Source organism: Streptomyces antioxidans (genome assembly GCF_000968685.2).
Taxonomy (GTDB): Bacteria; Actinomycetota; Actinomycetes; order Streptomycetales; family Streptomycetaceae; genus Streptomyces; species Streptomyces antioxidans.
In genome coordinates, this window is the sequence record NZ_LAKD02000078.1 from 1 (window position 1) to 40,631 (window position 40,631).

Here is a 40,631-nt window from a genome sequence, read left to right on the forward strand (position 1 = left end):
ATAAGAGACAGACAGCGACCCCACCGCGACCAGCAACGGCACGGGCAGCAACACCAGCCCGAGCACGGAGGACCCACGCGAGCGCCGCCCACGGAGCCGCCCACGGAGGGGAGGGAGAGGTCGGACAAGACGGACGAACAGGCCAAAACGATCGACCGGACGACGCGGAAGACGCGGATGGCGCGCCGGACGCGCACACTCTGCAGATGACGCCGCCACTTCCCGCTCCCGATGGATCGCCCAGGTCCGAATGTCATTCTCCCACCCGACACTGACGAACACAGCGCTCGGTTCGGTTCGCGATCCGCGGACTTCTCCACCCCGGGCCCGCCCCCTCCCCACGATTGCGGCCCCACCCCGGAAACCCTGTAGGCTGACAGCCCCTCTGGGGCGCATAGCTCAGCGGTAGAGCGCTGCCCTTACAAGGCAGATGTCGGCGGTTCGAACCCGTCTGCGCCCACCCTCTCTCTACGCCTGCCTGACCCGCTGCCGCGAACAGTGCGAGGGCGAGCTCGGCGCCCGCCCCGCGGATCGATCACTGTGCGCACTCCCCGCCCGGGCGACGGGCCGTGCGCCGAAACTGCGGCAAACACTGAGGTGCGCGGAACGCCCCCATGCCTACGGTGCGTTTCGGATCGCGATCGGCCCGCTCGCGTCTCCGGCGTGACCGGCCTGGGCCGGTACTTCCTCGCCGAACCGTCCGACCCGGCAGCCGTCCGGGACGTACTGCACCACCTCGCCACCCTCACCGAACCGGTCCGTGACCCCGACCACGGAGGACGCGGCCGACTGCCCGGCTGGTTCAGCCCGCCATCGCCCCAAGCGCTGAGCGGGCCCGGCCGGGAATGGCTGCCCGACCAGGAGACCGCCATCCGTCGCCTCGCCCACTGGCTCATGAGCTGGCGCCAGGACGACGAGAACACCCGGGCCGTGGTGGCCCGGCGCGGTCTCCGCCGCACAGGAACGGGCCGCCGGACGGCCCGCGTTGCAGCGCCGATCGGGTGAGGGCCGCCCGAGTTGGTGCTACGGCACCCCGGGGATCGCCCGCGCACTGCACCTCGCGGGGGTCGCGTTGGGCGAGGAGGAGTGGATACGTGGCGCCGCCGACGCGATGCGAGAGGTCCTCGCCCGCCCTGACGGCCTGCGGGGCCTGAACGATCCCGGTCTGTGCCACGGACCGGCGGGCTTGCTCCAGGTCACCGGACGCATGGCCGAGGAGCTGGACGCCCCCGCGCTCTCCGCGCGGGCGGACGAACTCGCGGAGTGGTTGGGTGACCGCTTCACCCTCGGCTCGGTCTACGGCTTCCCCACCGTGCTGCCCGCTGCCGGTGGTTCGCGGACCCAGGACTCACCGAACCCGCTGGAGGGCGCGGCCGGGATCGCGCTGGTCCTGCACGGACGCGTCGCCCCGCCAGCCGGAGCTCCCGCCGAGGCCCCGGCCTGGGACGCGGCCCTGCTCCTGTCGTGAGGCCGCGTCGGGGATGCCTGACCGGATGCGGCAGGTCCGCACGAGGTGGTCGGCCATGTGCCGCCGCAGTTCGTCGGCGGACGGCGCGTTGGTGATGCTCACGGATGGGCCCTTTCCAGTAGGTCAGCGAGTGCTCGGGCGATGCGCTTGGGGATCTCGCACGGCTTGTACGTCAAGCTGTGCCGCCGCCACGGTCTCTTCTGTGAGGGGACTCCGGCCCCGCGGTCCTGTTTTCGGGGCCGGAGTCCCTGCCCTGTGGGCGGTGGCCGCGCCTGGGCCGCACCGACCGCAGGGTGTCTAGGGGCGGGCCGCAGCGCGCCGTCGGCCGGTACGGGGGCGCGTGGCGGGTGGCTGCCGACGGTGCCTCATCCGTCCTTCCCTGCCCGCGCCCGCCGGGCGGCCTCCTCATGGGCGCGGAGCAGCCGTTCGCCCTCCGAGCAGACAGCACCGGGGGTCCGGCAGGCCGGGCAGCCCGCCGCGTGCTCCAGGGCGGCGCGCCACTCGGTCCCGGCCACGGTCGGGTCGTTGGAGGTCGTCGTCATGGCGTCAGCTCCTCCAACAGGGGGTCGGTCTTTGGGTCCCTGGCCAGTTGCTCGAACCGCCTGCGGGCTATGTCCAGCAGTGCGGCGCTCGCCTTGAGATCCTTGGCGGTGGCGAGTCCGGCGGCGAGGCAGTCGCGCGCCGTCTGACTGTCGGCTCCGGTGGTGTAGATGGCGTTCCAGATCTCTTCGGCGAAGAGCTCTTGCCCGTGGAGGTGGAAGCGGTGCAGGGTGCCCGACGGCGGGAGGACCCCGGCTTGGAAGGGCACCACCAGGATTCGCGGGCCGTGCGGGGACTCCTGCAGGCGCTGCAGATAGGCCATCTGTGCTGCCATCGCGGCCGGGTTCGCGAACGTCCGCAGGAGCATCGCCCCGTCGAGGATGACGGTGATGTCCTGTCGGGTCTGGCCCGGGAGCACGGTGTGTGGCGGGATCCGCTGGGGTTGGGTGGCGGTGGTCAGAAGGGTCAGATGGTCCACGGGGCAGCCCATGGTCTGCACGATGCGCGGCACGGTGGCCGAGGCGTAGACGCAGATGGCGGTTGCGTGGTGTTCGCACGCGCGCAGCCGGTCCACCCAGCCTTCGGTGTTGTCGTGGATGGTGCCTGCAGCACGCTCGGGGTCTCTTGACTGCCAGTCTGTCCAGCGCGGGGCGTCGGCGATGCTGGGCCAGTCGGTCACTCCGTAGAGCCTGGCCAGTGTGGCTACCTCCTGCCAGCGGTGTCCCGCCTGGCCGGTCTCCATCCGGCTCAGTGTGCTCTCTGAGCTGCCGATCGCCTCGGCTGCTTCGGCGGCCGTGGTGCCCTTGGCCAGCCGGAGCGAGCGCAGGTAGGCACCCAGGACGAGGGCTGCGGGGCCGTGTTCGGGGGTGGTGGTCATCGGGTCCTGCCGTGATGGAGGGCACGGCGCATGGCGGCGGCCTGGGCGACGGCGTCGCGCGGGTAGTCCCGGGCATGGGTCGGGCAGGCGTAGAGGGTCGTGCTGGCGACGCTGCCGCTGTGCTCGATGGCGACGGGGACGGGCTCGTCGGTGGGGAGCTGGCAGCGGTAGCACAGCTGTCGGCCGTCCGGCTCCGGGCCGAGGACGTCATCCAGGGCCTGGCGCAGAGCGCGGATCAGGTGATGGGTGTCGGTCAGGTACCGGCCGGGGCCGAGTGGGATCCGCCAGTACGTTTGGTGGTCGGCCCTCCAGGAGGCGGGCGGTACGCCGAGGAGGGTGCCCTCGTCGGCGAGCTCGGCGAGTACGCGGACCTGGCGCATGCGCCAACTACGGGCGGTGGCCGTGGCGGTGTCGATGAGCCAGTACGTCTTGCCGTAGGTGTTGTCCTGGATGACGGCTCCGGACCGGTCGCCGAGCAGGTCCAGCGCGCGGTCGGCGACCGGGGTGGGCGCGGAGATGGCGTCCCACCATATGCCCACCGGTAACGCCTCGACGTCCTCGGTGTTCGGTGGTGCCCACGGCGGGGTTTGGGTCGTCACATCGGGCTCCGTGCTCATCGGGCAGCGGCTACCGAGATGGCACGGCCAGCGGTCGGCACGGACAGGAACTCCTGCAGCTCCGTGGCCTCAGTATGGGACAGCACCAAGTCCACATCGCCCTGGTGCTGGTCGAGGTGGAAAAGGGACAGCGGCACGTGGACCTCCCCGGTGCCGCTGTCGGTGATCACCAACGCCCCGCGGCGGGGCGATGCGTGCCACTGTGCGACGCTAGCCATAACGGCCCCTCGGTTGACGCTCTGTTAAGGAGTTGTCACCGTAGGGTGCTAGTGGATTGCGGAGGGGGACAATCTGTCCCCGCTATGTGAGCTGTCCCTCTACCCAACGGCCGTCACGCCCACTGCCTCGGCGAGCCGAGCGGCCTCTGGGCGAAGCGCCCGCGGCGCCTTACGCCATAGATCAGCGGCGACCGTGCGGGCGGACGGCGTGTAGGCGACCGTCTCAGCGCCGATCGCATGCGCGATCTTCATCACGTGCAGCGCCGCGGTACGGTCCCCACGCTGCAGGTGGCCGCGCGCCACTTCGACCCACAGGCGCGCCCGCCGCTCCTTCGAAGGCATCACGTCCGGGTCCACCTCATCCGCGAGCGAGAGCGCCTTTCCGGACGTACGCAGATCCGTGGCCACGGAGACGGCGTGGAAGTCGACGTTCGCCCGCCCGAACACTGTCGACGGGTGCACGTAGGCGGCGGGCAACGACTTGGCGACCTGGTTGCCCGCGTCCCAGTACCGCCACGCGTTGCCCTCCTGGCCCTCGCGAGCGCACGTCACCGCGGCGTGCAGCTGCAACGCGCCGTAGACCCCTCGCCAGTCCTCAGGGGCCCCGTCCAGGTGGGGGCGGAGAAGATCCGCGGCTTCGGTCGCCACCCGCAGGGCCTCGTCTGGGTAGGACGTTTCGCGCAGGATGTTGCCCATGTTCCACGCGGCGGCTGCGATGGCGGCGGGGTCGTCGGCCTGGTGGGCGGCGGCGAGCGCCCGGTCCGCCACGACCCATGCGAGTTCGGCCGGAGCTACGTATGCGGTGGCCTGGCCGGTGAGCCGGTAGACGTCGGCGAGGGCGACGTGGGCGGTACGGCGGTCGTCGCCCTCGAGCGTGCGTGCGGCGGTCTCTGCTTGGCGGATGAGGTCGGGCAGCAGCGCGCCGACTTCGGTGCGATTCCGCTCGGACGTGTGCCACAGGTGCCACGTCTGGTCAATGCGGCCCTGGAGTACGGCGACGTTGACGGGGGCTGACGGGGACGGGGCGAAACTCCGCTCCATCACCGCGCCCCAGATCTCGGGCATGGCGGGATGGTTGAGCCTGCCGAGAGGCACGGGCTGAACGACCCCAGGCGGGCCGCCGGTGAGCAGGGAAAGATCCGAGAGCTGGAGCGCGGCCGCCAGGCGCAGGAGCAGCGTATGAGACCTCAGCTCACGCTCGCCTCGCTCGATCTTCTTCAACCAGTCGGGGCCGCGTCCGCAGAGCCCTGCGAGAACGGCGCGGCTCATCCCTCGGGATTCGCGCAGGAGTTCAATGGTCTCGCCCATGCTGAGGTCTTCGGGGATTTCCACGGGTGCCCCCTCGGTGGCGTCGGTCTCGTCAGGGTACGGCCGCCGCCTCGCCCTGGGCAGGGCACTTCATGGGAGACGTGAGAGAGCCCTGTCGCGCGAACGTCAGGAGAGGCCGCGGTGAAGCGGTCGTGGCTCTGGCCGGGGGCTGGGGGACTCACTCGGGCCGTTGTGCGGGTAGTGGGCGGAGCGTGGGCCAGCGGGTGAGCATCGCGTCGCGCATGGCCGAGGCGAGCCGGCCCAGGTGCTCGAGTTCGCTGCCGTTCGTGGTCATCTGGGCGACGATCCCCAGGCGGTGGGCGAGCCGTTGCCGGGCCGTCGCCGTGCCCCACCGCCAGTCCCGGTGGGGGAGCTCGGACAGGTGGTCGGTGGTTCCCCGGTGGGCTCGCTCGACGAGTGCGTCTCCTCGGAGCAGCCAGCCCGCGCACGCGTCGGTGAGGTCGCCCTGGATGTCGGTGCCCGTCGCCTGGCGCCAGGCGGTGCGGTACGCGGCCTCCGCCGCGTTCAGCAGGGGCTGGGCCGGGGCCGTGGCGCACCAGCAGGTCGGGAAGCCGATGCGGAGGTAGGCGAGTTCCATGAGCCCATTGCCGAGCGCGGCCTGTTCGAAGTCGATGAACCTGACCCCGCTGGCGGTGTGGAGGTCGTTGCCGGGGCAGGGATCGCCGTGCAGCAGGGCATGCCCGGGCGCGTGGGCCAGGCGGTTGACGAGGGCGTCCAGTTCGGTCCGTACCGCCTCGTGCGGCTTGGTCCGCGCCCCGTCGGGCGCCGTGCGGCCGAGTGTCTGGGCCAGCCCGAGGAAGGCGTCGATGTCCTCTCTTGTGGGGCCGGACCAGGCGGGGAGTAGGCCGATGTCAGCTGGACTGGTGGCCGCGTGGAGCCGGGCCAGCGACTCGGCGTAGCCGATCACCCAGTCGTCGGCGGGCGGCTGTTCGCCCAAGTCCTCCAGGACCAGCACCCGTTCGGCGGGGTCGGTGCCGAGGAGCCTTGGTGCGACGGGCGGGTCGACCCGGGACGCGAGCCGTAACGCGGCCACCTCCCGGGCGTACCTCTCGGCGGCCTCCGGACCCTCGGTGAGCTGCTTGACCACCACGACCGCCACCGGCGTGCCGGACAGCTCGGCCCGCCACACCCGCGATCGCGGACTGCTGTCCAGCCTGCGCGCCCGGCGGGGCGAACCCAGTTCGGCCCGCAGCTTCTCCCCGAACGGCAGCTTCTCCCCGAACGGCGACTGCTCCCCGAACGGCGGCGGTGCGCACATGGCCCGATCCTCCCATGTGCGCGAGCCATCAGGCCGCCTCCTCGAGCCCATCGGCGCCCGAGGTGCCTCGCGCCGCACCCGTGGCAAAATCAGCGGGTGCGGATCGGGATGCTGGGCCCATTGGAGGTGCGCGCGGACGACGGCCGCCTGGTCGAGGTGGACGGGGCGCGGTTGCGCGGACTGCTGGCCGCCCTTGCGCTCAGGCCGGGGCAGGTGGTCCCTAAGGCGTCGCTCATCGACTGGATCTGGGGGGAGCGTCCGCCCGCCGACGCGGCGAACGCCCTGCAGCGCCTGGTGTCCCGGCTGCGGAAGGCGCTGCCGTGCGGGGTGATCGAGGGGCAGACGGACGGCTATCGGCTGATGGTGGAGCCGGACGCCGTCGATGCCGTGCGGTTCGAACGGCTCGTCGTCGCGAGTCAGGCCCGTAAGGAGGACGGGTCGGCCCCTGCCGAGGACGGGCCTGGGCAGCGGGTGCGGCTGTTGCGCGAGGGGCTTGAGCTGTGGCGCGGTGCGGCCCTGCAGGACGTCGGGCTGCGGGACAGCGCCGCCTTCGACGCCGCGGTCGTACGGCTCGAGGCGGTGCGGCTGACCGCCACCGAGGAGCGGGCCGACGCGGAGATCGCCCTCGGGCGCGGTGCGGAGCTGGTGGCGGAGCTGACCGACCTGGTGGCGGCGCATCCGGTACGGGAACGGCTCGTCGGCGCCCTGATGCGCGCCCTCGTCGCGGCCGGCCGGGACAGCGAGGCGCTGCAGGTGTACCAGCGCGCGCGGGAGGCGCTGGCCGACGCGCTGGGCGCCGACCCCGCACCGCAGCTGGCCGCGTTGCACATGGCGCTGTTGCGGGGCGAGCTCGGGCGGGGCGAGCTCGGGCGGCGCGAACCGTGGCGGCGGGAAGCGAACCGTAAGAGCAATCTGCGCGCCGAGCTGACCAGCTTCGTCGGCAGGGACGCCGATGTCGCCGCGGTCCGCGGGCTCATCGCCGAGCACCGGCTGACCACCGTGATCGGGCCCGGCGGTGGGGGAAAGACCCGGCTGGCCACGGAGACCGCGCGCACGCTGCTCGGCGAACTGCCGGACGGGGCCTGGCTGGTGGAGCTCGCCGCCATCGGCGCGGACGGGGACGTGGCACGGCTGGCCCTCGCCGGGCTGGGCCTGCGGGACGCCCTGCTCGGCGAGGCACCGAACGCCGGGCTGACGGACCCGACGGACCTGACGGACCTGACCGTCCTGACAGACCTGACAGAGCTGACCGACCTGACGGACCGGCTCATCGCCGCGGTCCGCGAGCGGGAGGCGCTGCTGATCCTGGACAACTGCGAGCATGTGATCGAGCCCGCGGCGGTGTTCGCCCACCGGGTGCTCGGGGAGTGTCGACGGCTGCGGATCCTGGCGACGAGCCGGGAACCGCTCGGCATCACCGGCGAGGCCCTGTGGCCGGTCGAGCCGCTGGCCCTGCCGGAGGGCGATGCGGGCCCGGACGAGATCGGGTCAGCGCCCGCCGTCCAACTGCTGCGGGACCGTGCCGGGGCGGTACGCCGCGGCCTCGCGGACGACGCCCACACCCTGGCCACGATGGTGCGGGTCTGCCGGGCGCTGGACGGGATGCCACTGGCGATCGAACTCGCCGCGGCCCGGTTGCGCACCATGTCCATCGAACAGCTCGCCCACCGGCTCGACGACCGGTTCCGGCTGCTGACCAGCGGCAGCCGCACCGCGCTGCCCCGGCACAAGACGCTGCGCGCGGTGGTCGACTGGAGCTGGGAGCTGCTCACCGACGCCGAACGGGCGGTGTTGCGAAGACTCTCGGTGTTCTCGGGCGGGGCGAGCCTGGAAGCCGCCGAACGGGTCTGCGCCGGCGGCGCAGTCGAGCGGGAACAGGTGCTGGAGCTGCTGACGGCGCTCGCCGAGAAGTCGCTGCTGATCGCCGAGGGTGGCAGCGCCCCGCGCTACCGCATGATCGGCACGATCAGGGAGTACGCCGGGCACCGGCTCGCGGAGGCGGGGGAGTCGGACCTGGTGCGCCGTGCGCACCTCGCCCACTTCACCGAGCTCACCGAGACCGCGGAGCCGCGGCTGCGCCGCGCCGAACAGGTGGAGTGGCTGGCCACGCTCGAGGCCGAGCACGACAACATCGGTACGGCGATGCGCGGCGCGCTCGCGGCGGGCGAGGCGTGGGAGGCGATGCGTCTCGCGGCGGGCGCGGGCTGGTACTGGTGGCTCGGCGGGCGCAGGACCGAGGGCCTGGAGCTGATCACCGCGGCCACCAGGACGCCCGGGGAGGTGCCCGATGGCGTACGGGCCACGGTGTACGCGCTGATCGTGCACTTCGTGACGTCCGGGCTGGGCGATGAGCGGCAGGCCGCTAAGTGGATCCACGAGGCGCACCGGCTCGGCCGGGGCGGCCACCACCCGGGGGTGAAGTTCATCGCGGTGCTGGAACGCATGCTGCACACGCCCGAAGCGGCCCTGACCGCGTTCGCACCACTGCTGAACGACGAGGACCCCTGGGTGCGCGCGCTGGCCCGGTGGCACATGGGCAAGATGCGGGTGGCGTTCGGACGGGACGGACAGGACGGCCGGGACGGGTGGGATGCGCGGGAGGGCCCGGACGCGCGCGACGAGCGCAACGCCCTGGTCGGCCGAGACGCGCGCGACGGGCAAAACGCCCAGGTCAGCCGGGACGCGCGTAACGCCAAGGACGCCCCCACCGCGGAGGCCCATCTGAAGGCCGCGCTCGCCGAGTTCCGGGCGCTCGGCGAGCGGTACGGGATCTCGCTCGCCCTGACCGAGCTGGCGAACCTGCTCGCCGTACGCGGCGACTTCGCCGGAGCGTGTGCGCACTACGAGCAGGCGATCGCGGTGGTCAGCGAGATCGGCGCCGCGGAGGACGTCATCCGGATGCGGTCCCGGCAGGCGCAGCTGTACTGGCTGCAGGGCGACGAGGACGCCTGCGGGGCCGCCATCGCCGAGGCGCAGCGGTGCGCGGAGCGGGTCACCTGGCCGGAGGCGCTGGCCGAGCTGGCCTTCTCGAGGGCGGAACTCGCCCGGTGGAACGGCCACGCCGAGGAGGCGCACCGGCACCTCCGCCTCGCGACGACCCTGCTGGGCGACGAGGCGGAACGGGCGGACTTCCGCGCGCTGACGCACGATCTGCTCGGCTACCTCGCCGATGACCTCGGTGAGGTGCGGGCGCACCGCGCGGCGGCCTGCGAGGCGGCGTACGAGGTGGGACACGGGCTGATGATCGCGCATGTGCTGGTCGGGGTCGCGGACCTGGCGCTGCGCCGCGGCGAGCACGGGCAGGCCGCGCGGCTGCTCGCGGCGAGCGTGGGCGTACGCGGGCTGCGGGACCGCGCCCACCCGGACCTGGCCCGGATCGAGCGGGCCGCGCGATGCCGCCTCGGCGAGGCGAAGTTCGCCGAGGCGACTCGGGACGGGACGCGCACCAGCTGGTCCCGGCTGGTCGAGGTCACGCTCGCCTCCTGAGCCGAGGTCGCGCTCGCGTTCTGCACCGAGGTCACGCTCGCCTCCTGAACGTGGCGACCGCCCATACGTACCCGACGAGCGCGAACCCGACCGACCAGCCGACGGCCGCGAACGCGTCGCCGGTCGACGGACGGCCACCCGACAGCAGTCCGCGCAGCGTCTCGATGATCGGGGTGAAGGGCTGGTACTCCGCGAACTGCCGCACCCCGGTCCCCATCGTGTCCGCGGGTACGAACGCGCTGCTCAGGAACGGCAACATGATCAGCGGCACGGTGGCCATGCCCGCCGACTCCACGGTCTTCGCGGCCAGGCCCAGGGCGACCGTGAGCCAGCTGGTCGCGAAGGCGAGCAGCAGCATCAGGCCGATCACGGCGAGCCACTGGACGAAGCTCGCATGCGGACGGAACCCAATCGCGAAGCCGACGCCGACGATGACCGCGTCGGCGATCAGACTGCGCACCGTGGTGGAGACGACATAACCGGCCAGTACGGCGCCGTGCGAGACGTCCATGGCCTTGAACCGGTTGTTGATGCCCTTCGCCATGTCGCCCTTCACAGCCGCCGCGGTCGGGCCCAGCCCGTAGGTGATGGCCATGACGGTCAGGCCGGGTACGGCGTAGTCGACATACGCGCCCGTGACCTTGAAGGCGCCGCCGAAGACGTAGACGAACATCAGCATCATCACAACGGGGAACAGGACCGCCTGGAAGACCGTGACCGGATTCCTGACCGTGTGCTTGACGTTACGGCGCAACATGATCGCCGCGTCGCCGAACGACGTCGAGAGAGTGCTCATCGTGCTCATTCCGCGATCGCCTCCGTGGTTGCCCGAGCGGCCCGTGAGTCCTGTGTGGCGGCCTGTGTGGGGTGCGTGGCGTGACCGGTCAGGGCGAAGAAGACGTCATCGAGGTCCGGTGTGTGCACCGAGAACTCTTGCGCGGTGATCGCCTGTTGATCGAGCTTGTCCAGCAGGGCCCGCAGCGACGTCGAGTCACCGTTGCTGGGAACGCGCAGGGTCAGCTCCTGGTCGTCCCGCGTGGACCCGGGCAGGGCCCCGGCCGCCGCGTCGAGCTCCCGGAGACCGGCGAACCGCAGCCGGACATGGGTGCCGGGCACCTGGCGCTTGAGTTCGTCGGGAGTGCCCTGGGCGACCAGGCGGCCCCGGTCGAGCACTGCGATCCGGTCGGCCAGCTGGTCGGCCTCGTCGAGGTACTGGGTGGTGAGGAAGATGGTCGTGCCGTCCGCCACCAGCTCCCGGACGATCCCCCACATCGCCCGTCTGCTGCGCGGGTCGAGACCGGTCGTCGGCTCGTCCAGGAAGATGATCCGCGGATTGCCGACCAGCGTCATCGCCAGGTCCAGCTTCCGGCGCATACCGCCGGAGTAGGTCGCCGCCATCCTGTCCGCCGACTCGGTCAGGTCGAACCGCTCCAGCAGCCGCGCGACCACCTGACCGCCGGAGCGCACCCGCTTCAGGTCCGCCATCAGCCGCAGGTTCTCCCGGCCCGACAGCAGATCGTCCACGGCGGCGAACTGACCGGTCACGCCGATGACCGCGCGTACCTCCTTGATCCCGGTCAGCACGTCGTGCCCGGCGACGCGCACCGCCCCGGCGTCGGCCCTCATCAGTGTCGTCAGGACGTGCACCGTCGTCGTCTTGCCTGCCCCGTTCGGGCCGAGCAGGGAGAAGACCGATCCCGTGGGGACCTCGAAGTCGATGCCGTCGAGCACGACATTGTCGCCATATGCCTTGCGCAGCCCGGAAACTGCGATCGCCGAACTCTTCATGCCCAAGACGGTCCCGGCCGGGCCTGACACCGGCCTGTCACGCCCCTGACACGATCCCTGACATGGACATCAATAGGCGAAGCGACTCACGGTCTCCGGGTGGATGACGAGACGAATCTGCTCGGTGGCGAGGATCCCGGCGAGGTCATCGGCGCGGGCCGGGTCGTCGAGGTCCCAGTAGCGGGCGGCCAGCCGGGCGCACAACTCATGCGCCCCGTCCGGCTCCACCGTGGTCCGGCCCGCGATCGACAGCCAGCGCTCGCGTTCCCCCACGGGGGCCGCGACGACGATCGAGGCGCGGGGGTCGCGGCGCAGCCGCCGCACCTTGACCGAGTCCGGGGCCGTGAACAGCTGGATCGTGCCCTCGGCGGTGGCCTCGAACCACACCGGCCGGGGCTGTGGCGGCACCGGCCCCTCGGCCACGGACAGAAACCCGTGCAGGGGGCGGCGCAGGAACTCGAGGTCCTGGGCGGTCAGCGAACTGCTGTCGTTGCTCATGACGCCGATTGAACACGGCCGAGTCGGACGACCCCGGAAGTGAAGAGCCGGATGACCCGTGTATTCGTCTAAACTCACTGAGGTGGACGGCGTTCAAACGGGTCTGGGGCATTGCCCCAGGCGATTTCCGCCGCGCCGCTGCCACCCCCGCGGCGGCAACTTCATCGACACCGCCAGCACCTACACCAATGGCAGTTCCGAGCGGCTGCTGGGCGAATTCACCCGTGACCACCGCAACCGCGAAGGCCTGGTGCTCGCGACGAAATATACGACGCTGCGCAGGCCGGGCGATCCAAATTCCGGGGGGTCCGCACCGCAAGAGCCTCTTCGCATCGGTGGAAGCCGGTCTGCGACAGCTGAATACGGACTATATCGATCTGCTCCATCTGCACCTGTGGGATTTCACGACACCGGTCGAGGAGATCTTGCGCGGCATGGACGATCTGGTCCGGCACAACCTGATCGAGCGCACCGGGGAACGTGACCTGATCCCGATGGCCCATGAGCTGGGGCTGGGGGTGATCCCGTGGTCGCCGCTGGCCGGTGGGGTGCTCACCGGCAAGTACAGCCGCGACGACCTGACCGAGGCGAACGTCGCATCCGACGACGGCACCCGTAAGAGCTTCAACTTCGCCCTGGGTACGCTCACCGAACGTAACCTCGCCATCGCCGATGTCGTGAAGGAGGTCGCCGCGGAGCTGGGCCGCACACCCGCCCAGGTCGGGCTGGCCTGGACGCTGCGGAACCCGGGCGTGACGGCACCGATCATCGGCGCCCGTACCCCCGCGCAGCTGGAGGACAATCTGGGCGCCCTGGAGTTCGACTTCACCGCCTCCCAACTGGCCCGCCTCAACGAGGCCAGCGCGATCGCGCTCGGCTTCCCGCATGACATGCTCGCCCGCGACTCGACCCGCGCGCTGACCCGCGGCGACGTGAGGCTCGAACCCCGCCGCTGACGCCCGGACCCAGGCGTCGTATTTCGCGACCTCGGCGTTTTCGCGGCGCGACCTAGGTCCCCAGCCCTCCGCCCGGGACGACCCGAGATCATTCGCGAGAGCGATGCCGCGTTCCCGGGGCGGGAGCCACCATGCTGGTGGAGACCTGCGCTGAGAAGAAGCCGAGAAGAAGACCAGAAGAAGACCAGAAGAGGAGTGCGTCATGTCGCATCCGGAATTCCTCGAATACCCGGAGCCCCGCTACCACGGCGACAAGGGCGAGGTGAGCGCGGCCTTTCGCCCGGCCAGTACGCCGCCCGACATCTCCTCACCCAGCGGCAGCTTTACGCACTACCTCGCCACCGCTGAGTCGACCGGCGGCGAATTCGGCCTGTACAAGATGGAGTTGCCAGGGCACTCCGCCGGAGCGAAGACGCACTTCCACAAGGGCATTTCGGAGTCCTTCTACATCCTCTCCGGCGAGTTGGAGCTCTACAACGGCGAGAAGTGGGTCAAGGGCCGCGAGGGCGATTTCCTCTACGTACCGGTCGGCGCACTGCACGCCTTCAAGAACGCGACCGACGAGCTCATGTCCATGCTGCTGCTCTTCTCCCCGGGCGCCCCGCGCGAGGAGTACTTCGAGCGGGTCGCGGAGATGTCAAAGCGCGGTGGCGAGGAGCTGAAGGATTTCCGGATCCGGCATGACAGCTACTTCGTGGAGGATTTCGAGCCCGAGGGGGAGTAGGGAGGAGGGGGAGACCGCAGCCGGGGTCCACCGGGTCATTGGGCCTGCTCCTGCCCGAAGAACTCGCTGAACATGCCGACCAGGTTGTGCGGCGCGTCATCGCCGAACATGAGCTCGTCGCTGCCGATGCCTTCGGCGGCGACCTCGGCGCTGCGGGGGAACATGGCCCGCTCGTACTCGGCGAGCGCGGCCTCCACGTCGTCGGGGTGCGCGGCGAGGGCCGTGCCGAGTTCTGCGCCGTCGAGCATGGCCAGATTGGCGCCTTCGCCGTTCGGGGCCGTGAGGTGGGCGGCATCGCCGACCAGGGTCACCCCCGGCACCCGGTCCCACCGGTGGTCGATCGGCAGGGCGTAGTGGGGGCGCAGGACCAGCGGGGTGTCGCCGTCGGTGACCAGCGCGGTGAGCTCCGGTGCCCAGCCGTCGAATTCCCGCGCGATCCGGGCGGTGGCCGCGGCGGCGTCGGTGAAGTCGATCGCGGCGAACCAGTCCCGCGGCCGGGGGAGCAGTACGTAGGTGTGCAGGGTGTCGCCGCTTTCCCGGTGCGCGTGGATCGCCCTGCCCGGCGCGTGCGCCATCATCGACCCGCCGCCGACCGCCTTCGCGGCGGCGGGGTGCCGGGTGTCGGCGTCGTACAGGTACGTCTCGACGAACGACACGCCGGTGTACTCGGGTACGGCGGCGGACAGCAGCGGCCGGATCCGTGACCACGCGCCGTCCGCGCCGACCAGCGCACTCGTGACGACGGCGCTGCCGCCGTCGGCGAACGTCACCTCATGACGGCCCTCGCCGAGGGCACGGGCCCCGCTGACCTTGTGGCCCCACCGGACGGTGCCGTCCGGGAGCGAGTCGAGCAACATCTGCCGCAGCTCGGCGCGCTGCACCTCGGGGCGTCCTCCCGTGCCGTCGTCGGCCTTGTCGAACAGGACGGTCCCTTCCCGGTCGAGGGCCCGCATCGCCTGGCGGCCCTCCAGCACGAGACCGCGGAACTCGTCCATCAGGTCGGCGGCCCGCACGGCCAGTTGGCCGTTGTAGTCATGGATGTCCAGCATCCCGCCCTGCGAGCGCGCCATCGGGGAGGCCTCCGCCTCGTAGACGGTGGCCGGAATGCCGTGGACGTGCAGGACGCGGGCGAGCGTGAGGCCGCCGAGTCCGGCGCCGACGATCGTGACGGGAGTGCGCATCGTGACTCCTCTGCCGGGGATCCCTCGGATCCTTCGGAATCGAGACCGCCCGGTACCAGTCCGGCCAACCTCGCGGGTATGTCGCTCCAGCTTTGGAACGCCGCTCCATGATGGAACGTCGCTCCATGGTGGAACAATGCTCCAGTCATGTCAAAATGGCGGCATGGCAACAGCACGGACCCGCCGGTCACCACGGCGCACCGATGCGCTCTCCCGGGAGCGCATCGTCGAGGCCGCCGTCGAACTGCTCGATACGGCGGGCGAGGGCGGACTGACCTTCCGGGCGCTGACCGAGCGTCTTGCCACCGGCCCCGGGGCGATCTATTGGCATGTGGCGAACAAGGACGAGCTGCTGGACGCCGCGACCGACGCGGTCGTCGCCGCGGCACTGGCGGCCGAGTGCCTCGAGCCGCCCAAGCCCACCAAGCGGGCCGACCCAACCAAACCCACCAAGCCCGCCGAATCCCCGGACTCGCCGCAGGACAAGATCCGCGCCATCGCGTTCGGCCTGTTCGACGCGATCGAGGACCACCCGTGGCTCCCCACGCAACTCGCCCTCCAGCTCTCCCGCAGCCCCTGGGGTTCGGTGACGCCGCGGATCTTCGAAAGCGTCGGCCGACAGGTGCGCGCGCTGGGCGTGCCCGAGGGCCACTGGTTCACGGCGGCCTCGGCGCTGGTGCACTACATCCTCGGCGCCGCGGGCCAGAACGCCGCGAACAACGCGAGCGCCCGCACCCTCGCGCCCGGCGTGGACCGCGCCCAATTCCTGGACGCCGCGTCGAAGGCATGGCAAGAACTCGATCCCGACGACTACCCGTTCATCCATGCCGTCGCGGCCCAGATGCGCGAGCACGACGACCGCGAGCAGTTCCTGGCCGGGATCGATGTCGTCCTCACCGGCATCACCGCCCTCCACCTGCCCGGCGAACGGGGCCGCACCTGACCCAGGTGTTGCTCGGAAGCCGAGGGGACCATCGGTCGCTGCTCCGCAAGGAGCCGCGCGTGCGCCTGTCCCTACCGGACACCTTCGACGTGGTCCTCCTCCAGGGCGAGGCCGAGTGCTTCCCGGACCAACACGTGCCCGGAGCCGCGGCGAAGGCGTTGGCCGACAAGTTCGGGTGGGACCCACGCGCGGAAGAGGGCTCCTTCCTGTGTATACGCGTGGCCCCGAGGACTGTGCGCGCTTGGCGCGACGAGCCGGAACTCACCGGGGGAGTCATCATGCGCGACGGGACATGGCTGGAATAACGGCCGTCCCTCGCCCGCGACTCCATGGCCCGGCACGGATCCCCCGGACCGGCAGGCGCGTCAGAAGGGGCGGACTCGCCGCAGGAAGCTGGCATGTCAGGGCGTTTCGGGTTTGTGGGCCAGGAGGCAGGCGTGGGGTCTTCGCACGCGTCCGCCGGGCTCCTGCTCCAGTCGGGCGGTGACGACGAGTCCGGCCCGGCGCAGGAGGTCGGTCAGGTGGTCCAGGGGCAGGAGGTGTGACTCGTAGGTCACTGGAAGGCCATAGCCGTGGGTCGGCCGCAGCCGTTCATCGCCGACGTAGTCTCCCCAGAGCAGGAAGCCGCCGGGTGCGAGTGTGCGGTGGAATTCGGCGAACACCGTCGGCAGCCAGCGCGGGGGCGTGTGGTGGGTGGAGTACCAGGCCAGGATGCCGCCGAGCTCGGCGCCTCCCGTTTCCAGCGCGGTCATGGAGCCCTCGGTGAACCGCAGGTCCGGATAGGCGTGGCGGGCCAGCCCGATCATCTTCGGTGACAGATCGACGCCGAAGGCGGACACCCCCAGCCCGGTCAGGTGGGCCGTTACGCGGCCGGGGCCGCACCCCAAGTCCGCGACCGGTCCCCGACCGGCCGTCCGCACGAGTTCGGCGAACCCCGCCAGCATCGCGCGGGACAACGGGTCCATCTCGGCTGGAGGCGGGACGCGTTCGACGTACTCGGTGGCGACCATGTCGTACGACTCCCGGACAGCGGTCAGAAAGGAGGGCTCGGCCATCCGGGCGACCCTAGGCCAGACGACTGACAGGCCGTGGCGGGACCTTTGCCTCGGGAGCGGCGGGACGCCCCCGCGAGACCGCCCCCGCGCCGCGGAGCGATCTGCCGTGGGCGAATCTGCTGCGGGCCGAGATTCCTTACCGGACAAGCGAATTGGGTCGATGGTGAAAGGACCGCGGCGATGCGGATCGCGGTTATTCACAGGGAGGTCCGATGGGAACATTCGCCACCGGCTGGGAACCGGCCATGAGCCCGCGCGCCACGGAGGGGGATACGGCACCCACGCGGTTCGACGATCACCTGGCCGCGCAGCTGCTGACCCAGCGCATCGTCTTTCTCGGCACACAGGTGGACGAGGTGTCCGCGAACCGGGTGTGTGCGCAGATGCTGCTGCTGTCGGCCGAGGATCCGCGGTCGGACATCAGCCTCTACGTCAACAGCCCGGGCGGCTCCGTGACGGCGGGGCTGGCGATCTACGACACGATGCGGCTGATTCCGAACGACGTCTCCACGCTGGTCATGGGATTCGCCGCGAGCATGGGGCAGTTTCTGCTCACCGTGGGCACGATGGGAAAGCGCTACGCGCTGCCGAATTCCCGCATCATGATGCACCAGCCGTCGGCCGGTATCGGCGGGAGCACCGCCGATATCGCGATTCAGGCCGAGAACTTGGAATTCATGAAGCGGTCGATCGAGCGGATCACAGCGGAGCACACCGGCCAGAGCGTGGAGACCATTTCGCGCGACGGCGACCGCGACCGGTGGTTCACACCGGAGCAGGCGAAGGAGTACGGAATGGTCGACCGGGTCGTGGAGTCGCTGGCGGACGTACGGCCCGCCGGGGCGCGGCGCAGGATGGGGATCTGACATGGGGCAGTACACGATTCCGACGGTCGTCGAGCGCACCACCCAGGGGGAGCGGGCGTACGACATCTACAGCAGGCTGCTGTCCGAGCGGATCATCTTCCTCGGTACGGAGATCGACGACGGCGTCGCCAACGTCGTCATCGCGCAACTGCTCCACCTCGAATCGTCGAGCCCGGAGCAGGAGGTCTCGATCTACATCAACTCACCGGGCGGCTCCTTCACCTCGCTGATGGCGATCTACGACACGATGACGTTCGTGTCCGCCCCCATCTCCACGTTCTGCGTGGGGCAGGCGGCCTCGACCGCGGCGGTGCTGCTGGCCGGGGGCGACCCCGGGCGGCGGTTCGTGCTGGAGCACGCCCGGGTGCTGCTGGGGCAGCCGGTGAGCGGCGGTCAGCAGGGGACGGTCTCGGACCTCAGCCTGCAGGCCAAGGAGATGCTACGGATCCGCTCGCAGGTCGAGGAGGTGCTGGTACGCCACACCCCCCACGACGCCGCCACGCTCCGCGCCGATATGGACCGCGACAAGGTCTTCACGGCGGAGGAGGCGGTGGCGTACGGGCTCGCCGATGAGGTGCTGAGCCGGCGGATGGCCCGGGCCTTCTGAGGGCTCGGCGCCTCAGGCGGCCAGGCGTACGTCGCCCTGCCGCCCCGCGTGCCGCGCCCCCGGTGCCCCGCGGCCCACGACGGACGTGGCGGAGGTGGCGGACGTGGCAGACGTGACGGACGTGAGGGACGTGACCGACACCGCCGCGCCGCCGCGCCGCCGAGCGCCGGAGACGAGCCGGATCAGCTCGCCCTGGGCCATCGCGAGAAGGTCGGCCAGACCGAGGCCAAGCGCGCGGGCGGCGGCGGCCAGGACCTCGGACGACGCCTCCTTGCGGCCCCGTTCGAGCTCGGAGAGGTACGGCATCGAGATCCGGGCCGCCTCGGCCACGTCCTTGAGCGTGCGCTGCTGGGCAAGGCGCTCGCGGCGCAGCACGCCACCGACGACATCCCGCCACAGGGGCTCCTTCACCGGCTCCCGGCCGGGCTGCTCCGGTCCGCCGGGTCCGCCGGGTCCGCCGGGTCCACCCGGGCCAGCCGGAGCGGCGGGGGCCGCCGGGGCGGGGGCTCCGGCCCTGGCGGTGGCTCCCGCCCGGGGCGCCGGGTCCGCGGTGGCCGGACGCAGGGGAATGACGCGGGCTCGGTTCGACGCGTGGCTGCTCACCCCCTCAGGGTAGGAGCGTGGCGCCCGACGGGAAGGGGACAACGTTCTGCCCTTGGCGAATCGCTCATGCGTTCGACCGGGGGCGGGGTGGTGCAAACCGGCCGCACACACCCCGCGCATCCCCGGCGGGGAGCCCCGTTGTCAGTGCCGGGCCCTAGCGTATGACCGTCCTTATTCACGCTTGCTGGGCTGCTCGCGTAACTCGGACACGGCGGGGGCCGGGCCCAACAGCGCGGGTCCGGCCCCCGGCGGAATGACGGTTCGACCGGTCGGCGGACGGCCCGCTAGCGCCGGTCCGGGGAGTGGTCGCCCCCGGGTGGGCGGGGCTCGTCGGGGGTCAGTCGGAAGACCACGTCGGCCAGTTGGGCGCAGACGCGTTCGATCTGGCGGCGGGTGGCATTGCGTTCGGCGATGATCGCGGACAGCAGCAGGGCGGTCAGGGCCGTCGAGCCGTTGAACGCCTGGAGGATGACCATCTGGGCCGGGAACGAATGGTGTGAGAACGGGCCGGTGTCCTCCGCCGTCGAGGCGATCGCGAGGAGCGTGACGATGAGCGAGCACGGGGCGGCGCCCGCGAGCTGGAAGCGCAGGGCGGCCCAGATCAGAAAGGGGAAGACCAGGAAGAGCAGGCTGACCTCCGCCCGCATGGCCACCAGCGCGACGGCCGCGGTGCCCAGCAGCAGGGCCGTCGCCTCCAGCAGCCGGTACGGGCCGACGCCGCGCGGGAGCCGGGCGCGGCGCAGCACCAGCAGTACGGGGGTGACCACCAGGACGCCCATCGCGTCGCCCGTCCACCACACCGACCAGGCGGTCCAGGAGTCACCCGCCGCGAGCGCGCCCGACAGCAGCAGCGCTGCGGTGCCCACCGTGGCGCTGATCAGCATGCCCGCCAGGGCGCCGAGGAAGACCAGCACCAGCGCGTCCCGCAGCCGGTCCACGGCGGGCCGGAAGCCCACGCGCCGCAGCAGCAGGTAGGAGCAGAACGGGGCGAGGGTGTTGCCCGCCACGATCATGAGGACCGCCAGGGGCGACGGGCCGATGGGGGCGTTGACCGCGACGGCGCCGAGGGCGATGCCCGGCCAGGCCATCGGGCCCAGCACCAGCAGACAGGCCAGGGCGATGCCGGTCGGCGGCCACAGCGGGGTGACCTGATCGCGCACCAGCTCCTGGAGCAGCCCGACCCTGGCGCCCGCGTAGTAGAGGGCGGCGACGGCCACGAGCCGCAGCGCGGTGGCGCCGTTGCGCCGGAGGCCGTTGTTCTTCCGGATGCCCATATCGCGCGCCACAGCCGCCATGAGACTACGGGCGCCCTCGGGCGGTGCGGCTGACACGCGGCCACCGGTGTCCCGCTCGCCCGTACGCAGCACGGGCGGCCCCTGGACGCACGGCCCCGTACCCGGCACGGCCGCGCCCGTACGTACGACTCGGCCCAGCACGATTTCACGGCTTGGCTTAAGGCGCGTATTGACACCGGAATCCCCTGGTCATACCGTCCTCAAAGCCGCGGTACAGACCAACCAACTCGCCCATGACGAGGGTCAGTTGGCAGGCGTTCGCGGCGGCCGCCCTGTGACCGCACCGGGGCGCCCTTCCCCACCCCACGAGGAGAGGCTTCCGCGATGCGAAGACCAAGAGCCCCCAGACCCTCAAGAGCCCCCAGAGCCCGCAAACCCCGGAGAACCGCGCTGCTGGCCGTCTTCGCCCTGCTCACCGCCGTCTGCGGGGCCCTGGCGACGGCCCCCGGAGCGAGCGCCAAGGCCGCGGCACTGCCGACGGGCTGGGCCACCGCCGTCAACAAGGGCAGCGGCAAGTGCGTGGACGCGCGCGGCGCGGCGACGGTGAACGGCACCGCCGTCCAGCAGTACGCGTGCAACAACTCGGCCGCCCAGCTGTGGAAGTTCGAGGCCACGGGCGGCGGCTACGTCCGCGTCGACAACCGCAACGACGCCGCCCAGGCGTGGGACGTGACGGATGTGTCCACCGCCGATGGCGCCGCCGTCCAGCTGTGGACCTACGGCGGCGGCGACAACCAGCAGTGGCAGGCCGTGGACGAGGGCGGCGGGGCGTATCACTTCGTCAACCGGCACAGCGGCAAGTGCCTCGATGTGCCCGGCGCCGCCACCCAGGACGGGACGCAGCTCCAGCAGTACGCCTGCAACGGCAGTGCCGCCCAGTCCTTCCAGGTGGCCGAGGTCCCCGGCGACCCGGGCGGCCCCGACCTCGGCCCGAACGTCGCCGTCTTCGATCCGACGATGCCCGCGTCGACCATTCAGGGCCGGCTGAACTCCATCTTCCAACAGCAGGAGCGGAACCAGTTCGGCTCCAGCCGCTACGCGGTGCTCTTCAAGCCGGGCACCTACAGCGCCGACGTCAACGTGGGCTTCTACACCCAGGTGCTGGGCCTGGGGATGTCACCGGACGATGTGACCATCAACGGTGCGGTGCACGCCGAGGCCGACTGGTTCCAGGGGAACGCCACCCAGAACTTCTGGCGCGGCGCGGAGAACCTGTCGGTGACCCCCGCCTCGGGCACCGACCGCTGGGCGGTCTCCCAGGCCGCGCCGTACCGCCGGATGCATGTCCGCGGTTCGCTCCAGCTCGATGACGGCGGCTGGTCCAGCGGCGGATTCATGGCCGACACGAAGATCGACGGCCAGGTGCGCTCCGGCTCGCAGCAGCAGTGGCTCTCCCGGAACACCCAGTGGGGGAGCTGGTCCGGGTCCAACTGGAACATGGTGTTCGTGGGGGCCGTCAACGCGCCCTCGGGGAACTTCCCCAATCCGCCCTTCACGGTGGTGAACCAGACCCCGACCGTCCGGGAGAAGCCGTTCCTCTACGTGGACCAGGCGGGCGCCTACCGGGTCTTCGTGCCCGCGACGCGGTCGAATTCCCAGGGCACCACCTGGGCCGGTGGCGCCCCGGCGGGGTCGTCGCTGCCCATCGACCAGTTCTTCATCGCCAAGCCCGGGGTCTCCGCGGCGGCCATCAACGCCGCGCTCGCCCAGGGCAAGCACCTGCTGTTCACCCCGGGCGTCTACCACCTGGGCGAGACGCTGAAGGTGACCCGGCCCGACACGGTCGTCCTCGGCCTCGGGCTCGCCACCCTCGTCCCCGACAACGGCGTGACCGCGATGTCGGTCGCCGACGTCGACGGCGTCAAGGTCGCGGGGCTGCTCTTCGACGCCGGTACGGTGAACTCCGCCACGCTGATGGAGGTGGGCCCGGGCGGGGCCGCCGCGCGGCACGCGGCGAACCCGACCTCCCTGCACGATGTGTTCTTCCGGGTCGGCGGGGCCGGGGTCGGCAAGGCGTCCAGGAGCCTGGTGGTCAACAGCTCGAACGTGATCGGCGACCATCTGTGGATCTGGCGGGCCGACCACGGTGACGGCGTCGGCTGGAACGCCAACACCGCCGCCAACGGCCTGACCGTCAACGGCGACGACGTCACCATGTACGGCCTGTTCGTCGAGCACTACCAGCAGTACCAGACGATCTGGAACGGCAACGGCGGCCGGACGTACTTCTACCAGAACGAAATGCCCTATGACCCGCCCAACCAGGGCGCCTGGACGAACGGGAACACCCAGGGCTACGCCGCCTACAAGGTGGGGCCGAACGTCACCAGCCACGAGGCGTGGGGCCTCGGCAGCTACTGCTACTTCAATGTGAATCCCGGTGTGGTCGCGGCCCGTGCCTTCGAGGTCCCCGACACCCCGGGCGTCCGCTTCCACCACATGGTCACCGTGTCCCTCGGCGGCACCGGCACCATCAGCCATGTCATCAACAACACGGGCGGGCCATCCAATTCCGGCAGCAATGTGGCGAACCTCGTGAACTATCCGTAGCACCCTGCGCCACACGGACGACCACGCGCCCGCGATGCGCCCCCTTCCCGGGGCGTATCGCGGGCACGCATATGCGCATCGGGCTTGCCCACCCGAAGCGGGAGACGTCACCGTTGTCCCCCACGGGCACGCGCCGCGCGCCCGTATTCGACTGGGACCGGAGGTGCCATGGGACCGATCGTTCCACCCCTCGTTCCACCGTATGAGACCGTCGGCGACGGGCCGCACCGCGTGATGGCGGTGCACGGCTGGTTCTCGGACCGGGCCGCGTACGCCGCGATGCTGCCGCACATCGACCGGCGCGGGTTCACCTACGCCCTGCCCGATCTGCGCGGCTACGGCGAGGCGCGCGACATCCCCGGCGCGTACACCACCGGCGAGGCCGGGGGCGATCTGCTCGCGCTCGCCGATCACCTCGGCTGGGAGCGGTTCTCGCTCATCGGCCACTCGATGGGCGCGGCCGTCGTCCAGCGCGTCGTGGCCGCCGCCCCGGACCGGGTCCGCCGGCTGGTCGGGGTCGCACCGGTGCCGGCCAGCGGGGTGCCGATGGAGGGCGAGCAGTGGCAGCTGTTCGCGGCGGCCGCCGACCGTCCGGAGAACCGCAGGGAGATCATCGACCTCACCACCGGAAGCCGCCACCCGGCCGCCTGGCTGGATCTGATGGTGCGGCACTCAGTGGAGCACAGCGACCCCAAGGCGCTGCGCGCGTGGCTGGACTCCTGGGCGCTGGAGGACTTCCACGAGGACATAGCCGGTGCCCAGGTGCCGGTCCGGATCGTGGTCGGCGCCCACGACCCGGCGCTCACGGCGGAGGTGATGCGGCGGACCTGGCTGCGCTGGTACGTCAACGCCGAGCTGGTGGAGCTGGAGTACGCCGGGCACTACCCCGCCGATGAGACGCCCCAGGAACTCGTACGGGCCGTCGAGGACTTCATCACGGCCGACGCGTAGCCGCCGGTGAGGAGACGGAGGCGGGCCCGGACGGATCGCCGGAGGGCGAGGGGGAGACCGGAGTGGACGGTGAGGCGGAGGCACTGCCGGTGTGCTTCGCCTCACTCTCCTGGTACCTCTTCTCGCTCTCCCGGTACTTGGGCAGCAGCTCCTTCAAGATCTTGTCGACGTACTCCCGCGTCTCGAGGATCTTGGGGATGCCGCGCGCCCGGAGCACCGCGTTCGGCCCCGCGTTGTACGCGGCGAGCGCGAGCCTGGTCGAGCCGAGCCTGGTCCCGCTGCCCGGGACCACCTTGACCACCTCGTACAGATGGCACATGTAGCGGGCCTGTGAGGGGATGGCGTCGCGGGGCTCCCAGACGTCGGCGTCCCCGTCGCCGTCGCCGTCCCGGCCCCACTCCTTCCAGGTGACCGGCGAGAACTGCGAAATGCCCTGGGCGTGCCCGGAGTCCGCGTCCCGGCGCCAGCCGCTCTCCGCGTCGATCTGGGCGGCCAGCAGCGGCACGCTCAGTGGGGAGCAGGTGCGGACCGCAGCCTCCACCACGGGGCGCCTGGCGTCGGGGACCACCGGCAGATCGGGCTCCGAGGGCTCGGTGAGATGCCGTACGACCAGGACCGCGGCGACGACCAGGGCGAGGCCGGCGAGGAACGCGGCGACCATCCCTGCGGCGCGGGTCAGCATGCCGGAACCGGCGCGGTGGGGGTACGCATGCAGGGACCGTAGCCGGTATCGCGGGCCGATCCGTAATCGGTCGCCGACACGGGCCTACCGCGCCTGGTGGGCGCCGGGCAGCGGCTGCCCGGCCGGGCTCCCGGGGAGCGGCCGGGCCGCACTCTCGGCCGGACGCTTCATCACATACGCCGCCCCGGCGCCCGCCGCGAACAGCGCGAGCACCGAGACCGCCGTGCCCAGCCAGGTGGCGCCGAGCCACTGGCCGCCGACATAGCCGAGGGCCACGCTGTACGCCGCCCAGGCGATCCCGGCCACGACCGACCACGGCAGGAATTCCTTCACCCTCCGGTGGGCCGCGCCCGCGCTCAGGCTGACGACCGAGCGTCCCGCGGGCGCGAAGCGGGCTATCACCACGAGCGGACCGCCGCCGCGCACCAGCGCGGTGCCCAACTTCTCCTGGGCGGAGGTGAGTCGGCGGGAGCGGGCGATCGCGCGGTCGAGCCGCTCGCTGCCGCGCCAGGCCAGCCGGTAGGCGACCATGTCCCCGAGGACGGAGGCGGTCGCGGCACACAGCATCAGCCCGAACATGGCGGGGAAGTCGGCCGCACCGGCCTGGCGCACCACGCCGACGGCGTCAACGGTGGTGCCGGCGGCCGCGGTGGCGGCGGTGATGACCAGAACGCCGCTGGGCAGAACGGGCAGGAAGACATCGAGCAGAACGGATGCCCCGATCACCGCATAGATCCATGGGGTGTTGGTCAGCGACCCCAAATGTTCCAACAACGTCCTACTCCCGATCCCGGTCCCCCCGCTGCGCATGTCGCCGGGAAGCGGCAGGCGTCAGCCTGTAACAGCCATACAGCGTACGCCTGTGACCAAGGAGGATAACGGTAAGGGGTGTGATGATGTTGTTCGAATCACGCCATGCGGGGCGTTCGGTCCCGCATGGCGCGATGGTGACGTGCCGTCCGTCGGATGCGGCGTGCCCTCCGTCAGACCCGGGACGGCTCGCGCCGCGCTTCGGGCGCCGCCTCGGCCGTGCGGGCCGAGCCGAATATTCGGTCCAGCGCCAGGGGGCCCGGGCCGGTGAAGACGAGCAGCAGCAGGGCCCAGCAGAACATCGCGGCGGGCTCGCCGCCGTTCTGGATGGGCCACAGCTTCTCGGGCTGGTGCTCGTGGAAGTACGCGTAGGCCATCGAGCCCGAGGAGATGAAGGCCGCGCTGCGGCTGCCGATGCCGAGCATCACCAGCGCGCCGCCGACGAGCTGGATGACGGCCGCGTACCAGCCCGGCCAGGTGCCGGCCTCGAGGGTCTTGCCGGTGCCCATGATGCCGCCGAACCAGCCGAGCAGCGATGAGGCGCCGTGGCAGAAGAACAGCAGTCCGACCACGATGCGGAAGAGGGAGAGGACGTACGGCCTGGCGCTGTCGAGCGCCTCGCCGAGGGTGCGGGGGGTGGCTGAAGAAGACATGGGAGGGGAGCTCCTTGCTCCTGGGGACGGGAACAGCGGAACGCCAGGTTAGGTTCCCCTCATCTTTTGTTGCAAGTTCAAGTTCCTGCCAATATGGGCGGCCGGGAAGCCCCTTCCCGACCGTCCGGAACCCGCTCCTCAGAGCCCCGCGGTGCACATCGGGGCACCTTCCTGCCAGGGCTCCCGCGCGGTCGTCACGCGCAGCACCGCCCGTGCCACCGCGTCCGTGTCACAGAGGGTGACGGAATTCACGCCCGGCCGCGCCCCCGCGGCCGTCACCCAGTGGACCCCCTCGGTGGGCACTCCGAGGGCGAACCGCCGTGGGTGCGGGCGGCCCTGGGCGTCCACCACCCGGTAGGGGGCGGTGGTGACATCGAGGCCGCCGGTCTCATAGCCCTCCACCCGGTGCGGTCGGCACTGCCCGGTCTCCAGCAGCCGGATCAGCAACTCATCGGCGGTCCGGCGCACATCGGGCTCCGGGAGCCGGGCCTCGATCAGGGTCGTGGCCGTCACCGGTGGACCCGGCACCTCGGCCGACCGGGCGGCGAAACCGGCCGCGCCACCCCCTTGGTCTGGACTTTTGAGGGTTACTTCAAGCCGGGGGCCGAGGACGTCCAGGACGCCCGCCTCGATCAGCGCCGCCATCTCCTCGATCCGGCGGCGCGGCGGGCCGATGGAGAGGAAGGCGTTCAGCGGGGTGTACCAGCGGTCCAGATGGGCGCGGCGGGACGCTCCCGTCAGCCCGCCGTGGTCGACGATCAGGCGCACCTCGTTGCGGAGGTCGCGCAGTACGTCGAGGGCGGCCTTGACCGGGCCCTCGACATTGCCCTGCCGCGCGTGCGCCGCGTCCTGGCGGGCGTAGGCCAGCAGCCACCGCCGGAAGTCGTCACGCCCCGTGAACCGACGTCCCCGGTGCGGCTGGGCCGCCGCGTCCCAGGACCAGCGCTCCGCCTCCGGAATGTCGTACTCCGCGAGTACGGCGGCCTCTTCGGGGCTGCCGTGCTCGGTGGCCAAAAAGTGACGCCTGAAGTGTGCTGGGGTGGACGGGGCGGGGGTTCCGGGGGCGCCGGGGGCGCGGAGGGCCAGCAGCGCCTCGTAGTAGACCGTTTCGGCCTCCTTGGCCACGAGCGGCCATATCTCGGCGAGGAAGTCCGGCGGGTCCCCGGCGTCCGCGCGCTTGCGGAAGTGGCCGAGCACATCGGGCGTCAGCAGCAGTGGGGTGTGCCGGCCGCACGGCCCCTTCGCGTTGTCGCCCCGCGCGTGGTACGGGATGCCGCGCCGCGATCCCGCGTACAGCCGTGGCTCGAGCCCCGAGGGCCGGTAGACCAGACCGCCGCGGTCGTTGGGGACGAACCTGCCGCCCCGGCCCGCCGTCAGCAGCGCCATGTGGTCGAAGAAGTTGAGGCCGAGGCCGCGCAGCAGCACCGGTTCGCCCGGCGCGATGAGCGACAGGTCGACATCGGCGGGGTTGGCGGGCGGGTAGTAGCGGAGCCCGTGCCGCTCCGCGTGGGCCGCGTACCGCCGCTCGGTGGCATCGGTGGCCGCGGGCAGATGGCCCTGCGCCAGGACCACCGCGCGCAGCCCGTCCAGACGGCTCCCGTCATCCAGCGTCAGCACCTGCTCGCCGTCGGCCCGTTCCTCCAGCCGTACGGCGCGGGCCCGGTGGGTGCGGACCGTCACGGTGTCCGGGGCGCCCCGCACCACCTCGCCGAAGACCCACTCCAGATAGCGCCCGTAGAGCGCGCGGCTGGGGTAGTCATCCGGGCCGAGGCCGGGGGCCAGACCCCGCGCGGTGACCCATTCGTACAGGCTCGGCCCGGTCCGCACCGGTCCGCCGCATTCGACGCTCGCGTCGGTGAACAGGGTCACCTGTGAGGCCACGGTGTTCATCAGCAACTCATCGGGCTGGGCGGTCCGCCAGACCCGTCCCGCACCCGGCGGCGAGGGGTCCACCAGGTGCACGGTCAGCGGGGTGTCCGCCGCCAGCTCCGGGGTCGAGGCGCACAGGCGCTCCAGCACGCTGGTGCCGCGCGGCCCGGCGCCGACGACGGCTATCGCGTGGGGGTCTCCGGCCAAGGCTGTGTCTCCCGGGGCAGATGTGACGCAGGATGCGCGCCCATCATGCCGCCCGCTCCCCGCGAATCGGCCCGGTCTCCGGAACGTACCGCTCCGTTGTGGTCTGTATCACGTGGCATATGCCGCGGAACGGAACTCAAGGGGGCGGGCGGCGGAACGGAACTCAACGGCTCGACCGGTCCGCCCAGTCCGTCTCCAGCGCCGCCACCAGCCGGGCGTCCCCGCCCGAGGGGTCCGACTGCGCCTGGTCCAGCCGCAGATGGGCGGTACGGCCCCGGAGGGTCAGCGTCATCAGCTGGTTGCCGAACCAGGGCCCACCCGTCTTGTGCCAGCTCAGACGGGGGTGTGGCACCCGCCCGTGGCGCCGGAACGCCCGGCCCAGCGCGCGGCCCGCCGCGCTCCAGCCGAAGCGGAAGCCGAGCCGTATCGAGGCGTAGATGCTGTTGTGGACCGGGGAGCAGGTCAACTGGCGCACCTGGCTGCGGGGCGGTCCGGACGGCCACCAGGACCAGTCCGGGGTGGCCACATACGCGTGGTGCACATCGCCGGAGAGCACGCTGATCGTGGCGGGCGCCCCCGGTGCGCCGCCCACCGCGGCGATGGTGTCGGTGAGCGCGTCGAAGGACTCGGGGAACGCGGCCCAGTGCTCCAAGTCGCCGCGCTGCCGCAGGTCCTCGCCGATCCGTGCCCAGCGCCCGCCGCGTCGGCCGCCGCACACCGAGGCGTTCCACGCCTCCACGTCATGCACGAAGTGCGGCAGCAGCCAGGGCAGCGAGGTGCCGAGCAGCAGATGGTCGTAGCCGCCGCCGGAGGTCGTGGGTCCCTCCCGACCGGGCCCCTCGCCGGGCTCGTCGCCGGGCTCCCCGCCGGGGAAGCCGTCCGCCCCGTCCATGGCCTGCTCCCGCACCCAGGCGAGCTCCTTGTCGGTCAGCATCGCCCGGCGGCCCTCCTCGAGCACCCGCGCCGCGCGGGTGTCGATCATCAGCAGCCGGGTGCGGCCGAAGTCGCGGCGGTAGCTCCAGCGGGTGTACCCCGGATCGGCGTCGGCGCGGGCGGCGAACTCCCGCAGCGCCTCGGTGCCGTCCTCCGCCGCGCGCACCTCCGCGTAGAGCGGGTCGGCGGCCAGTTCGGCGGGGGAGAGGTTGCCCAGGTGCTGATGGACCCAGTACGACATCAGCCCGCTCAGTATCCGCTCCCGCCACCACGGGGTGGCGCGCATCCGGCGCTGCCAGGCCTCGCTGGTGTTCCAGTCGTCGATCACATCGTGGTCGTCGAAGATCATGCAGCTGGGGACGGTGGAGAGCAGCCAGCGCACCTCGGGGTCCAGCCAGGACTCGTAGTAGAGCCGGGTGTACTCCTCGTAGTCCGCCACCTGCTCGCCAGGCGGCTCGCTCAGATCGCGGCGCTCGGCCAGCCAGTGGCGGATCTCGGTGGAGGTCTCGTCCGCGTACACCTGGTCGCCCAGCAGCACCAGCACATCGGGGCGCGGGGCCTCCGGGGCGCGGGCCAGTGCCTGTGCGAGGGTGTCCAGCGCGTCGGGCCCCACGGGGTCGTGCGAGGCGTCGGAGGGCGGCGCGGCCCACCGGCAGGAGCCGAAGGCGACGCGCACGGGGGCGGCGTTCGTGGAGTCGGCCGCCGGGGCCGGGGTCCGGATGGTGCTGTCGGGGAAGGGGGAGTCCGGCGGCGGCCAGACCTGCTCACCGTCCAGCAGCACCCGGTAGGCGGTCTCGCCGCCCGGGCGCAGCCCGGTGACCGGGATCAGGGCGTAGTGGTGCCCCGCGATCCGCCAGGTGCGGGCGGTGCCGCCCGCGCCGTCGGCGCACCGCACCTCGGCCTCACAGGGCCGGTCGGCCTCGACCCAGACGGTCGCGCCGGTGCCGGTCTCCCAGTCGACATGGCGAAGCAGTGGTCCCAGGCGCAGCCCGGCCATCCGGACCTCCTCCGTCGTTCTCCGATGTGCTCGTCATGCGTACGGTACGGAACGACGGAGGAGGCGTGGCGGTTCCTCCGGGTGGTGCGGAGTCTCAGCAGCCGTTGAGGATGTCGCTGAGCGCGGACTTCTCGGCCGAGTCGAGGCTGAGCTTGTAGGTGTACTTCACCGAGACCCACATCCGGGCGTACATGCAGTGGTAGGCGGACCGGGGCGGCAGCCACTCGGCCGGGTCCCTGTCGCTCTTGGACTGGTTGACGTTGTCGGTCACGGCTATCAGCTGGGAGTGGGTCAGGTCGTTGGCGAAGTCCTGGCGCTGGGCGTTGGTCCAGCCGCTGGCGCCTGACGTCCACGCCTCGGCGAGCGGAACGACGTGGTCGATGTCCACGTCGCCGGAGGCGGACCAGGTCTCGCCGTCGTACTCGGAGTACCAGGTGCCGCTGGTGGCCGCGCAGCTGGAGTCGGTCTGGACGTTCTCGCCGTCGCGCTTGAGGACTTCCTCGCGGGTGTTGCAGGCGCCGCTCTGGGTGATCCAGTGCGGGAACTTGTCCCGGCTGTAACCGTCCATGGAGCCCTCGGTCTTGACGGTCAGCGAGGCCAGCTGGGTGCGGGCGGTGGCGGCGCTCGGCGGGGCGGGCGGGGAGGCCTGTGCGGCGGGCCCGCTCAGCGCGAGCGTGCCCAGCAGGGCGACGAACCCGCCGAAGACGGAGGCGCGACGCGCGTAGACGCGACGGCGAGTAGACATGTCCGACATGCGAACTCCCTTGAGGGTGGGGGGTCGTTGGCCGCTGGTGCCCGGCCATGGTTGTGGCGCCGGGTTGCTGTGGGGTGGGCGCTAGGTAACAGGGTGACGACGCGGTCATGTCAACGCAAGGGGTTCCAGGAGGCAGTTGATGCCACGACTCGATCCGGCGCGGGTCGCTGCGCGTTTAGCGATGCGGCTGTGTGCCGCGTACGCCTGCGCCCCGGCACGGGGCGTTGCCGCCTGCGGCGGGCTGTTCCCCCACCCGCCCCTCCCCGAACCCGGGGCTCCGCCCCGGACCCCGCCGGGGCTCCGCCCCGGACCTCCGCTGTGCCTTCGCTCCCAGGCCTCCGCTGGGGCAGCGTCCAGGCCCCCGCTGGGCTCCGCCCTCCCGCCAGGGCTACGTCCCCATGCCCCGTCAGGGCTGCACTCCAGGCCCTCCGCCGGGGCTGCGCCCGGGGCCCCCGCTGGGGCTCCGCTCCTAGGCCCCGCTGGATTGGCGCCCAGGACCTCCGCTGTGCCTTCGCCCCAGACGCCCGCTGGGGCTGCGCCCCGGGCCCCATCTGGGCTCCGCCTCCGCTGGGCCTTCGCCCTCACCCTCCGCCCCAGACCCCCGCTGGGGCTGCGCCCCGGGCCCCTGCCGGGGTTGTGCCCCAACCCCCGTTGGGGCCGTGCCCCGGACCTTCGCCGTGGCTGCGCCCCGGACCCTCGTTGGAGCTGGGCCCCGGGCCCCTGCCGGGGTTGTGCCCACCCCCGTTGGGGCCTTGCCCCGGACCTCCCCCGGGTCCGCGCCCCAGACCTCCGCAGGGCCTGCGCCCCGCCCCCGCCGGGGCTGCCTCGCACCCACTAGAGGTGCGCCCCATACCCCGGGGGCCGGGGGCGGAGCCCTAGCGGGGTTCGGGGCGGAGCCCTGGTGGGGGCTGGGGCGGAGCCCCGGGTTCGGGAAGGGGCGGGGAGGGGAAAGCCGGGCCCGGGGGGCCGGTCGCGGCGCGGGGTCGCGTATTCTCGGCGGGAGCAGAAGGGGAGTAGCTCCTCGCCGGACCGTCGACATACTGCCCGCCCCCTCACGGTGCGGGCCGGCGCCCGGAGCGTACGGATCGCCGCGTGAGCCTGACGCGGCGCGGAACCGTGCGCCAGCGAGACCTTCGGCCGCAGTGTCCGACGCTGCCGTGCCGAAGCGATCCCTCCCCGGGGCCCTTGGCGCGGCCCGATCTTCGAGGTATCCATTCCGTGTTCAGCATCACCGTCGCCGCCGTCGTCTTCGGCGTCGTCTTCCTCGCCGAGCTGCCCGACAAGACCGCCCTGGCCGGGCTGATGCTCGGCACCCGCTACCGCGCGTCATACGTCTTCGTCGGCGTGGCCGCCGCCTTCGCCCTCCACGTCGGGCTCGCGATCGCGGCGGGCAGTGTGCTCACGCTGCTGCCGCACCGCCTGCTCCAGGCGATCGTGGGGGTGCTCTTCCTCGGCGGAGCGGCGATGCTGCTCTTCAAGAAGGACGACGGCGAGGAGGAGGTCCGCAAGCCCGCCGACCAGAGCTTCTGGAAGGTCTCCGGGGCGGGCTTCATGCTGATCCTGATCGCCGAGTTCGGCGATCTGACCCAGATCATGACCGCGAACCTCGCCGCCCGCTACGACGACCCGCTCTCGGTGGGCGTCGGCGCGCTGCTGGCGCTGTGGGCCGTCGCGGGCCTGGGCATCGTGGGCGGCCGCACCCTGATGCGATACGTACCGCTGCGGCTGATCACCAAAGTCGCGGCCCTGGTGATGCTGGCGCTGGCGGGCTTCAGCCTGTACGAGGCCATCGCGGCGTGACGGGCGCCCGTGCGGACGGGCGCAGTGCGGGCGTGCGCAGGTGCGGGCGTGCGGACGGGCGCAGCGTGGGGCCCGGCGCTCAGTCCGAGAAGTGCAGCCGCACCGTGCCGTCCGGCAGGCCCTCGACGCGCACCTGCTCCAGGTCCCGCACCTGCGCGTCCGGGGCGTGGGCCCCGGCGCGCGGGCCGATCCCGACGATGCGCATTCCGGCCGCCCGGCCCGCCGTGATCCCGGCCTCCGAGTCCTCGAAGACGACGCAGTCGGCGGGGGCGAAGCCCAGCTCGGCCGCGCCCTTCAGGAAGCCCTCCGGGTCGGGCTTGCTCGCGCCCACGCGTTCCGCCGTGACCCGTACTTCCGGCATCGGCAGTCCGGCGGCGCCCATGCGGGCGCGGGCAAGGGCCTCGTCTGCGGAGGTCACCAGGGCGTGCGGGAGTTCGGCCAGCGCGGCCATGAAGGCGGGCGCGCCGGGCACCGGCACGACGCCGTCGAGATCGGTGGTCTCGCGCTCCAGCATCCAGCGGTTGTCCGCCAGGTTCCGCTCCGCCGGGCGGTCCGGGAGCAGCGCGGCCATCGTGGCGTGCCCCTGCCGACCGTGGACGACCTTGAGGACCTGCTCGGGGTCGAGCCCCTGCTCGGCGGCCCAGATCCGCCAGTAGCGCTCGACCACGGCGTCCGAGTTCACCAGGGTGCCGTCCATGTCGAGGAGGAGTGCGCGGGCGGTGAGGGACATCGGGACTCCTGGTCGTGGAAACAAGCGGCTCCGCCCGCCGGTCAGGGAAAACGGGCGGAACCACTTTGTTCCTTCACGATACAAAGCCGGGTCGCTCCGCGCCAGGGGGTGGGCGGATCGTTACGCCCGCGGCGGGCTGTGCCCCTCCCCGCCCCTCCCCGCAACCGGGGCTCCGCCCCGGACCCCACTGGGCCCCGCCCCCGCCGGGGCTGCGCCTCTCGCCTCCGTTGTGGCTGCGCCCCCGCTTGGGCTTCGTCCCGCACCCCGTTGGGCTTTCGCCCTCTAACCGCGGGGACTGGGGGCGAAGCCCCGGCGGGGTCCGGGGCGCAGCCGGGTGGTGGGGGCCGGGGCGGAGTCCCGGATTTGGGAAGGGGCGGGGAGGGGGAAGAGCCGTCGGGCCGCCGCACGGTTCGTCCCCTTACGGCTCGTCGGTTCTCGATTCGAGGTCGCGGCGGGTGTTCTCGCCGTAGACGCCGTCCGGATCGCCCGTGATGTCGTGCTGGTCCTGGTAGCTGGAGACGATCCGCCGCAGCCCCGCGTCGTACTTCCCGTCCGCCACACCGATGTACTGCAACAGCTGGATCAGCCGCTTCTGGAGTTCGACCACCTCGGGCCCGCTGTCGCCCTCGCGCAGCACCGGCGGGCCGGGCGGCTCGGGGGTGTCGTCGGACGGGGCGGAGGTCGGGCCGCCGGACGCGCTCGGCCCGGGCTTCTTCACCGAGCCGGTCGCGGACGCGGACGCCGAGGGGTGGGCCGAGCCCGAGGGGGCGCCTCCGGCCAGGGGCGCGCTCGCCTTCGCCGGGCCGGACGCGGACGGGTGGGGCGTCGCGCTCGACGAAGGGGAGCCGGATGACGCGCCGGGCCCTTCGGCCGGAAACTCCTCTTCCTCGCCCACCGAGGAGGGGCTGGCCGTGCTGTCTGCGAGCGTGTGGTCGCTCGCCCCGCCGCCGCTGCCGCCCTCCTTGTGGTCACCGCCCACCAGGCCGGTGCCGATCGCCAGCGAACCGGCCACCGCCACGGCCGCCGCGCCCGCGAGCACGGCCGCCACGACCTTGCGCTTGCTCTTACGGTGGCGGCCGGCGCCCGGCTCGGAGGTGTCTTCGTCGGTCTCGGTGTCCCCCTCGGCGTCGGTGCCGGCGTCGGTGATTCCGTCGGCCTTGGCACCCTCGTACCCGCCGGGTCTCTCCTCGACGCGGTCGATCACCCGTGTCTCCTCGCCGTCCCCCTTCCCGGCGTTCTTCCCCTCCGCCGCGCTCTCCGCCTTCTCGAAGAGGCGGAGATCACGTGGATCGGGGCCGCCCGGGCGCTCCTCCGGGAGCGTCACCTCGGGGTTCGGCCGGGTGGTCTGGTCATCGGTCGCAGCACCTGCCGTCGCGGTGGACGCGGCTGCGCGTTCGGCACACGTACAGCCCGGGCGGCCGTTGGCGCGCGCCGGTGCGAAGCAGTGCGGGCAGGACTCTGCCGTCACGGAACTTTCCCTCCCTGGAGCTCGCAGCGATTATGCGCATCCGATCGCCCTCCGCGCAGGTGTTCGCCCGCCGTGCGGACCGGTCCGGCGGGCCGTAACGGGGCATAAAGGTGAGGATGGGACGAGGATGAGGATGAGGATGGGGAGGGGACGGAGGGGAGCGAGGAGGAGTCACCATGCCGCGGGACGCCGGTAGCCCGGCTCCGGCCCCAGAAGGCCCGCACGGTTCAGAGGGACCGCGAGGCCCGCGAGGTTCAGGAGACCCGCGGGGCCCCCAAGACCCGCAGGGCCCCCAAGGCCCCCAGGGCCCGCAAGCCCCTCAGGGTCCCCAGGCCCCTCAGGGTCCCCAGGCCCCTCAAGGCCCAGGAGCCCCACAAGGCCCCGGCACGCCCGGCGCCGTAGCCCCCGGCCCCAGAGAGGGTTTGCCGCGGCGCACGGTCCTCGTGGCCATCGGCGCCCTGCTGCTCGGCATGCTGCTCGCCGCGCTCGACCAGACCATCGTCTCCACCGCGCTGCCCACCATCGTCAGCGACCTCGGCGGCCTGGAGCATCTGTCCTGGGTCGTCACCGCGTATCTCCTCGCCTCGACCGCGGCCACCCCACTCTGGGGCAAACTCGGCGACCAGTACGGCCGTAAGAGGCTCTTCCAGACCGCGATCGTCATCTTCCTGACCGGCTCCGCGCTCTGCGGCCTCGCCGGGAACATGGCGGAACTCATCGCCTTCCGCGCGCTGCAGGGCCTGGGCGGCGGCGGGCTCATGGTGCTGTCGATGGCCATCGTCGGCGATATCGTCCCGCCCCGCGAACGCGGCCGCTACCAGGGTCTCTTCGGCGCCGTCTTCAGCGCGGCCAGCGTGCTGGGGCCGCTGCTGGGCGGGGTGTTCGTGGACCGGCTCAGCTGGCGCTGGGTGTTCTACGTCAATCTGCCCCTCGGCATCGTCGCCCTCCTCGTCGTCGCCTCCGTGCTGCACATCCCGGTGCGCCGCACCTCGCACACCATCGACTACCTCGGCACCTTCCTGATCGCCGCGGTGGCCGCCGCCCTGGTGCTGATGACCTCCCTCGGCGGGGTCAGCTACGGCTGGGGCTCCTGGCAGATCGTCGGGCTCGCGGTGGTCGGCATGGTGCTGCTCGCGGCCTTCGTACGGGTGGAGGCCCACGCGGCCGAACCGGTGCTGCCGCTCGCCCTCTTCCGCAGCCGCACCTTCACCCTCTGCGCGGTCATCGGCTTCGTCGTCGGCTTCGCGATGTTCGGCAGCATGACCTATCTGCCGACCTTCCTCCAGATCGTGCAGGGCGTCTCGCCGACCACGTCCGGCCTCCATCTGCTGCCGCTGGTCCTCGGCACGCTGCTCTCCTCCACCGTCTCCGGCCACCTGGTCAGCCGCACCGGCCGCTACAAGGTCTTCCCGGTCCTTGGCACCGCGGTCACCGCGATCGGGCTGCTGCTGATGCACCAGCTGCGGGAGTCCAGCGGGGTGGCCGAGATGAGCGCGTACTTCTTCGTCTTCGGCTGCGGCCTCGGCCTGGTCATCCAGGTGCTGGTGCTGATCGTGCAGAACTCCGTCCGCTATCAGGACCTGGGCGTCGCCACCTCCGGCGCCACCTTCTTCCGCTCGATCGGCGCCTCGTTCGGCGTCTCCGTCTTCGGCACGATCTTCGCCAACAACCTCGGCCCCCATATCGCCGACGCCCTCGCCGGACGGCGGCTGCCCCCCGGCGTCACCCCCGGCGCCCTCACCTCCGACCCCCGCACCCTCGGCCGGCTGCCGCCCGTGGACCAGGCCGCCGTCCGGCACGCGTTCTCCGTCTCCATCACCGATGTCTTCCTCTACGCGGTGCCCGTCGTGCTGCTCGCGTTCCTCCTCGCCTGGTACCTCCGCGAGGAGCCGCTGCGCGCCAGCGTCACCGCGCCCGACGGCAGCGAAATACTCGCCAGCAACCCCGTGGAACGCACCTCGCGCGACGAATGCGCCCGCGCGCTGTCCCTGCTCGGCAGCCGGGAGGGCCGCCATCAGATCTACGCGGACATCACCCACCGCGCCGGTCTCGACCTCAGACCCGCCGCGAGCTGGATGCTGCTGCGGATCCAGCACTACGGCTCGGTCGAACCCGCCCTGCTCGCCGAGCGCACGCCCGTACCGCTGCGGGCCGTCACCGATGCGGCCCGGCAGATCGAGGAGCGGGGCCTCGGCCGCCGCTACGGGCTGGAGCTGATCCTCACGGACCACGGCCGTGAGGTCGCGACCAGGCTCTACCGGGCCCGGGAGGCGTCCCTCGCGGAACTCCTGGGCGACTGGTGGTCTCCGGACCGCCCGACCGATCTGACGAAGCTGGTGGACGAGTTGACGGGCGAGCTGTGCGGCTCGGACGGGGAACAGCCGAGGGAGGGTACGCCGCGTCCGGACCACCGCAGACCGCCGCCGACGCCGCCGTCCCACGGCCCCTGACGGGAGCGGTGAACGCGGCCCCATGCGGGCCCGGCGCTCGGACCGGCCTGGTGCTCGGCTCAGCCCAGCTCCTTGGCCATCCAGACCTCGGCGTACGGCCCGTCCGTGAAGGCCGGAACCTCCCGGTAGCCGTGGCGCGCGTAGAGCCCACGGGCCTCGACCAGATCGAGGCGGGTGTCGAGCACGATCCGGGCGGCGCCCAGTCCGCTCGCCGCCGCCTCGACGGCCGCGAGCAGCGCGGCGCCCCCGCCCAGGCCCCGCTTGGCGGGCCGTACGTACACCCGCTTCAGCTCCGCCGTACGCGCGTCGTCCAGCAGCCGCAGCCCCGCGCATCCGGCGGGTTCGCCGTCGTGGTGCGCCAGCAGGAACACGCCGTGCGGCGGGGCCAGATCGTCGCTCGGCATCTCGGCGAGCGCCTGCTCGATCTCCTCCGGGGTCGAGTCCCGCCCCTCGTGGAGCCGGTAGTAGCGGTCGGCGACATCGACGAGGTACTCGCGCAGCAGCATGGCCGGGGCGGGGCCGCCGACGGGGCGGGCGGCGACGGTCCACCCGGAGGGCGCGGACGCCAGGGGGCGCACGGGGCGCACGGGGGTGGCCGAACCGGCGCGGACGCGTGGCGTACTCGGCGTATCCGGCGTACTCGTCATGCTCCGCATCCTGGCACCCACCACACCTCCCCCGCACCGCAGTTTGAGGCCCGGAGACCGGGCTACCCGAAGAGAGGAGCCCCCCGAACGCGGAGGGGGAAGCCAGCGGGAAGGCAGAGACCATGTCAACTGGTGCGATCAGCATCGTGGTCGTCGTCGCGGTCGTCCTCGCGGCCGCGCTCATCATCCGCGTCATCCGCGCGGGCGCGGGCCGCAGGGAACGCGCCCTGCGCCGCCGCTTCGGACCCGAGTACGAACTGAACGTCGCCCAGCACGCGGGCGACACCAAGGCGGCGGAGCGGGAACTCGAGGAACGGGTGCGGCTGTACGGCGATCTGAGGACCGAGCCCCTGCCCGGTGAGCTGCGCGAGCGGTACGTGGCCGAGTGGGCCGGTATTCAGGAGATGTTCATCGAGTCCCCGGAACACTCGGTGACCGGCGCCGATCAGCTCCTGGCCCGGCTCGCCCACGACCGTGGCTACCCGTCGGGCCGTTACGAGGAGCAGGTGGCGGCGCTGTCCGTGCACCACGCCGAGCACATCCAGGGCTACCGGCAGATCCACGACACGGCCGCCCGCGCCCGCGAGGGGCGCGCGGACACCGAGGAGCTGCGCGAGGCCGTGGTGCACGCCCGGCCGTTCTTCGAGGATCTGGTCAGGCCGCCGCACCACGGCTCCCCGACCGGCACCGGCCCCGAGACCGCGCGGCAGCAGCACTACGGCGAGCGGCGGGACGAGAGCGGCCTCCGGAAGTGGCTGCCGGGGTCCGGGACGCGAACGGGGACGGGAACGGGGACGGGAACGGGGACGGGAACGGGCCGTACGCGGTTCGGCCACACCAGGAAGGGCGGCGCGTGGTGACGGACCCGACCGACCCGACCGACCCGGCGGAGAACGACGGGCAGCGGCGCCACGGGCTGGAGAAGCACGAAGTGGCCCCGCTGCCCAAGCGGCCGGACTACCCGCCGGGCAAGACGCCGGGTAAGGCGGACGCGGCGGAGCCGATGACGTCCTGGCACGCGACGAGGCCGGGGCACGAGCCGACGAACGGAAGCCGACCCACGCCGACGCACGGATCCTTCGACCACCCCCCGTCGGGCGGCGAGCCGTCGCACACCCCGAACGGCCCCAGCTTCCCCGTGCTGCCCACGAGCGAGCACGACAAGCTGACCCAGCGACTGCGGTACGCGGTCAGCGGCTTCGTGGACTCCCCCCACGGCGCCGTGGAGGAGGCCGACGCCCTGCTCGTGGAGGTGGCCGCCCGCCTCACCGACCTCCTCGCCGAACGCCGCGCCACCCTCCGTGCCGCCTGGCACGAGGACGACACGGCCACCTCGGAGACGGAGGAGCTGCGTCTGGCGATGCGGGGCTACCGCAATGTCCTGGAGCGCCTGATCAGCATCTGAATCTGACCGCCCCGGACCCCACGGTTGGCCGCCGCCCGGACTGCTCCGGGCGGCGGCCAGGGGCGTATCGGCCGGGGCCCTCGTAAATCGTTCGTGGTGCGGGCGCGGCACGGCCTACCGTGGCGCGGTTGTGATCGGACGAGGTGCACGGAGGGCCGAGGGTCATGGGGCCGTACAGCGGGTGGGCCGACGAGGGATTCGGTGGCGTCGCGGATGTGTTCGCGCGGAACTTCGAGGAGTTTCCCGAACTCGGCGCGGCCACCACCGTCTTCGTCGGCGGGCGCAAGGTCGTGGAGCTGTGGGGCGGGGTCGCGGATGGGGGGAGTGGGCGGGCATGGGAGCGGGACACCGTGGTCCCGGTGTTCTCCTGCGCCAAGGCCCTGGTGAGCGTCTGCGCCCACCTCCTCGCGCAGGAGGGGCGACTGGACCTCGACGCCCCGGTGAGCCGGTACTGGCCGGAGTTCGGCCGGTACGGCAAGGAGGCCATCACCTGCCGCATGGTGCTCGGGCACCGGGCGGGGGTCCCCGTGCTCGACGGGGTGCTGACGTTCGAGGAGATCGCCGCATGGGAGCCGGTGATCCGCGCCATCGAGGGGCAGACGCCGCTGTGGGAGCCGGACACGTCGTACGAGTACCACGGCCATGTCTTCGGCTTCCTGATCGGTGAGGTCATCCGGCGGATCACCGGGGACACTCCGGGCGCGTACTTCCGCCGGACCGTGGGGGACCCGCTGGGGCTGCGGGCCTGGATCGGGCTGCCCGGGGCGGAGATGGCCGGGCGGGCCCGGCTGGCCGAGGCGGAGGGGCGGCCCGGGATGCCGGGGCCCGAGCACCTGCTGACCCGGATCGTGACCATGAACGGCGCGCTGGTCTTCCCCGGCCTCGACGGGCCGCACGGCTGGAACGACCCTGCGCTGCTCGGCATGGAGCTGCCCGGCGCGGGCGCCACCGCGTCCGCGAGCGGGCTCGCCGGTCTTTACGCGGCGGCCGTCACCGGCATCGAGGGCGGGCGCCGACTGCTGGCCCCCGAGACCGTGACCGACGCGGTGCGCGAGCTCTCGTCCGGCAAGGGCTGGCTGGGCTTCGACATGGGAGCGCGCTGGGGCTCGGGCTTCCTGCTCGACTCGCCGTCGTTCCGGCCGATGCTGGGGGAGCGGAGCTTCGGCAATGACGGGGCGGGCGGACAGTTCGCCTTCGGCGACGACGAGTTCGGCGTGGGCTTCGCGTATGTGGCCAACCGCATGGTCGGCCACGGTGACGCCCGAGCCTCCCGCCTGGTCGCGGCCCTGCGGGGTTGTCTGGGCGGCTGATCAGCCCCCACCCCGCCCCTCCCCGAAACGAGGGCTCCGCCCCCGCCCCCGCCGGGGCTCCGCCCCGGACCCCGCTCCTCAATCGCCGGAGGGGCTGGGGTGGCTG

The 40,631-nt window shown here is 72.2% G+C and carries 36 protein-coding genes, 1 tRNA gene and 2 pseudogenes; 17 read left to right on the plus strand and 22 right to left on the minus strand.

Annotated elements, in window-relative coordinates:
• The first annotated feature begins 388 nt into the window (after nucleotides 1–388).
• The 3 genes from VT50_RS26580 to VT50_RS26590 all read left to right on the plus strand — a co-directional run bounded on the left by VT50_RS26580 (nucleotide 389) and on the right by VT50_RS26590 (nucleotide 1,468).
• Nucleotides 389–460 (plus strand) — tRNA-Val (locus VT50_RS26580).
• 203 nt (nucleotides 461–663) lie between these two features.
• Entirely contained in the window at nucleotides 664–1,005 is a 342-nt protein-coding gene (locus tag VT50_RS26585) for a glycoside hydrolase family protein (RefSeq protein WP_053048837.1), read from the plus strand.
• Nucleotides 986–1,468 (plus strand): lanthionine synthetase LanC family protein, encoded by a 483-nt coding sequence (locus VT50_RS26590; protein ID WP_075200566.1) that lies wholly within the window; start codon nucleotides 986–988, stop codon nucleotides 1,466–1,468. The genes VT50_RS26585 and VT50_RS26590 overlap by 20 nt, the downstream gene beginning before the upstream one ends.
• 365 nt (nucleotides 1,469–1,833) lie before the next feature.
• Here VT50_RS26590 and VT50_RS39740 read toward each other — a convergent pair whose 3' ends face one another.
• The 6 genes from VT50_RS39740 to VT50_RS26615 all read right to left on the minus strand — a co-directional run bounded on the left by VT50_RS39740 (nucleotide 1,834) and on the right by VT50_RS26615 (nucleotide 6,307).
• The gene (locus VT50_RS39740; protein ID WP_167396631.1) at nucleotides 1,834–2,010 is read right to left on the minus strand and encodes a hypothetical protein; all 177 of its coding nucleotides are present in this window, start codon (nucleotides 2,008–2,010) and stop codon (nucleotides 1,834–1,836) included.
• Nucleotides 2,007–2,885, minus strand: a complete 879-nt coding sequence (locus VT50_RS26595) for a Scr1 family TA system antitoxin-like transcriptional regulator (protein WP_046090353.1) — start codon at nucleotides 2,883–2,885, stop codon at nucleotides 2,007–2,009. Before VT50_RS26595 ends, VT50_RS39740 begins: the two co-directional genes overlap by 4 nt.
• Entirely contained in the window at nucleotides 2,882–3,484 is a 603-nt protein-coding gene (locus VT50_RS26600) for a hypothetical protein (protein ID WP_240529320.1), read from the minus strand. Before VT50_RS26600 ends, VT50_RS26595 begins: the two co-directional genes overlap by 4 nt.
• A 14-nt stretch (nucleotides 3,485–3,498) precedes the next feature.
• A complete protein-coding gene (locus VT50_RS26605) occupies nucleotides 3,499–3,720 on the minus strand; it encodes a hypothetical protein (RefSeq protein ID WP_046090355.1) in 222 nt (73 codons plus the stop codon).
• A 99-nt stretch (nucleotides 3,721–3,819) separates the two neighbouring features.
• On the minus strand, nucleotides 3,820–5,052 hold the full coding sequence (locus tag VT50_RS26610; protein ID WP_240529321.1) for a helix-turn-helix domain-containing protein: 1,233 nt from the start codon (nucleotides 5,050–5,052) through the stop codon (nucleotides 3,820–3,822).
• Between the two features lie 154 nt (nucleotides 5,053–5,206).
• Nucleotides 5,207–6,307 (minus strand): phosphotransferase family protein, encoded by a 1,101-nt coding sequence (locus VT50_RS26615; RefSeq protein ID WP_046090356.1) that lies wholly within the window; start codon nucleotides 6,305–6,307, stop codon nucleotides 5,207–5,209.
• Nucleotides 6,308–6,403: 96 nt separating this feature from the next.
• Here VT50_RS26615 and VT50_RS26620 point away from each other — a divergent pair, with 96 nt between their 5' ends.
• Nucleotides 6,404–9,793 (plus strand): ATP-binding protein, encoded by a 3,390-nt coding sequence (locus VT50_RS26620; protein WP_046090357.1) that lies wholly within the window; start codon nucleotides 6,404–6,406, stop codon nucleotides 9,791–9,793.
• Between the two features lie 31 nt (nucleotides 9,794–9,824).
• Here VT50_RS26620 and VT50_RS26625 read toward each other — a convergent pair whose 3' ends face one another.
• The 3 genes from VT50_RS26625 to VT50_RS26635 form a co-directional block, all read right to left on the minus strand.
• The gene (locus tag VT50_RS26625; protein WP_046090366.1) at nucleotides 9,825–10,589 is read right to left on the minus strand and encodes an ABC transporter permease; all 765 of its coding nucleotides are present in this window, start codon (nucleotides 10,587–10,589) and stop codon (nucleotides 9,825–9,827) included.
• A gap of 5 nt (nucleotides 10,590–10,594) precedes the next feature.
• Nucleotides 10,595–11,581, minus strand: a complete 987-nt coding sequence (locus VT50_RS26630; protein WP_046090358.1) for a daunorubicin resistance protein DrrA family ABC transporter ATP-binding protein — start codon at nucleotides 11,579–11,581, stop codon at nucleotides 10,595–10,597.
• A gap of 69 nt (nucleotides 11,582–11,650) precedes the next feature.
• Nucleotides 11,651–12,079 carry a pyridoxamine 5'-phosphate oxidase family protein gene (locus VT50_RS26635; RefSeq protein WP_046090359.1) on the minus strand — a complete coding sequence of 143 codons (429 nt, stop codon included), beginning with the start codon at nucleotides 12,077–12,079 and terminating at the stop codon, nucleotides 11,651–11,653.
• A 151-nt stretch (nucleotides 12,080–12,230) separates the two neighbouring features.
• Here VT50_RS26635 and VT50_RS26640 point away from each other — a divergent pair.
• A pseudogene (locus VT50_RS26640) lies at nucleotides 12,231–13,035 on the plus strand (aldo/keto reductase); the annotation flags it as partial.
• A gap of 202 nt (nucleotides 13,036–13,237) precedes the next feature.
• Nucleotides 13,238–13,759, plus strand: a complete 522-nt coding sequence (locus VT50_RS26645) for a cupin domain-containing protein (RefSeq protein ID WP_046090360.1) — start codon at nucleotides 13,238–13,240, stop codon at nucleotides 13,757–13,759.
• A 35-nt stretch (nucleotides 13,760–13,794) separates the two neighbouring features.
• Here VT50_RS26645 and VT50_RS26650 read toward each other — a convergent pair whose 3' ends face one another.
• Nucleotides 13,795–14,940, minus strand: coding sequence for an FAD-dependent oxidoreductase (locus VT50_RS26650; protein WP_046090361.1), 1,146 nt, complete (start codon nucleotides 14,938–14,940; stop codon nucleotides 13,795–13,797).
• A 163-nt stretch (nucleotides 14,941–15,103) separates the two neighbouring features.
• Between VT50_RS26650 and VT50_RS26655 the strand changes: the two genes are divergently transcribed.
• Both VT50_RS26655 and VT50_RS26660 read left to right on the plus strand, forming a co-directional pair.
• Entirely contained in the window at nucleotides 15,104–15,883 is a 780-nt protein-coding gene (locus VT50_RS26655; protein ID WP_046090362.1) for a TetR/AcrR family transcriptional regulator, read from the plus strand.
• 41 nt (nucleotides 15,884–15,924) lie between these two features.
• A pseudogene (locus VT50_RS26660) lies at nucleotides 15,925–16,188 on the plus strand (pyridoxamine 5'-phosphate oxidase family protein); the annotation flags it as partial.
• A gap of 96 nt (nucleotides 16,189–16,284) precedes the next feature.
• Here the strand turns inward: VT50_RS26660 and VT50_RS26665 are convergent.
• On the minus strand, nucleotides 16,285–16,938 hold the full coding sequence (locus VT50_RS26665; protein WP_046090363.1) for a class I SAM-dependent methyltransferase: 654 nt from the start codon (nucleotides 16,936–16,938) through the stop codon (nucleotides 16,285–16,287).
• Nucleotides 16,939–17,150: 212 nt separating this feature from the next.
• Between VT50_RS26665 and VT50_RS26670 the strand changes: the two genes are divergently transcribed.
• Together VT50_RS26670 and VT50_RS26675 are read left to right on the plus strand one after the other, a co-directional pair.
• Entirely contained in the window at nucleotides 17,151–17,804 is a 654-nt protein-coding gene (locus VT50_RS26670) for a ClpP family protease (protein WP_079343892.1), read from the plus strand.
• A gap of 1 nt (nucleotide 17,805) precedes the next feature.
• Nucleotides 17,806–18,411, plus strand: coding sequence for a ClpP family protease (locus tag VT50_RS26675; RefSeq protein ID WP_046086729.1), 606 nt, complete (start codon nucleotides 17,806–17,808; stop codon nucleotides 18,409–18,411).
• Nucleotides 18,412–18,423: 12 nt separating this feature from the next.
• Here the strand turns inward: VT50_RS26675 and VT50_RS41060 are convergent, their stop codons facing one another.
• Nucleotides 18,424–19,014, minus strand: coding sequence for a helix-turn-helix domain-containing protein (locus VT50_RS41060; RefSeq protein WP_046086730.1), 591 nt, complete (start codon nucleotides 19,012–19,014; stop codon nucleotides 18,424–18,426).
• Nucleotides 19,015–19,298: 284 nt separating this feature from the next.
• On the minus strand, nucleotides 19,299–20,309 hold the full coding sequence (locus tag VT50_RS26685; RefSeq protein ID WP_240529322.1) for an MASE1 domain-containing protein: 1,011 nt from the start codon (nucleotides 20,307–20,309) through the stop codon (nucleotides 19,299–19,301).
• Nucleotides 20,310–20,633: 324 nt separating this feature from the next.
• Between VT50_RS26685 and VT50_RS26690 the strand changes: the two genes are divergently transcribed.
• Nucleotides 20,634–22,859, plus strand: a complete 2,226-nt coding sequence (locus VT50_RS26690) for an RICIN domain-containing protein (RefSeq protein WP_240529323.1) — start codon at nucleotides 20,634–20,636, stop codon at nucleotides 22,857–22,859.
• 168 nt (nucleotides 22,860–23,027) lie between these two features.
• On the plus strand, nucleotides 23,028–23,810 hold the full coding sequence (locus VT50_RS26695) for an alpha/beta fold hydrolase (protein WP_046086732.1): 783 nt from the start codon (nucleotides 23,028–23,030) through the stop codon (nucleotides 23,808–23,810).
• On the opposite strand, the gene VT50_RS26700 is transcribed toward VT50_RS26695, so the two are convergent.
• From VT50_RS26700 to VT50_RS26725, 6 genes are all read right to left on the minus strand, one after another.
• On the minus strand, nucleotides 23,794–24,492 hold the full coding sequence (locus VT50_RS26700; RefSeq protein WP_046086733.1) for a lytic transglycosylase domain-containing protein: 699 nt from the start codon (nucleotides 24,490–24,492) through the stop codon (nucleotides 23,794–23,796). The two genes, VT50_RS26695 and VT50_RS26700, sit on opposite strands and share 17 nt — an antisense overlap.
• An 84-nt stretch (nucleotides 24,493–24,576) precedes the next feature.
• Nucleotides 24,577–25,266, minus strand: a complete 690-nt coding sequence (locus tag VT50_RS26705; protein ID WP_046086734.1) for a DedA family protein — start codon at nucleotides 25,264–25,266, stop codon at nucleotides 24,577–24,579.
• Nucleotides 25,267–25,475: 209 nt separating this feature from the next.
• Complete coding sequence (locus VT50_RS26710) at nucleotides 25,476–25,955, minus strand: DoxX family protein (RefSeq protein ID WP_046086735.1); 480 nt, start codon at nucleotides 25,953–25,955, stop codon at nucleotides 25,476–25,478.
• Between the two features lie 138 nt (nucleotides 25,956–26,093).
• Complete coding sequence (locus tag VT50_RS26715; protein WP_046086736.1) at nucleotides 26,094–28,031, minus strand: FAD/NAD(P)-binding protein; 1,938 nt, start codon at nucleotides 28,029–28,031, stop codon at nucleotides 26,094–26,096.
• Nucleotides 28,032–28,194: 163 nt separating this feature from the next.
• A complete protein-coding gene (locus VT50_RS26720; protein ID WP_046086737.1) occupies nucleotides 28,195–29,961 on the minus strand; it encodes an alkaline phosphatase D family protein in 1,767 nt (588 codons plus the stop codon).
• Nucleotides 29,962–30,055: 94 nt separating this feature from the next.
• Entirely contained in the window at nucleotides 30,056–30,706 is a 651-nt protein-coding gene (locus VT50_RS26725) for an HNH endonuclease family protein (protein ID WP_420822227.1), read from the minus strand.
• 1,227 nt (nucleotides 30,707–31,933) lie between these two features.
• Between VT50_RS26725 and VT50_RS26730 the strand changes: the two genes are divergently transcribed.
• A complete protein-coding gene (locus VT50_RS26730) occupies nucleotides 31,934–32,515 on the plus strand; it encodes a TMEM165/GDT1 family protein (protein WP_046085973.1) in 582 nt (193 codons plus the stop codon).
• Nucleotides 32,516–32,594: 79 nt separating this feature from the next.
• Here VT50_RS26730 and VT50_RS26735 read toward each other — a convergent pair whose 3' ends face one another.
• Both VT50_RS26735 and VT50_RS26740 read right to left on the minus strand, forming a co-directional pair.
• Nucleotides 32,595–33,245, minus strand: a complete 651-nt coding sequence (locus tag VT50_RS26735; RefSeq protein WP_046085972.1) for an HAD-IA family hydrolase — start codon at nucleotides 33,243–33,245, stop codon at nucleotides 32,595–32,597.
• 418 nt (nucleotides 33,246–33,663) lie between these two features.
• Complete coding sequence (locus VT50_RS26740) at nucleotides 33,664–34,713, minus strand: peptidoglycan-binding domain-containing protein (RefSeq protein WP_143645275.1); 1,050 nt, start codon at nucleotides 34,711–34,713, stop codon at nucleotides 33,664–33,666.
• 176 nt (nucleotides 34,714–34,889) lie between these two features.
• On the opposite strand from VT50_RS26740, the gene VT50_RS26750 reads away from it, so the two are divergent.
• On the plus strand, nucleotides 34,890–37,163 hold the full coding sequence (locus VT50_RS26750) for an MDR family MFS transporter (RefSeq protein ID WP_420822228.1): 2,274 nt from the start codon (nucleotides 34,890–34,892) through the stop codon (nucleotides 37,161–37,163).
• A 59-nt stretch (nucleotides 37,164–37,222) separates the two neighbouring features.
• Here the strand turns inward: VT50_RS26750 and VT50_RS26755 are convergent, their stop codons facing one another.
• Complete coding sequence (locus VT50_RS26755; RefSeq protein WP_078840693.1) at nucleotides 37,223–37,810, minus strand: GNAT family N-acetyltransferase; 588 nt, start codon at nucleotides 37,808–37,810, stop codon at nucleotides 37,223–37,225.
• Nucleotides 37,811–37,932: 122 nt separating this feature from the next.
• Between VT50_RS26755 and VT50_RS26760 the strand changes: the two genes are divergently transcribed.
• From VT50_RS26760 to VT50_RS26770, 3 genes are all read left to right on the plus strand, one after another.
• The gene (locus VT50_RS26760; RefSeq protein ID WP_046085970.1) at nucleotides 37,933–38,670 is read left to right on the plus strand and encodes a hypothetical protein; all 738 of its coding nucleotides are present in this window, start codon (nucleotides 37,933–37,935) and stop codon (nucleotides 38,668–38,670) included.
• A complete protein-coding gene (locus VT50_RS26765; RefSeq protein WP_240529324.1) occupies nucleotides 38,667–39,215 on the plus strand; it encodes a hypothetical protein in 549 nt (182 codons plus the stop codon). The genes VT50_RS26760 and VT50_RS26765 overlap by 4 nt, the downstream gene beginning before the upstream one ends.
• Nucleotides 39,216–39,379: 164 nt before the next feature.
• Entirely contained in the window at nucleotides 39,380–40,525 is a 1,146-nt protein-coding gene (locus VT50_RS26770; protein ID WP_046085969.1) for a serine hydrolase domain-containing protein, read from the plus strand.
• Nucleotides 40,526–40,631: the final 106 nt, after the last annotated feature.

Coding starts and splice junctions, on each gene's coding strand:
- VT50_RS39740 (WP_167396631.1), bottom strand. CDS start 2,010: ATGACGACGACCTCCAACGACCCGACCGTGGCCGGGACCGAGTGGCGC.
- VT50_RS26595 (WP_046090353.1), bottom strand. CDS start 2,885: ATGACCACCACCCCCGAACACGGCCCCGCAGCCCTCGTCCTGGGTGCC.
- VT50_RS26605 (WP_046090355.1), bottom strand. CDS start 3,720: ATGGCTAGCGTCGCACAGTGGCACGCATCGCCCCGCCGCGGGGCGTTG.
- VT50_RS26615 (WP_046090356.1), bottom strand. CDS start 6,307: ATGTGCGCACCGCCGCCGTTCGGGGAGCAGTCGCCGTTCGGGGAGAAG.
- VT50_RS26625 (WP_046090366.1), bottom strand. CDS start 10,589: ATGAGCACTCTCTCGACGTCGTTCGGCGACGCGGCGATCATGTTGCGC.
- VT50_RS26630 (WP_046090358.1), bottom strand. CDS start 11,581: ATGAAGAGTTCGGCGATCGCAGTTTCCGGGCTGCGCAAGGCATATGGC.
- VT50_RS26635 (WP_046090359.1), bottom strand. CDS start 12,079: ATGAGCAACGACAGCAGTTCGCTGACCGCCCAGGACCTCGAGTTCCTG.
- VT50_RS26645 (WP_046090360.1), top strand. CDS start 13,238: ATGTCGCATCCGGAATTCCTCGAATACCCGGAGCCCCGCTACCACGGC.
- VT50_RS26650 (WP_046090361.1), bottom strand. CDS start 14,940: ATGCGCACTCCCGTCACGATCGTCGGCGCCGGACTCGGCGGCCTCACG.
- VT50_RS26655 (WP_046090362.1), top strand. CDS start 15,104: ATGGCAACAGCACGGACCCGCCGGTCACCACGGCGCACCGATGCGCTC.
- VT50_RS26665 (WP_046090363.1), bottom strand. CDS start 16,938: ATGGCCGAGCCCTCCTTTCTGACCGCTGTCCGGGAGTCGTACGACATG.
- VT50_RS26670 (WP_079343892.1), top strand. CDS start 17,151: ATGGGAACATTCGCCACCGGCTGGGAACCGGCCATGAGCCCGCGCGCC.
- VT50_RS26675 (WP_046086729.1), top strand. CDS start 17,806: ATGGGGCAGTACACGATTCCGACGGTCGTCGAGCGCACCACCCAGGGG.
- VT50_RS26685 (WP_240529322.1), bottom strand. CDS start 20,309: ATGGCGGCTGTGGCGCGCGATATGGGCATCCGGAAGAACAACGGCCTC.
- VT50_RS26690 (WP_240529323.1), top strand. CDS start 20,634: ATGCGAAGACCAAGAGCCCCCAGACCCTCAAGAGCCCCCAGAGCCCGC.
- VT50_RS26695 (WP_046086732.1), top strand. CDS start 23,028: ATGGGACCGATCGTTCCACCCCTCGTTCCACCGTATGAGACCGTCGGC.
- VT50_RS26700 (WP_046086733.1), bottom strand. CDS start 24,492: ATGCTGACCCGCGCCGCAGGGATGGTCGCCGCGTTCCTCGCCGGCCTC.
- VT50_RS26710 (WP_046086735.1), bottom strand. CDS start 25,955: ATGTCTTCTTCAGCCACCCCCCGCACCCTCGGCGAGGCGCTCGACAGC.
- VT50_RS26720 (WP_046086737.1), bottom strand. CDS start 29,961: ATGGCCGGGCTGCGCCTGGGACCACTGCTTCGCCATGTCGACTGGGAG.
- VT50_RS26725 (WP_420822227.1), bottom strand. CDS start 30,706: ATGTCTACTCGCCGTCGCGTCTACGCGCGTCGCGCCTCCGTCTTCGGC.
- VT50_RS26735 (WP_046085972.1), bottom strand. CDS start 33,245: ATGTCCCTCACCGCCCGCGCACTCCTCCTCGACATGGACGGCACCCTG.
- VT50_RS26750 (WP_420822228.1), top strand. CDS start 34,890: ATGCCGCGGGACGCCGGTAGCCCGGCTCCGGCCCCAGAAGGCCCGCAC.
- VT50_RS26755 (WP_078840693.1), bottom strand. CDS start 37,810: ATGACGAGTACGCCGGATACGCCGAGTACGCCACGCGTCCGCGCCGGT.
- VT50_RS26760 (WP_046085970.1), top strand. CDS start 37,933: ATGTCAACTGGTGCGATCAGCATCGTGGTCGTCGTCGCGGTCGTCCTC.
- VT50_RS26770 (WP_046085969.1), top strand. CDS start 39,380: ATGGGGCCGTACAGCGGGTGGGCCGACGAGGGATTCGGTGGCGTCGCG.